At 41.1% G+C, this 57671-nt stretch carries 54 protein-coding genes and 2 tRNA genes (2 of these 56 running past the window's edge); 21 read left to right on the top strand and 35 right to left on the bottom strand.

Annotated elements, in window-relative coordinates; all coding sequences use genetic code 11:
- Together AC2D3N_RS00820 and AC2D3N_RS00815 are read left to right on the top strand one after the other, a co-directional pair.
- Window positions 1–1747, top strand: the 3' portion of a protein-coding gene (locus AC2D3N_RS00820; protein WP_484692492.1) for a PAS domain-containing protein. The gene continues 1673 nt to the left of window position 1, outside the view; only the last 1747 of its 3420 coding nucleotides appear in the window; its start codon lies off the left edge, out of view; it ends in the stop codon at window positions 1745–1747.
- Window positions 1748–1815: 68 nt separating this feature from the next.
- Complete coding sequence (locus tag AC2D3N_RS00815) at window positions 1816–2967, top strand: SpoIID/LytB domain-containing protein (RefSeq protein ID WP_484692491.1); 1152 nt, start codon at window positions 1816–1818, stop codon at window positions 2965–2967.
- A 109-nt stretch (window positions 2968–3076) separates the two neighbouring features.
- Here AC2D3N_RS00815 and AC2D3N_RS00810 read toward each other — a convergent pair whose 3' ends face one another.
- From AC2D3N_RS00810 to AC2D3N_RS00795, 4 genes are all read right to left on the bottom strand, one after another.
- The gene (locus tag AC2D3N_RS00810) at window positions 3077–5785 is read right to left on the bottom strand and encodes a GAF domain-containing protein (RefSeq protein ID WP_484692490.1); all 2709 of its coding nucleotides are present in this window, start codon (window positions 5783–5785) and stop codon (window positions 3077–3079) included.
- Window positions 5786–5830: 45 nt separating this feature from the next.
- A protein-coding gene (locus tag AC2D3N_RS00805; RefSeq protein ID WP_484691041.1) for an IS630 family transposase occupies window positions 5831–6705 on the bottom strand; the annotation gives its coding sequence in 2 pieces (ribosomal slippage) (window positions 5831–6373 and window positions 6376–6705; 873 coding nt in all).
- A 47-nt stretch (window positions 6706–6752) separates the two neighbouring features.
- On the bottom strand, window positions 6753–7886 hold the full coding sequence (locus AC2D3N_RS00800) for a GAF domain-containing protein (protein WP_484692489.1): 1134 nt from the start codon (window positions 7884–7886) through the stop codon (window positions 6753–6755).
- The gene (locus AC2D3N_RS00795; RefSeq protein ID WP_079680348.1) at window positions 7879–8925 is read right to left on the bottom strand and encodes a diguanylate cyclase domain-containing protein; all 1047 of its coding nucleotides are present in this window, start codon (window positions 8923–8925) and stop codon (window positions 7879–7881) included. The genes AC2D3N_RS00800 and AC2D3N_RS00795 overlap by 8 nt, the downstream gene beginning before the upstream one ends.
- Before the next feature lie 385 nt (window positions 8926–9310).
- Between AC2D3N_RS00795 and AC2D3N_RS00790 the strand changes: the two genes are divergently transcribed.
- Window positions 9311–10591 carry an HhoA/HhoB/HtrA family serine endopeptidase gene (locus AC2D3N_RS00790; RefSeq protein WP_484692488.1) on the top strand — a complete coding sequence of 427 codons (1281 nt, stop codon included), beginning with the start codon at window positions 9311–9313 and terminating at the stop codon, window positions 10589–10591.
- Window positions 10592–10638: 47 nt separating this feature from the next.
- Here AC2D3N_RS00790 and ureA read toward each other — a convergent pair whose 3' ends face one another.
- The 5 genes from ureA to ureE form a co-directional block, all read right to left on the bottom strand.
- Window positions 10639–10944: an urease subunit gamma gene (ureA, locus tag AC2D3N_RS00785; protein WP_079680350.1), complete on the bottom strand. Its 306-nt coding sequence runs from the start codon at window positions 10942–10944 to the stop codon at window positions 10639–10641.
- Between the two features lie 27 nt (window positions 10945–10971).
- Window positions 10972–11820, bottom strand: a complete 849-nt coding sequence (locus AC2D3N_RS00780) for an urease accessory protein UreD (protein ID WP_079680351.1) — start codon at window positions 11818–11820, stop codon at window positions 10972–10974.
- A gap of 195 nt (window positions 11821–12015) precedes the next feature.
- A complete protein-coding gene (gene ureG / locus AC2D3N_RS00775) occupies window positions 12016–12615 on the bottom strand; it encodes an urease accessory protein UreG (protein ID WP_079680352.1) in 600 nt (199 codons plus the stop codon).
- A 50-nt stretch (window positions 12616–12665) separates the two neighbouring features.
- A complete protein-coding gene (locus AC2D3N_RS00770) occupies window positions 12666–13355 on the bottom strand; it encodes an urease accessory protein UreF (RefSeq protein WP_484692487.1) in 690 nt (229 codons plus the stop codon).
- A 195-nt stretch (window positions 13356–13550) separates the two neighbouring features.
- Complete coding sequence (ureE, locus tag AC2D3N_RS00765; RefSeq protein WP_484692486.1) at window positions 13551–13988, bottom strand: urease accessory protein UreE; 438 nt, start codon at window positions 13986–13988, stop codon at window positions 13551–13553.
- A gap of 233 nt (window positions 13989–14221) precedes the next feature.
- Here ureE and AC2D3N_RS00760 point away from each other — a divergent pair, with 233 nt between their 5' ends.
- Entirely contained in the window at window positions 14222–14836 is a 615-nt protein-coding gene (locus tag AC2D3N_RS00760; RefSeq protein ID WP_484692485.1) for a hypothetical protein, read from the top strand.
- Between the two features lie 75 nt (window positions 14837–14911).
- Window positions 14912–15925, top strand: coding sequence for a (S)-8-amino-7-oxononanoate synthase BioU (bioU, locus tag AC2D3N_RS00755; RefSeq protein ID WP_484692484.1), 1014 nt, complete (start codon window positions 14912–14914; stop codon window positions 15923–15925).
- 352 nt (window positions 15926–16277) lie between these two features.
- Here the strand turns inward: bioU and AC2D3N_RS00750 are convergent, their stop codons facing one another.
- The 4 genes from AC2D3N_RS00750 to AC2D3N_RS00735 form a co-directional block, all read right to left on the bottom strand.
- Window positions 16278–17366, bottom strand: a complete 1089-nt coding sequence (locus AC2D3N_RS00750; RefSeq protein WP_484692483.1) for a PEP-CTERM sorting domain-containing protein — start codon at window positions 17364–17366, stop codon at window positions 16278–16280.
- Between the two features lie 411 nt (window positions 17367–17777).
- Window positions 17778–18959 (bottom strand): class I SAM-dependent methyltransferase, encoded by a 1182-nt coding sequence (locus tag AC2D3N_RS00745; RefSeq protein ID WP_484692482.1) that lies wholly within the window; start codon window positions 18957–18959, stop codon window positions 17778–17780.
- Window positions 18960–19053: 94 nt separating this feature from the next.
- A complete protein-coding gene (locus tag AC2D3N_RS00740) occupies window positions 19054–20241 on the bottom strand; it encodes an aspartate aminotransferase (RefSeq protein WP_079680359.1) in 1188 nt (395 codons plus the stop codon).
- Between the two features lie 266 nt (window positions 20242–20507).
- Window positions 20508–21662: an iron-containing alcohol dehydrogenase family protein gene (locus tag AC2D3N_RS00735; RefSeq protein ID WP_079680360.1), complete on the bottom strand. Its 1155-nt coding sequence runs from the start codon at window positions 21660–21662 to the stop codon at window positions 20508–20510.
- Window positions 21663–21841: 179 nt separating this feature from the next.
- Between AC2D3N_RS00735 and AC2D3N_RS00730 the strand changes: the two genes are divergently transcribed.
- Both AC2D3N_RS00730 and AC2D3N_RS00725 read left to right on the top strand, forming a co-directional pair.
- Window positions 21842–23332 (top strand): multicopper oxidase family protein, encoded by a 1491-nt coding sequence (locus AC2D3N_RS00730; protein WP_484692481.1) that lies wholly within the window; start codon window positions 21842–21844, stop codon window positions 23330–23332.
- Between the two features lie 110 nt (window positions 23333–23442).
- Entirely contained in the window at window positions 23443–23913 is a 471-nt protein-coding gene (locus AC2D3N_RS00725) for a DUF29 domain-containing protein (protein WP_484692480.1), read from the top strand.
- Window positions 23914–23990: 77 nt separating this feature from the next.
- Here AC2D3N_RS00725 and AC2D3N_RS00720 read toward each other — a convergent pair whose 3' ends face one another.
- The 5 genes from AC2D3N_RS00720 to AC2D3N_RS00700 form a co-directional block, all read right to left on the bottom strand.
- Window positions 23991–24449 carry a hypothetical protein gene (locus tag AC2D3N_RS00720; protein WP_484692479.1) on the bottom strand — a complete coding sequence of 153 codons (459 nt, stop codon included), beginning with the start codon at window positions 24447–24449 and terminating at the stop codon, window positions 23991–23993.
- Window positions 24446–25000, bottom strand: coding sequence for a hypothetical protein (locus AC2D3N_RS00715; RefSeq protein WP_484692478.1), 555 nt, complete (start codon window positions 24998–25000; stop codon window positions 24446–24448). The genes AC2D3N_RS00720 and AC2D3N_RS00715 overlap by 4 nt, the downstream gene beginning before the upstream one ends.
- A gap of 158 nt (window positions 25001–25158) precedes the next feature.
- On the bottom strand, window positions 25159–27012 hold the full coding sequence (gene ftsH / locus AC2D3N_RS00710) for an ATP-dependent zinc metalloprotease FtsH (protein ID WP_484692477.1): 1854 nt from the start codon (window positions 27010–27012) through the stop codon (window positions 25159–25161).
- A 94-nt stretch (window positions 27013–27106) separates the two neighbouring features.
- The gene (gene ftsH4 / locus AC2D3N_RS00705; protein ID WP_484692476.1) at window positions 27107–29005 is read right to left on the bottom strand and encodes an ATP-dependent zinc metalloprotease FtsH4; all 1899 of its coding nucleotides are present in this window, start codon (window positions 29003–29005) and stop codon (window positions 27107–27109) included.
- 197 nt (window positions 29006–29202) lie between these two features.
- Complete coding sequence (locus tag AC2D3N_RS00700) at window positions 29203–30438, bottom strand: RuBisCO small subunit-like domain-containing protein (RefSeq protein WP_079680365.1); 1236 nt, start codon at window positions 30436–30438, stop codon at window positions 29203–29205.
- A 498-nt stretch (window positions 30439–30936) separates the two neighbouring features.
- Between AC2D3N_RS00700 and AC2D3N_RS00695 the strand changes: the two genes are divergently transcribed.
- The 3 genes from AC2D3N_RS00695 (at window position 30937) to AC2D3N_RS00685 (ending at window position 32793) form a co-directional block, all read left to right on the top strand.
- A complete protein-coding gene (locus tag AC2D3N_RS00695; protein WP_484693722.1) occupies window positions 30937–31656 on the top strand; it encodes a pyridoxine 5'-phosphate synthase in 720 nt (239 codons plus the stop codon).
- 40 nt (window positions 31657–31696) lie between these two features.
- On the top strand, window positions 31697–32026 hold the full coding sequence (locus AC2D3N_RS00690) for an MgPME-cyclase complex family protein (protein ID WP_484692475.1): 330 nt from the start codon (window positions 31697–31699) through the stop codon (window positions 32024–32026).
- A gap of 74 nt (window positions 32027–32100) precedes the next feature.
- Window positions 32101–32793 carry a hypothetical protein gene (locus AC2D3N_RS00685; protein ID WP_079680369.1) on the top strand — a complete coding sequence of 231 codons (693 nt, stop codon included), beginning with the start codon at window positions 32101–32103 and terminating at the stop codon, window positions 32791–32793.
- A 201-nt stretch (window positions 32794–32994) separates the two neighbouring features.
- Here the strand turns inward: AC2D3N_RS00685 and AC2D3N_RS00680 are convergent, their stop codons facing one another.
- The 3 genes from AC2D3N_RS00680 to folD form a co-directional block, all read right to left on the bottom strand.
- Complete coding sequence (locus AC2D3N_RS00680) at window positions 32995–33477, bottom strand: divergent PAP2 family protein (protein ID WP_079680370.1); 483 nt, start codon at window positions 33475–33477, stop codon at window positions 32995–32997.
- A gap of 19 nt (window positions 33478–33496) precedes the next feature.
- Entirely contained in the window at window positions 33497–34423 is a 927-nt protein-coding gene (gene crtE, locus AC2D3N_RS00675; RefSeq protein WP_484692474.1) for a geranylgeranyl diphosphate synthase CrtE, read from the bottom strand.
- A 177-nt stretch (window positions 34424–34600) separates the two neighbouring features.
- On the bottom strand, window positions 34601–35464 hold the full coding sequence (gene folD / locus AC2D3N_RS00670; RefSeq protein WP_484692473.1) for a bifunctional methylenetetrahydrofolate dehydrogenase/methenyltetrahydrofolate cyclohydrolase FolD: 864 nt from the start codon (window positions 35462–35464) through the stop codon (window positions 34601–34603).
- A gap of 42 nt (window positions 35465–35506) precedes the next feature.
- Here folD and AC2D3N_RS00665 point away from each other — a divergent pair, with 42 nt between their 5' ends.
- Window positions 35507–35923 carry a hypothetical protein gene (locus AC2D3N_RS00665; RefSeq protein WP_484692472.1) on the top strand — a complete coding sequence of 139 codons (417 nt, stop codon included), beginning with the start codon at window positions 35507–35509 and terminating at the stop codon, window positions 35921–35923.
- 13 nt (window positions 35924–35936) lie between these two features.
- The gene (locus AC2D3N_RS00660; protein ID WP_484692471.1) at window positions 35937–36359 is read left to right on the top strand and encodes an NUDIX hydrolase; all 423 of its coding nucleotides are present in this window, start codon (window positions 35937–35939) and stop codon (window positions 36357–36359) included.
- Here AC2D3N_RS00660 and AC2D3N_RS00655 read toward each other — a convergent pair.
- Together AC2D3N_RS00655 and AC2D3N_RS00650 are read right to left on the bottom strand one after the other, a co-directional pair.
- Window positions 36356–37078 (bottom strand): M23 family metallopeptidase, encoded by a 723-nt coding sequence (locus AC2D3N_RS00655; RefSeq protein WP_484692470.1) that lies wholly within the window; start codon window positions 37076–37078, stop codon window positions 36356–36358. The genes AC2D3N_RS00660 and AC2D3N_RS00655 overlap by 4 nt on opposite strands.
- A gap of 14 nt (window positions 37079–37092) precedes the next feature.
- Window positions 37093–38664, bottom strand: coding sequence for an NAD(P)H-hydrate dehydratase (locus AC2D3N_RS00650; protein WP_484692469.1), 1572 nt, complete (start codon window positions 38662–38664; stop codon window positions 37093–37095).
- A 200-nt stretch (window positions 38665–38864) separates the two neighbouring features.
- On the opposite strand from AC2D3N_RS00650, the gene AC2D3N_RS00645 reads away from it, so the two are divergent.
- On the top strand, window positions 38865–41594 hold the full coding sequence (locus AC2D3N_RS00645) for a class I SAM-dependent DNA methyltransferase (protein ID WP_484692468.1): 2730 nt from the start codon (window positions 38865–38867) through the stop codon (window positions 41592–41594).
- Here the strand turns inward: AC2D3N_RS00645 and AC2D3N_RS00640 are convergent.
- The 4 genes from AC2D3N_RS00640 to AC2D3N_RS00625 all read right to left on the bottom strand — a co-directional run bounded on the left by AC2D3N_RS00640 (window position 41572) and on the right by AC2D3N_RS00625 (window position 42965).
- Window positions 41572–41841 (bottom strand): hypothetical protein, encoded by a 270-nt coding sequence (locus AC2D3N_RS00640; RefSeq protein ID WP_484692467.1) that lies wholly within the window; start codon window positions 41839–41841, stop codon window positions 41572–41574. The genes AC2D3N_RS00645 and AC2D3N_RS00640 overlap by 23 nt on opposite strands.
- On the bottom strand, window positions 41838–42200 hold the full coding sequence (locus tag AC2D3N_RS00635) for a hypothetical protein (RefSeq protein WP_079680379.1): 363 nt from the start codon (window positions 42198–42200) through the stop codon (window positions 41838–41840). The genes AC2D3N_RS00640 and AC2D3N_RS00635 overlap by 4 nt, the downstream gene beginning before the upstream one ends.
- A 158-nt stretch (window positions 42201–42358) precedes the next feature.
- A complete protein-coding gene (locus AC2D3N_RS00630; RefSeq protein ID WP_079680380.1) occupies window positions 42359–42733 on the bottom strand; it encodes a type II toxin-antitoxin system RelE family toxin in 375 nt (124 codons plus the stop codon).
- Window positions 42726–42965 carry a type II toxin-antitoxin system RelN family antitoxin gene (locus AC2D3N_RS00625; RefSeq protein ID WP_484692466.1) on the bottom strand — a complete coding sequence of 80 codons (240 nt, stop codon included), beginning with the start codon at window positions 42963–42965 and terminating at the stop codon, window positions 42726–42728. Before AC2D3N_RS00625 ends, AC2D3N_RS00630 begins: the two co-directional genes overlap by 8 nt.
- 381 nt (window positions 42966–43346) lie before the next feature.
- Between AC2D3N_RS00625 and AC2D3N_RS00620 the strand changes: the two genes are divergently transcribed.
- Both AC2D3N_RS00620 and AC2D3N_RS00615 read left to right on the top strand, forming a co-directional pair.
- Entirely contained in the window at window positions 43347–47330 is a 3984-nt protein-coding gene (locus AC2D3N_RS00620; protein ID WP_484692465.1) for a magnesium chelatase subunit H, read from the top strand.
- Window positions 47331–47586: 256 nt separating this feature from the next.
- On the top strand, window positions 47587–47964 hold the full coding sequence (locus AC2D3N_RS00615) for a transposase (protein WP_484692464.1): 378 nt from the start codon (window positions 47587–47589) through the stop codon (window positions 47962–47964).
- A gap of 315 nt (window positions 47965–48279) precedes the next feature.
- On the opposite strand, the gene AC2D3N_RS00610 is transcribed toward AC2D3N_RS00615, so the two are convergent.
- Window positions 48280–48522, bottom strand: coding sequence for a hypothetical protein (locus AC2D3N_RS00610; RefSeq protein ID WP_484692463.1), 243 nt, complete (start codon window positions 48520–48522; stop codon window positions 48280–48282).
- A 184-nt stretch (window positions 48523–48706) separates the two neighbouring features.
- On the opposite strand from AC2D3N_RS00610, the gene AC2D3N_RS00605 reads away from it, so the two are divergent.
- Genes AC2D3N_RS00605 through AC2D3N_RS00590 form a run of 4 tightly spaced genes read left to right on the top strand, consistent with a single transcriptional unit; the run spans window position 48707 to window position 50330 of the window.
- Entirely contained in the window at window positions 48707–49180 is a 474-nt protein-coding gene (locus tag AC2D3N_RS00605; RefSeq protein ID WP_484692462.1) for a helix-turn-helix domain-containing protein, read from the top strand.
- 59 nt (window positions 49181–49239) lie between these two features.
- Window positions 49240–49689 (top strand): hypothetical protein, encoded by a 450-nt coding sequence (locus AC2D3N_RS00600; RefSeq protein ID WP_079680385.1) that lies wholly within the window; start codon window positions 49240–49242, stop codon window positions 49687–49689.
- A complete protein-coding gene (locus AC2D3N_RS00595; protein WP_079680386.1) occupies window positions 49664–50086 on the top strand; it encodes a hypothetical protein in 423 nt (140 codons plus the stop codon). The genes AC2D3N_RS00600 and AC2D3N_RS00595 overlap by 26 nt, the downstream gene beginning before the upstream one ends.
- Window positions 50087–50138: 52 nt before the next feature.
- Entirely contained in the window at window positions 50139–50330 is a 192-nt protein-coding gene (locus AC2D3N_RS00590; RefSeq protein ID WP_079680387.1) for a hypothetical protein, read from the top strand.
- Between the two features lie 52 nt (window positions 50331–50382).
- Here the strand turns inward: AC2D3N_RS00590 and AC2D3N_RS00585 are convergent, their stop codons facing one another.
- The 5 genes from AC2D3N_RS00585 to AC2D3N_RS00565 all read right to left on the bottom strand — a co-directional run bounded on the left by AC2D3N_RS00585 (window position 50383) and on the right by AC2D3N_RS00565 (window position 52522).
- Window positions 50383–50832: a hypothetical protein gene (locus AC2D3N_RS00585; RefSeq protein ID WP_079680392.1), complete on the bottom strand. Its 450-nt coding sequence runs from the start codon at window positions 50830–50832 to the stop codon at window positions 50383–50385.
- Between the two features lie 552 nt (window positions 50833–51384).
- Window positions 51385–51458 (bottom strand) — tRNA-Val (locus AC2D3N_RS00580).
- Between the two features lie 129 nt (window positions 51459–51587).
- Window positions 51588–51660 (bottom strand) — tRNA-Ala (locus AC2D3N_RS00575).
- 104 nt (window positions 51661–51764) lie between these two features.
- Window positions 51765–51977, bottom strand: coding sequence for a hypothetical protein (locus AC2D3N_RS00570; protein ID WP_079680264.1), 213 nt, complete (start codon window positions 51975–51977; stop codon window positions 51765–51767).
- A 122-nt stretch (window positions 51978–52099) separates the two neighbouring features.
- A complete protein-coding gene (locus AC2D3N_RS00565; protein ID WP_079680265.1) occupies window positions 52100–52522 on the bottom strand; it encodes a Fur family transcriptional regulator in 423 nt (140 codons plus the stop codon).
- Between the two features lie 143 nt (window positions 52523–52665).
- On the opposite strand from AC2D3N_RS00565, the gene AC2D3N_RS00560 reads away from it, so the two are divergent.
- On the top strand, window positions 52666–53379 hold the full coding sequence (locus AC2D3N_RS00560) for a rubrerythrin family protein (RefSeq protein ID WP_484692461.1): 714 nt from the start codon (window positions 52666–52668) through the stop codon (window positions 53377–53379).
- An 82-nt stretch (window positions 53380–53461) separates the two neighbouring features.
- On the opposite strand, the gene AC2D3N_RS00555 is transcribed toward AC2D3N_RS00560, so the two are convergent.
- Window positions 53462–54310, bottom strand: a complete 849-nt coding sequence (locus tag AC2D3N_RS00555; protein WP_079680267.1) for an acyl-CoA desaturase — start codon at window positions 54308–54310, stop codon at window positions 53462–53464.
- Window positions 54311–54505: 195 nt separating this feature from the next.
- A complete protein-coding gene (bchE, locus tag AC2D3N_RS00550; protein ID WP_484692460.1) occupies window positions 54506–56542 on the bottom strand; it encodes a magnesium-protoporphyrin IX monomethyl ester anaerobic oxidative cyclase in 2037 nt (678 codons plus the stop codon).
- A 193-nt stretch (window positions 56543–56735) separates the two neighbouring features.
- Here bchE and AC2D3N_RS00545 point away from each other — a divergent pair, with 193 nt between their 5' ends.
- Window positions 56736–57671: the 5' portion of a polysaccharide deacetylase family protein gene (locus AC2D3N_RS00545; RefSeq protein ID WP_484692459.1), read on the top strand. It continues 540 nt past the right edge of the window; 936 of the gene's 1476 nt are visible here — the first part of the coding sequence; it begins with the start codon at window positions 56736–56738; its stop codon lies off the right edge, out of view.

Here is a 57671-nt window from a genome sequence, read left to right as displayed (position 1 = left end):
TCTGGGTAACTGGTCTATAAATGTGACTACAAATCAACTCAATTGGTCAGAGGAGGTATTCCGCATCTTTGGTATGACTCGGGATCAAGGAGAACCCTGTTTTCACGACCATCTGCAACAATTTCACCCGGATGATCGCGCCTTCTTGGAAGCACGAATCACCGAAGCCCAGCAAGGCATTCCTCAAAACTTTGATATTCGCATCCTCCGCCCCGATGGAGAAATCCGCCATATCAACACCCGGGCAGAATTGGAGTTTCAGGAGGGGGAATTGGTGCAGATGTTTGGGACGGTGATGGATATTACCGAACGCAAGCAGGCTGAAGCCCTACAAGCCGACCTACTCAATCGCACCCAACTCTTAAATGACATTAGCAGCGAAATTCGGAACTCCTTGGATTTGGATACGATTTTAGAAAGTGCGGTTCATGCTATTTTTGCAGAACTCAAGGTAGATATTTGTACCTTTGGTTGGTATCGCCCTGATTTTGACCCCCCGACCTGGGAAGTGGTGCGGCAACAAAAAACCCCAGAATTTAAAAACTGCCTTGGCTCCCATCCCTTGAATCAGTTTCCTCAACTGTTTGAGCGTATTTTTAGTGAACAACTCTATCATTTTGATATCAGGGTTTTAGGGGATGGAGAACTGACTGCCTTTTGTCAGTCCATGGGAATTACCCTCTATTTAGCCTTACCGATCCATAGTCGCGGTAAAGTGGGGGCTTTTGAGTTAGGACGGTGTACGGGTGATTGCCCTTGGCAGGATAATGAAATTGAGTTGTTACAGAGTATTGCCAATCAGGTGGCGATCGCCATTGACCAAGCCCAACTCTACCAGGAATCACAAACGAAAAGCCGAGAACTTCAGAAAGCCTATCGGGAATTACAAGATACTCAAGTTCAGTTAATTCAAGCGGAAAAAATGTCGAGTTTGGGGCTATTGGTGGCCGGGGTTGCCCATGAGATTAATAACCCCGTTAACTTTATTTATGGTAACTTAATTTATACTTCAGAATATACCGAGCATTTATTATCACTAATTCAACTTTACCAAAAGTTCTATCCCCATCCCCCAGAAAAGATTAGGGATTTTATTGAAGATATCGACTTAGATTTCCTAATTGAAGACTTTCCAAAAACTATCCATTCTATGAAAACCGGAGCCTCGCGGATTCGGGATATTGTCAAGTCTCTGCGAACTTTTTCTCGGTTAGACGAAGCGGACTTAAAAGCCGTAGACCTGCACGAAAATATCGATAGCACTCTGGTTATTTTACAAAATCGCTTGAATGGTCGGGCGGGAAATCCCGAGATCAAAGTGATCAAAAATTATCAGGACTTACCCCTGGTTGAATGTTATATTGGTTTGTTGAATCAGGTGTTTATGAATCTGTTTGTCAATGCGATTCAAGCTATTGAGGAGCGACAACACAGTGAAATGAATTCGGATTATTATGGCATCATTACAGTCACCACCAGGATTGAACCTTTGAATCGGGTATTTATTTCGATTCGAGATAACGGTATCGGCATGAGCAAAAGAGTTCAAGAGCAGATTTTCAATCCCTTTTTTACGACCAAATCCGTGGGTAAAGGCACAGGAATGGGATTACCGACTAGCTATCAAATTGTCACTAAAAATCACGGTGGGGAGTTAAATTTTACTTCGATTTTGGGAGAGGGAACGGAGTTTTTTCTGCGGTTGCCTTTACGAGAAACAAAAGCACAACCAGATAAAAACAGTTAATGGGACTTAAAAAAAAGTAAGGAGCTAAAATTGTGATAGATTAATCGGTGCTGGATCTGATCAAAATTATGGTTTGTTCCTTTACCCAACCCCAAAATATTTTTACTAACTCTGTACAACGTTTCCAACGCTATTGGTGGAGGACGTTGCTCATTTGGTTTTGTCTGGTCGCCCCAGCCCAAGCCCAACTCTTATTAAGGGTCGCCATCGAAGACGGTGCAAATCAGGTTAAAGTCGGCAGCACCACCCAGGCTGTTGTCCGAGATGGCAATGGTAAAGTCCTAGGGGAGTTGGCGGCGATGGGAGGGGGTGTCGCCCAAGCCAAATCGGGAAATGTAGCCCTGGGAAACTGGCAAGGATCTCAACTCTGGGTTGATCCCAGCAATGGGGGTAATGTTTGGATAGGTAATGGTTGGTATCGAGGGCGGGTATTACTAGTGCCTCGGAATGGCGGTTTAACAGCGATTAATTACGTTGATTTAGAGCAATATCTCTATAGTGTTCTGGGGGCGGAAATGGATGGCGGATGGCCCCAGGAAGCCCTGAAAGCTCAAGCTGTTGCAGCGAGAACCTACGCTCTCTACAAACGTCAGCGTAGTAATGGGGTTTTTGATGTCGGAGATGATCAAAATTCGCAGGTCTATAAAGGTTTAATTACTGAATCCACGGGAACCCTGGCGGCGGTGAATGCCACCCGGGGACAGGTTTTGACCTATAACGGTCAAGCCATTTTAGCAGCCTTTCATTCTGCTTCTGGGGGACATACCGAAAACGTTGAGGATGTGTGGAATGAACCCTTACCCTATTTACGGGGAGTCCCTGACTTTGACCAAGGAACTCCGGTGTTTGAATGGACAAAAACCTTTTCTCAGGGAGATTTAAGTAAACGGATTTCTGGTGTCGGGAATATTACAACGATGACTCCGCAACGGACTTCAGCCTATGGTAGTATTCTGGCGATGAAAGTAGTTGGCGACAAAGGGACGCGAATCATAAGTGGAGATGCGATCGCCTCAGCTTTAGGACTTCGCAGTACCCGGTTTCAAGTCAATCGCAAAAGTGGGACAACTAGTTTTCAGGTCACGGGTCGTGGCTTTGGTCATGGGGTAGGTTTGAGTCAATGGGGAGCCTATAACTTAGCTCGGGGTGGATATGGTTATCAACAAATTCTAGCCCACTATTATCGCAATACGACCTTAGCAAAAATCGATGTTCGTTAACCGTAGTGAGTCCTTCAGGACTCTCTGATCATATTTAGAGATATCGTAGTGAGTCCTTCAGGACTCTCTGATCATATTTAGAGATAGGGAAGAAGCCCTGAAGGGCTTACTACGGGACGAGGGTTTCCGTAACTGCTAAAATTTGATCAAATTGAAATTCGTTAGCCAATTTTTTCAGGGTAAAGGCTAAAGCTGAATAAGGTTCAGGGATTTGCTGAATTAACTCAAAAATCCGTTTTTCTTTGGTACAGAGTACCGCTTCATGAAATTCTTGAATCCAAGCTGGAGGCATTAATAATAAAGCATCTAAGGTCAGATTAGAAGGGTCAGAGATTTCCGGCAAATTGGCTCTTAAATTTTCTGAATGGTCTGATTCTGCATATTCATATTCTAATCCTAAATAAGTCGCCATTTTTTCAAAAATAATAGAATCTCGGAAGGGTTTACTCACAAAATCATCACATCCAGCTTGCAAAACCTGGGCGCGTTCTTCTTCAAAAGCATTGGCGGTTAAGGCGATAATAATGGGGGAATTTTTATCGGTTGAATGAACTCGAATGCGCCGAGTTGCTTCCATCCCATCCATCACCGGCATTCGCATATCCATCCAAATTAAATGGGGTTGCCAACTTGACCACAATTCTATCGCTTCTTGACCGTTAATTGCTTCTTGAACTTCAAACCCTGTCATCGATAATAACTGCACTAAAACTTGACGATTTTCGATCGCATCTTCCACCACTAAAATCCGATATTTAGGTTGTTCTGGAGCTAAACGAATCACAGATTTTTTAGAGGGTTGGGGTTGAATATCTCCGCTTTCTGCTAAACCCGCTTGAACAAAAAATTTCACGATTGTTCCTTGTCCTAAAATACTATTAACAGTAATATCTCCTCCCATCATTTGTACAAATTGTTGACTGATGGTTAACCCTAAGCCCGTCCCTTCCTTAGACTTTCTACCTGTTTCTGTTTGTCCAAAGGCTTCAAATAATAATTCAATTTCGTCGGCAGCAATACCCGGGCCAGTATCCTCCACTTCAAAAGTAATCATCACAGGTTTTTCCGTAGATAATATCTTGATTTCTTGCTTGACCCGCAAAATTACAGAACCAGATTCAGTAAATTTAATCGCATTTCCCAGTAAGTTAATTAAGACTTGGCGCAGTTTACTTTCGTCTAATTTTAAATATTGAGATCCGGTTTGATCTCGTTCAAAAATCAATTTTAATCCTTTGGTTTCTGCTTTTAATTCTAGCATTTCTTCCAAATTATTTAATAAATGATAAAGATCGAAAGTGGTCTCATTTAATGTCAGTCGTCCCGCTTCAATTTTTGACATTTCTAAAACATCATTAATTAAATCAAGTAAATGTTCTCCACTGCGTTCAATAATCCTCAAAGATTCCCGTTGTACAGAACTCAATTGATGATTTTTAGCTAAAATTTGTGTAAAGCCTAAAATTGCATTTAAAGGGGTTCTTAATTCATGACTCATATTCGCTAAAAATTCACTTTTAGCCTGGTTAGCAGCATCGGCGGTTTCCTTGGCTTCCTGAAGTTGAGCTAGGAGTTTAGCCTGTTGAATGGCAACCCCTAACTGATTGGCAACTTGGGTTAAAAGACTTACTTCTCGCAATTCCCAATGACGGGAGTTATTATGTTGATAAGCACCTAATAGTCCCCAGAGAATTTCCCCGACAAAAACTGGCACTAAGATATAAGCCTGAATCTGAAATCCTTCTAAAACCCGCAGATGAGATGGGGATAAAGCGGCTAGAACAATATCATCAATAATTAAAGGTTCGTGGTTTTGATATTGACCAATTTGGGGATATTGCAAATGGGTATCTAACCAGAGATTTCTATGTTCTGCTTCTTCTAATGGAATCCCCCCAGAAAGTTTAGACTCAAAGATAAATTCTGCACGGCGTTCTGAGATAAAATGATAGACGACAACCCGATCGCACTGAAGAATTTGTCGGACTTCTTGGGTGGTGGAACTAAAAATAGTATCAATATCTAAGGTTTGGCGAATTCGATCAATTACCCGTGCTAAAGCTCGTTCTTGCTCGGCAACTTTTGCCTGTTCTTCTGAACGTTTTTGAGCTTGGGTGAGGAGTTCTGCCTGTTGCAAGGCTACTCCTAATTGTACAGCAATTTTCTGCACAAATTCAATTTCTTTTGTCTGCCATTCCCGAGGTTCTGAACATTGATGAATACATAATAACCCCCATAATTCATCGCCTTTGAGTAACGCCACAACTAAATTAGCCTGAATTTCAAATTGAGATAAAAGCTGTACATAACAATTGCTTAATCCCTCCTGATAAATATTGGGTAAAACCTGAACATGACCCAAGGGATAATTCTGAGCAAATTTTTCCCCAAAACAGTGATCTTCTATATGAGTTTCTAATACCGAACAAAAGGGAGATAACACATTTTCCGAGACAAATTTTCCTAGATTCCAATGGGAATGGGGTTTAAATTTAAACACCGCTACTCGATCCGCATTTAAGAGTTGACGCACTTCCGCCGTTGCCGTTTCAAAAATCGTATTAATATCTAAAGTCCGGCGAATTTTATCAATCACTTGTGCTAAAGCTCTTTCTCGTTCTGCTTCTTCAATTAAACTTTCCGATTGACGATGGAGTTCGGCTTCTAATATGGTTTCTAAATCTCGTTTTTGCTGTTCCGTTTGGGCGAGTAATTCCGCTTGTTGAATTGCGACTCCTAATTGTCCGCCAATTTGAATTAAAAAATTAATTTCTGATTTTTGCCAATTTCGCGGGCTTTGATTTTGATAAGCTGCCAATAGACCCCATAATGTTTTTCCTTGATATAGCAACCGCCAAGGCGGTTAGGACACAAGACGCAGTACATTCTCAATTGCCTCTCGTAAGGAATCAAAGTGAGTTAATTGATGACGGATTCGACTCTTTAACCACGACCAAGAGTTCTCAATCTTGTTAAGATCAGGTGAATAGGGTGGTAAGTACAATAGTTGGCAACCTACGTCCTGAATCAATTGTTGAATTCGCCCACCTTTATGAAAGCTGGCGTTATCCATGACAACAACCTGCCCAGGTTTTAGCACGGGTAACAAACAAGTTTCTAACCAGGTTTCAAACACAATTCGATTACAAGCTCCATCGACAGTAAAAGTTGCCATCAGATTTTGGTTACACAAAGCAGCAATCATATTGACTCGTCCTTGACGTCGCCCGGACTTGAGTGCATGAAAACGTTGCCCTTTGAGATTCCATCCATAATCATATTCGTCTCGGCTATCCATGCCTGATTCATCGACGTACACAATCTTTTCGGTTGGCAAAGTTGACAATTGGGCTATGAAATCCTGCCGTTTAGTTTCATCTCGTTCTCGGTAACCATAAGTTTTTTTTTTCGTGTGAAACCAATTTTTTTTAAAGCTCTTGAAATAGTGCGAGTGCTAATTTTATCTTCCCAGAGTTGAGCCAGTTCCGCTTGGGTTTTATCCCCATAAATTTTAGCAAACTGATGAAATTTATCCCAGTCTGTAATTTTATGGTTATTACCGGGTGGTCGATTAGGCAGAGCTTTAAAATCTCCTGTTTCAGCTTGTCGCTTCAACCATAAGTCAATCGTGTTCCGACTAACATTGAGCAGTTGACTAACTTCACTTTTTTTCATCCCATCTTGTTGAATGGCTGTGATCACTTTTGAACGCAAGTCGTAACTATAAGGTTTAGCCATAGGGGAGCAAGCACAACGTCAAAACAGAACTGCTCCTATTCTATGTCCTAACCGCCTTGGCGGGCGCTATAAATGGCAATAATCGCATAGGATTTAGCTTCATACTTTTCTAAGGTTTGAATATAACAGGGGGAAAAATTGGCTTGATAAATATCATTACAAACCCTAAATATTTCTCCTCTGGTAAAATCTCCCCCTTGGGTTTCCTGTAAATAGCTATCGGTGATGGAGAGATGGGATAAATATTTGATACTACATTCACTCACATTGCGTTTAAATTCTGGATCATATTGTTGTTTTTCAATTAAAGATTTCCATTCTTCTGTTTTTGATTCCACTAAAAATTCTCCCGTCCAATCGGGATTAAATCGATAAATTACCACCCGATCTGCTTTTAAAAGTTGACAAACTTCTTGGGTTGTTGTGGTAAAAATTGTATTCAGTTGCAAGGATTGACGAATTTTATTAATAATTGCAGCTACGGCTTTTTCTCGTTCAACGGCCTGATTAACTGCTTGGGTTAAATATTCAGACTGCATTTGTAACTGTTTAACAAATTCAGCGTGTTGTAAGGCGATTCCTAAATGGGTGGCAATCTGACGGACAAATTCTATTTCCGACTCTTTCCAAACCCGGGAGCCAGAACATTGATGAATGCACAATAATCCCCATAATTTTTCCCCTTTGAGTAGGGGGGCAACGAGATTGGCTCTAATTTGAAATTGGGATAACATTTGTACATAACAACGGGGTAATTTTAAAGTATAAATGTCATCGGATACCCAAATTCTACCCTGAGTATAATAATTAATATAATGTTCCCCAAAACAATGATCTTTGATTTTTGCAGATAAAGCTGCACGGAAATGAGGTAAAACGTCCTCAGAAACAAATTCTCCCCATTCATATTTAGAATCAAAGTCAAACTTGTACATTCCTACACGATCGGCATTTAAAAGTTGACGAACTTCAATGGCTGTGGACTTAAAAATACTATCTAAATCTAAGGATTCTCTAATTTTACTGATGACAGCAAATAAGGCTTTTTGTTGTGCTACTTGATAGGGTTCTGTACTCTTATTTTTTTCGAGTTCTATGACTTGTTTTTGTAGACTGATAACTTCTTCAATTAATTGTTCTTGGGTTGCGGTACTAATGGAAATAGATGGATTTTCAGACATAGCTTTCCTCAAGTAATATAATAATACAATTTCGCCCTTGTTTTTTGGCTTGATAGAGAGCGCGATCTGCCAATTCAATCAATAATGATGGACTGGAATCTAGCCGAGGAACGAGACAGGTTATGCCTAAACTTAAAGTAATATAAGAACTAGCTTTAGATCCGGCATGAACCAGTTGTAAATTTCCTACTTTTTCTTGGATATTTTGAGCGATCATTTGGGCTTCTGATATTTGGGTTTCAGGTAAAATAATCCCAAATTCTTCCCCCCCATAACGGGCAACTAAACCGGGAGAACCGTAGATGGCTTGACTAATGGCTTGGGCGATCGCTCGTAAACAATCATCCCCCGCTTGGTGACCATAGGTATCATTATAGGACTTAAAATAATCGACGTCACACATAATCAAAGACAGGGGTTTTTGTTGAGCAATGAGCCGCTCCCATTCCTGTTGTAAATAGTGATCAAATTGCCGTCGGTTCGCCGTTTGAGTTAGTCCATCTAAATGGGCTAATCGATCTAATTCTTGGTTGAGTTTTTGCAATTCCAGTTGAGATTTTTGTAAGGCAGCTTCAATTTCTTTGCGAGCTTGAATTTCCTGTTGTAACCGTTCATTTTGGGCGATGAGTTGTTGATGTTGGGTTCGTAAAGTCAGATGATTTTTTACTCTCACTAATACTTCTTCCACCTGAAAAGGCTTAGTAATATAATCAACTCCTCCCACACTAAAAGCTTTAACCTTATCTAAAACATTATCTAAAGCACTAATAAAAATAATCGGAATTTCCGCCGTCATCGGATCGGATTTGAGGGATTCACAGACCTGATATCCGTCAATATCGGGTAACTTAATATCCAGAACAATCAAATCTGGAGGTGCTGCTTTGGCTGTTTTTAATGCCATGACTCCTTTTGTCACCCGCCTGACCTCATATTGATGTTCCATTAACATGGTGGATAATAGTCTTAAATTATCAGGTTTGTCATCAACTAATAAAATACTTCCCAAGGGAGATTCTGAATTTGCAAAATCAATCATTATCAATATTGGGGAAAAGGTTAAAATGAACTATGAATAAATTAATGTCTAAATTTTGATGATTTAAAAAATCAAAAAATCTGATCTTTAACTATTCAGATGATTTTATCAGAATTATACGCTGTTTATTGACAGATTAATGTTTCTAATTATATCAAGGATAAACCCGAATACAGCCAAGACTAAATCGACTAACCCTAGTAGTTTGTGATAAATTAAACCCATAATCCGTAAAATTACTTAATTCTGCTCCCTACTAAAATCTTCATCTCCTTGTCATATCTTTGCCACAGCAACGTCATATTCAACCTGTAACTTCAAGAATATCGGGGTAAAGCACTGAAAAGTTCTATCCCCTTAAATCCTTATAGATAGAGGTATTACAATGAAATCTGATTTTGATGCTTTAAATTCTCCCCTAGAGTCCCCTCGGTTGGAATGGACGGAAACACCCCGTCCAACTCAACGTCCGAGAACCCAATCTTTAACATCTTTATCTTTAGTTTTATTAGGGGTAGGCGCAGGAATCGCTGGGATGTCTATTCTGCCTCAACTCCAACGCCCTCAACCCACCATCCCGACGGCGATATCCCCCGTACCCCCGACCGCCCTCCCCGCCCCGGTCAGTGCCAACCCTGGGACAATTGCCACTCCTGACCTGGTAGCGACCGTGGTACAGCATTTCGGGCCAGCCGTTGTCCGAATCAACGCGACCAAAACCGTTGAAAATCAGACGCCACAACAGTCTAATGATCCCTTTTTTGAGCGCTTCTTTGGTTCTCAAATGCCCAATGCGCCTCAACAGGAAATTGTTCGGGGTTCCGGGTCAGGATTTATTGTTAATTCCAATGGTCGAATTATTACCAATGCTCACGTTGTTGATGGGGCAACAAAGGTATCGGTTGTCTTAAAAGATGGTCGTCAATTTGAAGGAAAAGTGGTTGGCACTGACCCTGTAACTGATGTTGCCGTGATTCAAATTCAAGCTAATAATTTACCGACCCTGACCATAGGTAATTCTGAGGCTTTACAACCAGGGGAATTAGCGATCGCTATTGGCAACCCATTAGGATTAGATAATACCGTAACTGTGGGTATTATTAGTGCCACTGGTCGTTCGGGAAGTGAAGTTGGCATTCCTGATAAACGAGTCAGTTTTATTCAAACCGATGCTGCTATTAATCCTGGTAATTCTGGTGGGCCGTTACTCAATCAAAAGGGTGAAGTAATTGGGATGAATACCGCGATTATTCAAGGTGCCCAGGGTTTAGGATTTGCGATTCCGATTAATCAGGTTCAACACATTGCCGATCAAATTTCCACCACGGGAAAAGTTGAACATCCCTATTTAGGAATTCAAATGGTCACGCTTTCTCCTGAAGTCAAAGAAAGTTTAAATCAAGATCCCAATAGTCCAATTAGTGTCAATGAAGATCAAGGGGTTTTGATTGCCCGAGTCGTGCCCAATTCTCCCGCCCATAAATCTGGACTACGCGCTGGAGATGTGATTATTCAAGTGGATAATATCACCGTCACTAAAGCCGATGAAATCCAACAAATTGTTGAGAATGTAACGGTAGGAAGTCAGTTAAAAATGCAAATCAAACGTCAAGGTCAACCCTTCAATTTAGACGTAAAAACCGGAGCTATCCCCATTAATCAGTAATTAGTGTAGAGACGTGCCATGGCGCATCTCAGTGTAGCACGTCTCTACTAATTGCTGATAGGATCATGAACCGTAACTAATTTTGTCCCATCGAGAAAGGTAGCTTCTACCTGTACATCATGAATCATTTCGGGAATACCATCCATAACATCTTCCCGCTTTAAAACTGTTTTTCCATAACTCATTAACTCCGATACAGTTTGCCCTTCCCTAGCCCCCTCTAAAATAGCAGCCGTAATATAAGCAACGGCTTCAGGATAGTTTAATTTTAGTCCTTTTGCTTTCCTTCTTTCTGCTAATAAAGCAGCCGTAAAAATTAATAACTTATCTTTTTCTTGCGGGGATAATTGCATAAACTTTTCTGAATAATTTTTAAGAGATTAAAGTTGCCAGACACGAGGTTTGACGATTGATTTTCCCGTATAATTTTGACGGAGCAACTGCCAAACATCCGTAAACCAGTTTATCACCTCTTGGGTCGAATTTCCCCGATAGCGACAGAGCAATCCAGATATTAATTGGGTCACTCCAGCTTGACTAGAAGCTTCTCGCTGTGACCACAATTGTCTTATACTATTAACAATATCTTCAGAAACAGGTTGTCCCACCCAAATTAAGCTGGCAATTACAGATTTTCCTGCCAGACTATGGGGACTATTCAATATTTCTTCATTTGCGATAAACCCCTGTCGATCAATCCAAACCGGACAGCCATTCTGCCAGATTTCTGTACAGGATTTCCACTGTCCTTGATTGAATATTTCTCCCCTGGCTGTGCGTCCAAATCGGGTGATTTCCCATCCCAAATAACAAGCATCGGGAGCTAAATTAACTCGGAGATCTTGACTAAAAATAGCTCCATTAAAAATAATTATTTCCCGGGGAATAAATTCTAAATAGGCTTTTTCTTGGACTTCAATTTTAATATGATTATGGGCAGTTTCTCCCGAACTTCGATAAATTTTACTGGCTGCGGGAGTGGTTAATACTACTTGGGTTTTTGGTTGTAAATTAATGGTTTGAGATAGGCGATCGCCCCCTACCATTCCTCCGGCGGTATGTAGTATAATACTATGGCAGATCTCCTGACCTTCAGGATAAAAGGAACGTTGAATTTTTAATGGAGCTTGACTATAGGCTTTTACTAACTGAGTGGAATTGTTGATTTTTTGATAATCTAAATCTAATATTCCTTGCCATTGCGAGGCATTGATTTCTAAATTTTTCATAAAAGTAGTAAGCCCTTCAGGGCTTCTTCAGGTTGTTATCATTGCTAAACTAATCATTGTACATCGTTATTAATAGTAGTAAGCCCTTCAGGGCTTCTTCAAGTTTTTATCATTGCTAAACCAATAATTATACATCGTTATTAATGTTGATTTTTACTATAACTCTAGGGAACAAAGAAAGCCCTGAAGGGCTTACTACGGGATTAAGTGGGATTTAATAAATTTAATGATAGCATCTAATCCTTGTTGAGTTTTTAAATTGGTAAATACAAAGGGTTTGTTTCCTCGCATTTTTTTCGCGTCCCTTTCCATAATTCCTAAATCTGCACCGACTAAGGGCGCGAGATCAATTTTATTAATCACTAATAAATCGGATTTTGTAATTCCTGGCCCACCTTTGCGGGGAATTTTATCTCCGGCGGCTACATCAATAACGTAAATGGTAATATCCACTAATTCCGGGCTAAAGGTAGCCGCTAAATTATCCCCACCACTTTCTACAAATAACAGATCTAAATTATTAAATTTGGTTTCTAATTGTTCAATTGCGGCTAAATTTAATGAAGCATCTTCTCTAATCGCTGTATGGGGACAACCTCCGGTTTCTACTCCTAAAATGCGATCGCTTTCTAAGGCTTGGGAATTAACCAAAAATTGAGCATCTTCTTGAGTATAAATATCGTTTGTAACCACCGCTAATTGATAGTCGGTGCGCATTTGCTTACACAAAACATCAACTAAGGCTGTTTTTCCTGAACCCACTGGCCCGGCAATTCCAATTCTTAAACCAGACATAAAATTAAGAGAAAAACTATCTAAGTTAATTATACCATAAATTGATATAATTAACTTCTAAATAATCGACTATATTGGGTTTCATGGGCCATGCTTGCTAAGGCTAATCCCCAATTACAACTCACTAAATCCTCATCTTCTAATTTTAAAATAGCCGTAGCTGTTGATTCTATTTCTGGGTGTAATTGTAAGAGTAAAGTTTGACCCATGGTTTGACCTAGGGGAATTAGTTTTACCCCAGCATTAATTAAATTAGTCGCCCAACTATAGAGATATCCCAGTAGGGCATTTTTGAGATCAAGATCCCAATAAACTGCACCTAGTCCAAATGCGATCGCATAATTACAAGGTTTGCCCACTTTTTCCGTCCAATCTTTCAAAGGAGGTAACTCTAAATCTGTTTTTTTTACCTTTTCCAAATTAACTAAAAGCTGGATTAAAGTGTTCCCCATCTGCCAACTTTGTTGTCGCAATTCGGCCGTTTCTTTCGCCGCCGTTGACCATTGATTCCAATAACTAAATTGGTTATAATCTTGATTAATCACACAGCGATAAGCCCGAACCATTAAGGCAGCTTCTAACCGAATTGCTCCATAATTCAGGTCTTGAATTAACCACTGTAATAAACTAGAATGATCAGTAATAATTTCAGTTTCAACTAAAGTTTCTAAACCCTCTGAATAACTATAAGCACCCAAGGGTAAAGCTGGACTGGAAAGTTGTAATAAATTTAAAATCATTAAAAAAAAGCCAAGATATAGAATCTTTAATATACTACCTCAAATCAGAAACTATAATAATTATTGGCATCAATATATTATACTCCCTATTACCCATTACCCATCACGAATTTAATAGGATTACGCATTAACGCAAATTAAAATCCGTGAAATCCGTGAAATCCTCTTAAATCCGTGATCCGCATTACCCAATTATTAATGATCATGTCCATAAGCTCCCCTTTCAGGATAAAAAGGAGCAATTTCTTCTTGAATTGTTAATCCTTGATGCACTAACATTGAAGATAATACAGGATCGGGGGAAAATCGTAAATAGTCGGCGGTAATTTCTAACTGAACATGACGATTTCCTAAATGATAAGCCGCTTTTAATAAATCGAGGGAATGGTTAGCCCTGACCGTAATAATAGGTTCGGGTTTAGCAACAACTTTTGCCCAAATATCTTGAGCATCAGAGGTTAATAAATCCCCCGCCTTTAAAACTATTCCCCTGGGAAGACGAAGATAATAGGTTTCACCCTCTAAAGTTTCAATATATTGACGGATTTTTGTGCGTTGTTCTGCGGTTAGAGCGAGATGAACTGTAACCTTTTGATTCTCTTTCTCTGGAACTAATTGCGTAAAAATAATCATAATTGCAGATGATTAGAACTAATCGAATAAAGTTTAACTGAATCTATTAATAAATTCCTTGTTGTTGTGCTTGTACACTGATTTCAAGAAGGGCTAAAGCCCAACAACTTTTAGATCAAAATAGGTTATTCCTTCAGATAGATGAATTTAACCCATAATTTTAGGTAAATTTAACCTAATTATCTCATCTAAATCAATTCGTTTTTAGTTGAGATGAACCTTGGGAAAAACCTATGAATAATCAACCTCGAAATCAGCCCCATTCTAATCAGGAGAATCCTGACCCCGTAAGGGATGAATCTATTCGTCAAAATGAAAGAACTAAAGTTAATAATGATATAGCTTGGAGCACATTAATTGGTATAGGAATTGCTGTATTATTATCATTAGGAATTGGTTTTGTAGTTTGGCCGAGTTTATTTAAACCCGATGACTCCAAGGCTCCAACCGTAGGGCCGGGACAATCGGAATCTAATACTCCCAAAACTCAAGCTCCAGGGCGAGATACAGTGATTATTGAGAGAAATCGAACTCAAGTTGTTCCTGTTCCCGTACAAGTCCCCCAACCTAAGCCCAATGTTAACGTAACGGTTCCCCCTGTGGCTCCTCAATCCGCTCCCAATGTTAACGTAACAGTTCCCCCTGTGGCTCCCCAACCCGCTCCCAATGTTAACGTAACAGTTCCCCCTGCGGCTCCCCAACCCGCTCCCAATGTTAACGTAACAGTGCCTCCGGCGGCTCCTCAAGCTCAACCAACAAAGGACGAAGTATTACCAGAAACCAATTCTAGTCCCACTTCTGAGCCATCTCCCCCAGCGTCTGGGGACACCAATGGGTCTGGAAATTAAAACCCTATTCCCTGTTCCGGTGTTCCGGTGTTCCCTGCTATACAATTAAAGATTGTCTAAATTCAATCAGATTTAATGAGTCCAGTAATGGTTAATACGGGTTTGTCTCCGATTCGGGTGGGAATTTTGGGATTTGGCGGGCTAGGACAGGCAGCAACACGGGTTTTAGCCCCAAAACAGCAAATGCAGTGGGTAGCTGTGGCCGATCAAAAGGGTTATGCTTATGATGGGGAGGGACTGAACCCGAATCGCTGTATTGAGATCTATCAAGCTCAAGGGTCAGTGGGATATTTAGAACCCCATGGAGTTCTGAGTAATCAGAGTATTGAAGAATTAGTGAAAACCGCCCCAGGGGTTGAGGGGTATTTTCTGGCTTTGCCGAATTTACCCAATGATTTTATGGCCAGTGTGGCTAAAACCTTTATTCAGTTGGGATGGCGAGGGGTCTTAGTCGATGCGATTAAACGCACAAGCGCCGTGGAATTATTATTAGAACTCAAAGACGAGTTACAAGCCGCTGGAATTACCTATATGACCGGATGTGGAGCCACCCCCGGGTTATTAACGGCTGCTGCTTCCCTCGCCGCCCAAAGTTATACGGAAATTCATAGCGTTAAAATTACTTTTGGGGTCGGTATCGCCAACTGGGAAGCCTATCGCGCTACCATTCGAGAGGATATTGGTCATTTACCCGGATATACCGTTGAACAAGCTAGAGCGATGACCGATGCCGAGGTAGAAGCCTTATTAGCAGAAACAGGCGGGTTACTGACCTTAGAAAATATGGAACACGCCGATGATATTATGTTAGAGTTGGCGGGTATTTGTTCACGCGATCGCGTTACTGTCGGTGGAATTGTGGATACTCGCAACCCCAAAAAACCCTTGAGTACAAATGTTCAAATTACAGGCCGAACCTTTGAAGGGAAAGTTTCAACCCATACCTTTACTTTAGGGGATGAAACCAGTATGGCAGCTAATGTTTGTGGGCCAGCTTTCGGCTATTTAAAAGCAGGAATTCAACTGCATCGTCGAGGGATTCACGGTTTATTTACGGCGGCGGAAATTATGCCTCAATTTGTTAGATAGTAGGGAATAGGGAACAAACCAATTCAGGTTTTAAGGGTTATTAAAAAAACTCAGGGAGATTAAAATTCTACCTGAGTTAAAACTGGATTTTTTGATGTTCATTATATTTTTATTAATAGATAAATGCACCTGGTACTCTGATTTTGATAGTAGTTTTATTGTTGGGATATGCAATTGATTAAATCTTGTAAATACAGCCTGAATTGGAGTTATCTACTTCTCAAATAAAGTAGCGGCATGATGAGTACCGCTACTATTTGGATAAGATGAAGGCTGAGGATCTCAACAGTATGAGACAGATATTAACGTCATTTCTGAGGAGTTTGGGATGATTAATTTAATCATCACTTTCCTAGTGAGATTGACGACGACGCGAAGCCAGCATTCCACCGAAGGCTAAAGCTAAACCAACTAATGTTGTGGGTTCAGGAACTTCAACAGGTGCGGTAGGTGTAACGACTGGAGGTACAACGGTTACAGGTACGGGAGGTGTAACGACTGGAGGTACGACGGTTACAGGTGCCGGAGGTGTAACGACTGGAGGTACAACCGGTACGACGGGTGCCGGAGGTGTAACGACTGGAGGTACAACCGGTACGACGGGTGCCGGAGGTGTAACGACTGGAGGTACAACCGGTACGACGGGTGCCGGAGGTGTAACGACTGGAGGTACAACCGGTACGACGGGTGCCGGAGGTGTAACGACTGGAGGTACAACCGGTACGACGGGTGCCGGAGGTGTAACAACTGGAGGTACAACTACGACAGGTGCGGGAGGTGTAACAACTGGAGGTACAACCGGTACGACGGGTGCGGGAGGTGTAACGACTGGAGGTACAACCGGCGCGACATAGTTACTAACATAAACATCACTTTTCCCACCAGCTACAGCAATGCCTTGAACGTGCATTCCGATTTTTAACTGATTAGCTTTTAAGCTATTAATCACGCTATCAAAGTTAGCATCAAATAGGATGCCCAACTTGTCTCCTTTATCAATTCCAGCCTTACCAGCACCTTGTTGAGTTGATGCAAAACCAAAGCTATCTACCCAACCGGAAATGTTATTAGATTGAGCTAAATTTTTATTTTCTGATGCGAAACTAACGTTTCCCACATTGAAATCTGGTGCAAACGCATTGAATTTCAGTAAGTTACTAGCATCGGAGAACTTAATCTGACTAATAAACGCATCGGATATTGCACCTGTATTTCCAAACTGGAACAGAACTTTATTAGTGTTGGTTTGGCTAACATTAAAATTGAACTGACTAAAAATGCTATCTCCGGCTGTGTCGCCACCGAAGACATTACCAAATCCAAAATTTGTTGTATTGCTTAACGTTAAACCTCCTGCTTGTGCAGGTGCCGCAACTAGGGAAACGGCAACTCCAGTAGCTAATATAGTAGAACCGATAATTTTAGATAGTGTGGTTTTCATCTGATCAGCCTCATCTTTTATATTTTATAGCCTGGGGTAGAAACAAGGGGATTGAACTGTGCCGTTCTTTGTCTCTTTGTCCTACCCTGTTACCAATATTACCCAATATACTTGGGGGTTGTCTATAGATTTTAGTAAATATTGGTTATTTTTACCGAAGGTTTACAATAGGTCGATACAAATATAAAGGGATGATGAAATTAGCTAAAAAAACCTTTCTATCGGATGTGTGGACTTTATATCTACCTAAAATAAAAATGAATGTTTGGGGATCAAAGCTGTGAGTTTGATCACAAGATCCCGTATAAATATCTCCGTATATAGGTGGTAAATCATACTTGATCCTCTGCCATATCCGCAAAAAAACGCAGATCAGCATCAAGTTTTTGACCGTCGGAGCTTTTTTGAGCCTTAAATGGGAAAACTCAACCCTTGAAGGGGAATCTGTTGTTGAGAGGGGCTTAATTTAGATTGTAGAAGGACGCCAAAGTTGCCTAAACCCATCGGATCAATTAAAGAGTGTAAGCATTCTCGTCGTTGTAATACTTCTGAAATAGAATAGTCTGAAGGTTGGGATAGAGCGGCGATGCGATCGCCTAACCCTAAAGCCATTAAAAATAAAGCCTGTTGTGTAAACCCAACGGCATCAATTCCCCAGTCTTTCCCATAAAGTTGTAAGGCGGTAAAGTTAACATGGGCGGTGATATCCTGGCGACCAATATTCAGATAGGGATCGTTATGATGACGATGTTGATAATAACATTGTAGAGTTCCTTCTGTGCGACTGGGAAGATAATATCGTTGCGCAGTGTAACCATAATCAATGGTTAGAATAAAACCTTGATTTAGTTTAGTAGAGATGGTTTTCATCCAGTCTAGGGCGACTAAATTAACTTCTGTTCGATATCCTTCTGGATAAAAATTAGAGCATAAATTAATATCGATTAATTTAAAATAGTCTGTAATTTTTTCGGTAGAAAGTTCGGCAATAATTCCTTTAAATTTAACCTCTGAATCTAAGGTAATATAAATTTCTTGAAGTTGTTTGTTTTGGACAATAACTTGATGGACGGGAAAGGCATCGACTAATTCATTGGAGAAAAAACAACCGATAATATTATTATTGGGAATATCCTCCAGGTCACACCATTGAATTGATATTGCATCGGAGAGAGTTTTTTTAAGTTGGTGTTGTTGTTGCGCTTTGAGGAAGTTAGATTTCTCGATAATAATATAATTTAAACTTTTGAAAAATGCAGGATATTTTTTTTGTAAAAATAACAGAATATCGCTGGCTAATATTCCTTGTCCCGCACCCATTTCTACTAAAGTAAAGGCGTTAGGATAATCCAGAATTTCCCACATTTGGAAAAATTGTTCCGCTAACATTTCCCCAAAATCCGATCCTAAATAGGGAGAAGTCACGAAATCCCCTTCCGCGCCTAATTTGGGTTTATTGATGCTATAATATCCATATTCTGGGTGATATAAAACCCAGTTCATATAATCAGCAAAAGTAATTCTATTTTGAGGATTATCCTTGATTTTTTGAGCAATAAAATCCCATAAATTTAGATTGTTTTCATGATCCATATTCAATAATTATTTATAATATTAATACAGTCCCCGTTGTTGTGCTTGGGCACTTCTTGAAAGAGGGGCTAAAGCCCAACAACGGCAGAGGAGCTTAGGGTTGATACCGAATATTAGCATCTTTTAAGCGGTTTAAGGCTTCTCCCAAGCGATCGCAATCTGCAATTAAACTAATTCTAAAATAGCCTTCTCCCCCCATACCAAAGGCATTTCCTGGGGTAAAAACCACACCCGTTTGTTGTAAGACCGTCAGGGCAAAATCCGTGGAATTCATCCCCGGAGGACAGGGAACCCATAAATACATTGTAGCTAAGGTTTTAGGCACAGTCCAGCCCAATTCTGCTAACCCTTTAATCAGAAAATCTCGCCGGGTACAATAGCGTTCTTGAACTTCTTTCAGGTAAGAATCCGGCAAACTTAAAGCCGTTTCTGCGGCCGCCTGTAGAGCCGAAAATACTCCATAATCTAAATTAGTTTTTAAGGTTCTTAACCCCTGTAAAACCTTAGAATTGCCCACCGCAAATCCCACCCGCCAACCCGCCATATTATAGGTTTTAGACATAGTGTGGAATTCCACCCCAATTTCCTTTCCCCCAGGAATTTCTAATAAACTGGTCGGTTGATAACCGTCAAAGGCTAATTCGGCATAACATAAATCGTGAACCAGCAGAATTTGATATTTATGGGCAAAGGCAACAATTTCTTCAAAAAATTCTCGAGGGGCGGTTGCACCCGTGGGATTACTGGGATAATTAAAATAGAGAATTTTAGCTTGTTCAGCCACAGAATCAGGAATCGAACCTAAATCAATTAACCAGTTATTTTCCGGCTTCAAAATAATAGAGTGAACCTTCCCCCCGGCAATAATCGGCCCGCGAAAATGTACGGGATAGGAAGGACTCGGGACTAAGACTAAATCCCCCGGATTAATATAAGCTAAAGCCAAATGACCTAATCCTTCCTTTGACCCTAATAGGGGTAAGGCTTCGCCATTGGGGTCGAGGGAAACACCATAGCGACGGTGATACCAATTGGTAATTGCGAGTCTAAAATTAGCCGTCCCTTCAAAGGGTGGATAGCCATGATTTGCCGGATTTTGTAGGGCTTGAATTGCAGCTTCAACCACCGGTTGCGGGGTTGCCCCGTCGGGGTTTCCCATACCCAAATCAATGAGATCTAAGCCCTGTTGACGGGCTCGGGCTTTCAATTCATCTAAACGGGCAAAAACATAGGGAGGTAAGGCTTGTATCCGGTCAGCAGGGCTAATCCAATCTAATGTCATTGGTCGATAATGTGAGGTTAAAACTATAGGTTTTGTTACGGAAAAAAATCCCTTCTCAATTTAAGGTTGGGAAAATGAATCAAAATAATTCAATCTCTAGCCCTAATGGGTAGTTCTTTATTGTCCCCTGATCGGGTCTACTTTTTTCCTTCCCGTCTCAATTCTTAATTCTGATATCGCAGTTTGTCTAGGACTCAGGGTAGGGGTCTTTAGTATTTCCCCATTCCCTGTTCCCTGTTCCCTGTTCCCTCTTTCCTAATATAGAGTTAAGGAGTTGAATTCTTCAGCTTGACTTCAACTATTGGGGCTGTGGTTGATACCATAGCGGCCATTAACTGTTCGGGAACCACTTTAAAGGGTAAACGGTGAATATCAGAACGCTCATTACAGGCAACATCGGCGGCTTGTCGCAGTTGGGCTAAGGTGATTTCTCCCATCCCCAAATCATTCAGGGTTTGGGGTAAACCTAAATCGGTGTAAAACTTTAATAATTGTTGTCTAGCAGTGGCGGCGAGTTGGTTGCCCTGTACCATTTCCTCTAAACGCAGTTGTACTAAAATCCCAAAGGCGACTTTTTCCCCGTGTAAAGTCCCATGACTGGCTGCCACATGGGTTAAGCCATTATGAACCGCATGGGCGGCTACGGTGCGACATTGAGCGCCCCCAATACCGCCAATTACTCCGGCGAGTAATACCGTTGCATCAACAACTTCCCGCCAGGTTTCGCCCCCCGGTTCATGTAGGGCGGTTAGGGATTTTTGTAATAGAATATCTCGCAGGACTCGCGCCTGTTGTACCGCAGCGATCATGAAGGTTTGATCGGAATGTCCACTGCTAACGGAGGCTTCATACCATTTAGCGATCGCATCCCCAATACCCGCCACTAACATCCGTTTAGGAGCAGTCTGAATTAGGGTATAGTCCAAAATCAATAAATCGGGACAACGGGCTAAACTCACATCATATAAAAACGCCCCATCCTCGGAATAGACATTAGAGAGGGCTGTCCAAGCGGCGCAGGTTGCCCCAGAAGTAGGAATAGTGACGATAGGGAGATGGCATTGATGGGCGATCAGTTTAGCCGCATCTAGGGCTTTTCCGCCTCCCGTCCCAATAATAAAATCGGCTTTATGGTTACTAACGGCTTGACGTAGGGCGGTTAGGCTGGTTTCGCTACAGTCAGCGCCGTAGGAGACTTGAGAATATTGGAGTTGATGACGCTCTAAAATCGGTTGTAGGGCTTGAATAGTGAGGGGTAAGGAACGATCGCCCCCAATGATTAAGGGTCGTTGACCAAAGCCTGCGATCGCCTCTCCTGCTTGTGTTAAGGCGTTATTGCCGCGCAAAACTTGGGCTGGGGCAATATTTAAACTCACAACCGAAGTGGATATTAGATTCTGGGTTGAGGAAGTTTGAGGCATAGCAAGTTCAGTCAGTGGTGCTAAATCCTTTACTTTATCGCATTAATCCCAGATTTGACTAAATAGTTACCAATTTTGTAGACCGTTTTTGATTATAGATTCCTTCCCCACTCCAAATTTCATCTTGATTTCATTCTGCTAAGTTAAGCTGGAAACCAAGCAATTACCCTATATTAAATATGTATTTAATCAACCGTCGCCAGTTTCTCTTTCTTAGCACTGGCACAGCGATCGCCGCATTAACCCAGTGCAGCCACAATACCAATTCGGTGTCGTCCATTCAACCCGCTAATCTCACTGCGCTGACAACCAGCAGTAACGGACTATTAGAGACAGCATTAGAAGCACGTCCTGGTTTAATCAGACTGGGACAGCAACAGGGAAACCTATTGACTTACAACGGCCAAATTCCTGGCCCACGCCTAGAAGCCAAGCCTGGAGACACCGTAAAAATCCATTTTACCAATAAGCTCTACCAGGCCACAAATCTCCACTATCACGGTCTGCATATTCCCCAAACCGGAAATGCGGACAATATCTTTCTCAGCGTCCCTCCAGGCGAAACCCAAACCTACGAATTCACCTTACCGAAAAATCATCCATCTGGTACCTTTTACTACCATCCCCATCTGCATGAATTGGTAGCAGAGCAGGTGTTTGGTGGGTTGGGTGGCATCTTTGTCGTGCGCGGCGAATTGGATGATATTCCAGAAATTAGGGCGGCTAGGGAGGAATTTCTATTTTTGAAAGACTTTGCCCTGGATGCCAATGGACAAATTCCCGCCCCCGGTCACATGGACTTGATGCGTGGGCGCGAAGGAGCGATTCTGACTGTCAATGGTCAGGTGAACCCAACATTTACCATACCCTCTGGTGGACTGTTGCGATTTCGGATTGTGAATGCTTCCACTTCCCGGTTTTATCGTCTCAGTTTGGAAGATCATCCGTTTTACTTAATTGCGACCGATGGCGGCAGCATCGCCAAACCCGTGGAACTGCGCGAACTGTTGTTATCTCCGGGTGAACGGGCGGAAGTATTGGTTCAGGGCAAGCGTCCACCAGGACGGTATCGTTTACTCAGCCTGCCCTACGATCGCGGTGGCGGCATGGGAATGATGGGTGGTGGGATGATGGGTGGGATGGGGATGATGGGTAGTTCAGCGCCCATATCCAATCAGCCTGATCTGATTGCGACCTTGACCTATAAAGATGCGATCGCCACACCACTCCCCTTACCCGAAAAACTGATTCCGGTTGAAACATTGCCCCAACCTAGCAAAACTCGCCGCATTGAACTATCAATGTTGATGGGGATGGGAAATGGCATGGTAATGCAAATGGCTTTTCTATTCAATAATAAAACCTTTGACATGAATCGAGTTGATGCCACTGTCAAGTTAGGAACAATTGAAGATTGGGAGCTTGTGAATGTCGATCCCGATGGTATGGAACATTCTTTTCACCTACATACTAATCCCTTTCAAGTAATTAGTCGCAATGGTAAACCCGATCCTTATCAGGCATGGGAAGATACGCTACGAATTCGTGCCAATGAAACCGTTCAGATTCGGATTCCCTTCCGCGATTTTACTGGGAAAACTGTATATCACTGCCATGTTCTTGATCACGAAGATCTTGGCATGATGGGAATTGTGGCAGTTGAAGCCTAGTAATAAATGTCAGTTCGTTGATAGACTCCCTGTGTTATACGAAGATTAACACCGGGAGTCTATCAATAAATTTTAAGCTATTCTATAATCAGTAACAGGGAAAGAACAAAATGACAATCTTTCAACCCCGATCAGAAACTCCTCCTCTCTCTAGTTTGTATGAGCAAGATTTTTATTTATGGATAGAAAAAACGATTCAATTATTAAATGCAGAAAAACTTTTAGAACTGGATCGAGATAATTTAATTGCAGAATTAGAGAGTATGGGGAGGAGTGAGAAACGAGCGATCGAGAGTAATTTACGAGTTTTGTTAATGCACTTACTCAAATATCAATATCAACCTGAACGCCGTTCTAATAGTTGGCTATCTACGATTATAGAACATCGGATTAGAATTAGTAAAGAGTTGAAAGCTAGTCCCAGTTTAAAGGGATATTTTGAACAAATTTTTGATGAAACCTATCAAGATGCTAGAATATTAGCATCTGTTGAAACGGGTTTACCGTTAGATATTTTTCCGTTAACTTGTCTCTTGACTTCTGAACAGGTACTTGAGCGTGATTTTTGGCCTGAAAGTTAAGCGATCGCACGCTATAAATATTGAATTTATTTAATTTGGATATAGCCACCGATAGAACCGGATTTAGTATTAAGACCTCACAAAGCTTTTGCTGTTTCATGTACAGACTGAAGAAAATGAATGATCTCCTGCATAACTGAAGATGAGCGTAAAATCTCAATATCTTCTTGAGTTAATTGAGTAATTATCTGTGATCGATGAGCAATCTTTTCTGATTTAGAAAGCAATTGAAAAAATATAGTTTCCATATCAGGAACAGCAGCAATCACTTTAACAGGCGTGTTAATAGCTACGCTTTCAACGATTTCCTCAATATCTTTGAGGAGTTCTTGAACTAATTCTGGTACTACTGAATCTGCATCAACCACAATAACAACTGGTACTTGCCGACGCACAACCAGAGATCGCGCAAGTGACTTAACAGCAGATACTCCACCAGCAGAAACAACTTTCACATCATTGAGTAATTCTCCTGGCAGCACAGTTGTAAGTAATTGTTCATCAAAAAGCCCTTCACAAACAATGTAAGCAATCATGGAATATATCTCTCTCTAAAGTCGTAATCAGGCAGTCCCTCTTCTATATATGCGCGATATTTCAGGACTAATGGTTCACAGATTTTTTTATTATCTAAGGCATATTTTATTTCTTCTCCATTCCACAGCAGAATTGCCTGTGGTGACGAGAAGCATGATAAATTCCGAGCTGGATTTGTAAAGCCAGTTCGACTAAAAACTAATCCCACTATACCTGCGGGACGACGTAAAAGCTGATTGCGAAGTTTAGCAATCGGAGCCATATCAACGTTTGTTTGCTCTGCAAAGTCTTTGCTTTCAACTAAACAAGAAAGTCCAGAACAATACACGACACCATCAATTTGTTCAACTACTTCTCCAAAAAGTTTCACGCTGTAAGGCCATCTTACCTCTGCACCATCAAGTTGAAACGTTCGTAGAACCAGGTACTCAAAAGCTTTCCCTGGTTCCCATTCTGGGGTGTTACGATTATCGATGTCGTCCCATAGAGTTCTTAACCCATCCCATTGCAGCGATGTAATCATACTTTCGTATTTTGTTGCTGTTGCCAATTGTAATCCTCCAACTACACGATTTCAAGTTATCTACTTAACTCTAATCAGATTTCAAAACAGTAGGCAGAGCCTGAATCGAATCGCACTAACTATTAATTATATCGCAGTTGGGATATAATTAATAGTAATCCTATTTGATTTAATTTCTATATCAATTATCGAGATACAGGTTGAACCTGCTCTAACAATTGTTGTAATTCCTCCCCTTCGATCACTTCTGTTTCTAATACTTTTTGAGAAATTTCCGTTAATAAGTCTCGGTTATAATTCAAAATCGCTAAAGCTTTTTGATGAGCATTATTAACAATATCCTTGACTTCATCATCAATGGCTTCGGCGGTTTTTTCACTCATGGGACGGCGAAGATTAGCGTCTGAATTGCCTAAAAAATTATTCACTTTGGCTTTTTCATAGGCTAAGGGCCCCAAAGCTTTACTCATGCCATAATTGAGTACCATTCTTTCAGCTAATTCCGTTGCTCGTTGCAGGTCATCTGAAGCGCCATTAGTCACATTTCCAAAAACTAATTCTTCAGCAGACCGTCCGCCTAATAGCATGGCAATTTGTTCGCGAAATTCAATTTCATCCATTAAAAAACGGTCTTCCGTTGGCATTCTCAGGGTATATCCTAAAGCGGACATTCCCCGCGGCACAATCGAAATTTTAGTCACCTTTCCACCTCCGGGCATTAACGCTCCGACAATGGCATGACCGACTTCATGATAGGCGACAATTTTTTTCTCTTTTTCATTTAACACGCGACTGCGTTTTTCTAACCCGGCAACCACCCGTTCAATGGCTTCATAAAAGTCCTCTTGTTTAACTAATTTGCGTTGATTTCTAGCCGCTAATAGGGCAGCTTCATTAACTAAATTGGCTAATTCTGCCCCACCAAAACCCGGAGTTCTAGTCGCAACGGTGTGTAAATCAACATGATCTTCTAATTTAACTTTTTTAGCATAAATTTCTAATACCGCTTTACGTCCAGCCAGGTCGGGTCTATCCACTAAGACCTGTCTATCAAAGCGTCCGGGGCGTAATAAGGCCGCGTCTAAAGATTCCGGGCGGTTGGTGGCGGCTAATACAATTACCGTCGCATCTCCGACCCCAAACCCATCCATTTCAGTTAATAATTGATTCAGGGTTTGTTCTCGTTCATCGTTACTGCCACTTTGGAAACTTCCACTACTTCTGGACTTACCAATGGCATCTAATTCATCAATAAAAATAATACAGGGGGCTTTCTTTTTCGCCTGTTCAAATAAATCTCGCACCCGGGCGGCTCCGGTTCCGACAAATAATTCTATAAATTCTGAACCAGATATACTAAAAAAGGGAACTCCCGCTTCTCCAGCTACGGCTTTTCCTAATAGGGTTTTTCCGGTTCCTGGGGGGCCGACTAATAACACGCCTTTGGGAATTTTTGCCCCAATTTCGGTGAACCTTTCGGGACTTTTCAGGAAATCAACAATTTCGGCTAATTCGGTTTTGGCTTCATCAACTCCCGCCACATCTGCGAAGGTAATATTATCGGTTTCACCTTTAACAAAAACCTTGGCTTTACTTTTATTAATTGATAATGCTCCTTGGGGATCTCGTTTCATGAAATATTGAAACGCCACGACTAGAATTAAGGGCGGAATTACCCAATTTAAGAGCACATTCACCCAACTTTGTTTGGGAGGAGGAGAGGCTCCAAATTCAATGCCTTTAGCTTCTAAGCGTTTGGGAAGTTCTAAATCAAAAATTGGGGTTGTGGATAAAATTCTTTCCGGTTGTTCATTTTGTGCTTTAATTTGGTAAAGAATTTCGTTTTCTCCGACTAAAACTTTGGAGACTTTACCATCTTCAATTTGTTGGATAAAAAAACTATAGGGAACTTTAGGCAAACGAGGGCGAGTCAGTTGAGGAAACAACCAATTTCCGATTAATATGACTCCGGCTGAGATTAATATAATTTGGGTAATTTTTTGAGAACTAGGTAATTTAGGTCTTTTTTTAATACTCATAAAATTTGGCTGGTGGTTTGCTCTCGTTAACCTCGGCTCTGCCTCTGATGGTCATTCCCTGGTAGAACCAGGGAACCAGAGGGGGATAGATTAATTATGTGATCGCCGTGGCAACTTTAGCCTGATATTTAACTTGATTTAACAACTGTTGCAGATTTTCTCCTTCAATCACTTCTGTTTCTAATATTTGTTGGGCAATTTGCTCCATTAAATCCTTATTTTGGTTGAGAATATCTAGGGCAATTTCATGGGCATTTTCCACCAATTGTTTCACCTCATCATCAATGGCTTTTGCGGTTTCATCACTGACATAACGGCGAGGATTCATCATCATATTATCGCCCAGAAATGTATTTTGTTGACCCTTTTCATAGGCCAATGGCCCCAATACTTTACTCATCCCATAACTGGTGACCATGCGTTCAGCTAAATCCGTTGCCCGTTGTAGGTCATTTGTTGCCCCGGTGGTAATACTTCCAAACACCACTTCTTCCGCCGAACGTCCCCCTAATAAGGTGGCAATTTCGCCTTTAATTTCTTCTTCACTGAGTAGGAAACGGTCTTCGGTGGGCAGTTGTAAAGTATATCCTAATGCTGCCATTCCTCGTGGCACAATCGAGATTTTGGCAACTTTATTTTGACCGGAAACTACTGACCCAACAATGGCATGACCGACTTCATGATAGGCGACAATTTTTTTCTCTTTTTCGTTGAGAACTCGGGATTTTTTTTCTAACCCGGCAATGACCCGTTCAATGGCTTCGGCAAAGTCGGCTTGACTGACGGTTTCCCGTTTATTTCTCGCCGCTAATAAAGCCGCTTCATTAACTAAATTGGCTAAATCTGCGCCCGCAAAACCAGGGGTACGAGTGGCGATCGCTTTTAACTCCACATCGGGCCCGATTTTAACTTTTTTAGCATAGATTTCTAGGATCATTAAACGACCGGATAAATCGGGACGATCCACTAAAACTTGGCGATCAAATCGACCGGGACGCAGTAACGCCGGGTCTAAGGTTTCCGGTCGGTTAGTAGCAGCTAAAACGATCACCGTGGCTTGTCCGGCGGCAAACCCATCCATCTCGGTTAATAACTGGTTTAGGGTTTGTTCTCGTTCATCATTTCCCCCGTACATTCCGCCACTGGAACGGGATTTTCCAATGGCATCTAATTCGTCAATAAAGATAATACAAGGGGCTTTCTTTTTGGCTTGTTCAAATAAATCTCGCACCCGCGCCGCCCCGGCACCGACGAACAATTCTACGAATTCCGAACCAGAAATGCTAAAGAATGGAACCCCTGCTTCTCCGGCTACGGCTTTAGCTAATAGGGTTTTTCCTGTTCCTGGAGGGCCGACTAATAACACCCCTTTAGGAATTCGAGCTCCGATTTGTAAAAATCGTTGGGGAGTCTTTAAGAATTCCACCACTTCTTCTAATTCGGTTTTGGCTTCTTCTACCCCGGCTACATCTTGAAAGCTGACTTTAGTTGCTTCATTCTCGACATAAACCTTGGCTTTACTCTTACTAATAGAAAGTGCCCCCTGTGGCCCTCCTAATCCTCCGCCTCGACTTTGCATAAATTGTCCGACGGCGACCCAAATTCCCACAAAAATTAAGGGGGGAATCACCCAACCAAGTAAACTAGAAAACCAAGTATTTTTAGGCGGTGCGGCGGCGGCAAATTCGACACCTTTGGCTTCTAAACGTTTGGGTAAATCCATATCAAAAATTGGAGTAGTTGATAGAATTTGTCCGGCTTCTTCCTGTTCTCCTTTGACTAAATAGCGGATTTGATCTTGGCTAAGATAAACTTGGGACACTTGTCCGTCTTCGACTTGTTTAATGAATAAACTATAGGGAACCTGGGGAATTTGTGGCCCGAATAATCCAGGTAAGGTGAGGTTAGCAATTAAAAAGATAATTCCTAACCAAAATAAAATACTTCCGATGGGAAGATTACGGGGAAATTTAGGTTTGTCTTTTACACTCATTGTATTTGGTTAAAGGTTGACTGCTAAGGGGTAATTACGAATTACGAATTGGTAATAAGTAATGGGTAATGAACTTTTAGTGATTTTATCAAAGTCTGAAATTGTTAGAATTTATTTGGGATTCCTATATTATATAACAATTTCAAATTGGTTGTATAACACAAAACCCTTGACTTTTGGCTACAAACCTTCTCTGATTAGGGTTTCTGAATGATTATTTCGATGACTCGCCGCTTGGCAATGGGATCAATTCCTAATAAACGAATATAATCCTGGGGATGTTCGGTTAAACAGGCTTCAATTCCTTGAATAATAGTGGCTTTTGATTCATTACTGTTTAACCCACAACTATTCCATGACCCGGTTTTGAATCGACGTTGATCAGCAGATTCTAGGCTAACCCGATAGCCACTAGATAAAATATAATCGATTTTTTCTAGCACTTCAAGGGGTAATTTACTACTCTGGGTATTCGGTTCAACTGGACTCCGAAAACTCACGGGATTTTCAGAATTTACCGGGATTGTGGAGGCTCCAAATTGACTATTAAATGTCCGAAATTGATTATATTCTTCTACTAATCGCATATCTTGAATGCGTTTTTGTTCCCCGACCATCAATTTACCCATTTCAATTAAATGGGATAATTTAAAATTGGGGTTCTGGAATTCGGGGGGTTTTTCCGTGCTATTAACAATCCGCTTAGAAATGCTTTCTACTCCCAATTTATGAATAAAGTCACGAATTTGTTCATCATAAATTCGCGATCGCACGGCACTAAAAAAGTCCAGGGATTGTTCGGGAAAAGTATCTACTAATTCCGTAATATCCTGTTGGGATAGTTCACCCGTGGGGAAAATCCCGCGTAACACGCCAATGCGTTCTTCTCTTGTCGGTTCCCAATAAAATTTTTCCATCCTTCCATCCCGAATTAAAGGCGCATATAGGGTGGAAAAATCATTGCCTGTAACGATAATTGGAATCCGATTTAAGGGCGTTGCATCATAACTTCCGGGTAATTGTACATTGGTCGGATTATCCGCTATGTTCATTAATGTAGCATTGACTAATTGAGTATTAACGGTATATTGAGTTCCCGAATCAAACCGTCCCGCACCCGCATCCAAATCATTAATAAATAAGGCGCACATTTGCCCCCGAACCTTCACTTGTTCCGAGGCTTCCCGATACCTTAATCTAATTAATCTTGCCGGATCTCCGGCATCGGGACTTTCTAATTCTCCACCGGAGATCATCACGGGTTCAAAACCCATTTTCTCAAAAACTAATTCACACTGAAAGGTTTTTCCCTCTCCCTTGCGTCCATGAATTCCTAAGATTAAAGGAACTCGTACCCCAGGTAATTGTAAGAAATTTTTAGTGATATGAACTGCTAATTTATCGAGAAAACGAGGCGAAACATAATAGGACATATTGAATCAGTCATCAGTCATCAGTTATCAGTTATCAGTGTAAGAGTTATCAGTTGTCAGTGCAAGAGTTAATTTATTACTGGAAAAATAAATCACTATAGCAATCGTTTCATATCAGTATTGAAATGTTACAACCTATTTGGGATTGCTATATTACCCATTCGTAATTCGTAATTCGTAATTCCCTATTGTCGATCTAACCAATCTAATAGGCGTTTTGAGACTTTTAATTGATTGTTGAGTATTTCATCCGATGCAACAACCACACCCAAAATGATGACTAAAGAAATAATATCCATAAAGTGCGCCCTCACGCAGATTGACTAGACTGTGTAGTTTTGTTATGAGACTATCGTAAACTGTACGGTCTAGTTTTGTCAACATTTGAATTATAAAATAGTTTCAATTGTACTACATCTTGATCAAGGGACTCGACTTGACCGTAGTGGAATTATTTGTCAAGGTGAAGGACGATATGGATACAAGGAGGGAGAAAAATTGCCGACACTGGGAGTCAATATTGACCATATAGCCACGATTCGCCAAGCCCGTCGTACCGTTGAACCCGATCCCGTAGCGGGGGCTGTGCTGGCGGAATTAGCGGGGGCTGATGGGATTACGGTGCATTTGCGCGAAGATCGACGCCATATTCAAGACCGCGATGTGCGACTGTTGCGCCAAACGGTGAGAACCCATCTGAATTTAGAAATGGCGGCGACCGATGAAATGGTAGCGATCGCATTAGACATCAAACCCGACTATATAACCCTGGTTCCCGAACGTCGGGAAGAAATTACCACCGAAGGGGGGTTAGAGATCGCTGGACAAATTCCTCGGATGACCGATGTAGTAACCACCCTACAGGAAGCCGGAATTCCGGTGAGTTTATTTATCAATGCTAACCCCGAACAAATTGCAGCCTCGGCTCAAGTGGGGGCTAAATTCATCGAACTGCATACGGGATGCTATGCAGAAGCCACAGGGGAAGACCAGGTTAGGGAACTGGGGATTTTAGCCGAGGGGTGTCAACGGGCCTTAGAAGCCGGACTACGGGTGAATGCCGGACATGGGTTAACCTACTGGAATGTTTATCCCGTTGCCGCCCTCGAAGGGATGGAAGAACTCAACATTGGTCATACAATAATAAGTCGGGCAGTTCTCGTCGGTTTAGAGCGAGCCGTCCGAGAAATGAAACAAGCGATTCTTGGGCAACTTTAAGCCAGAAATCGTCCCATGATAGAATTTACAACGATTAACCATGCAGACTTATTACTACGTTTTAGGCAGTCACAAGTTTTTACTTGAGGAAGAACCCTTAGAAGAAGTGTTGCGCGAACGCGAACGCAACTATCAGGAACAGGAAAAGGAAATTGATTTTTGGTTGGTGCAGCAACCGGCTTTTTTAGAAGCGCCGGAAATGGCTGATATTAAAGCCAAATGCCCTCAACCGGCGGTGGCGATTATTTCCACCAATAAACAAGTGGTGGTCTGGTTAAAATTGCGTTTGGAGTATGTACTGACCGGAGAATTTCAAGCCCCGACCGCTAGTATTCCTGATGCTTTAAAGTCTTTAGCAACGGCGGTTTGAAAATCCCGATCCAATAGTTGACCGTGATCAGTACAATGAAAGCTGTTGCTTAATTGTTGTCAACTGCGGTGTTTATGCGTCAAAGTGGTGTCAAAAGGTTATCTGCCATCTGGGTTTCTAGTCTGCTTACGGCCACCAGTTGGGGTTTAGCAGTCCAAACCAGTTCAGCCCAGGAAACGTGTGCCGCACCAAAGCCTGGAGAATATTTGTTATTAATTGTCAGTAACACTTCAGAGGAACAAAAATTGGTGCAGCGCACGTTACCCAATGACATCAATAGTGAGGTTTGTCGCTATTTGACAAATTTAGTGACCCGGGTGGGAGGATTTAGTGATCCTTTAATTGCCGAGGATTGGGCTACCTATCTACAGGATAAGGTTAAGTTACCCGCCTATGTGGTGAAACAGGAGGTCACGGCTATACCCCGTCCGAGTCCTAATTCTAGTCTTGGCCAGACTCCAATTGTTCGAGAAACCCCGCCAACCCCTAGGATAGAGTTAGCACCTAATCCTCAAACATTGGGGTCGGGTTATGCAGTTTTAGTGGATTATTTGAATCAGCCGGAATTAGTTCAAAAGTTAAGAACCCTAGTCGGTGAGAATGTGGGTTTGGTTTCCTATGGTCAGCGACCCTATTTATTAGTAGAATATACGACGGATTCCGAACGAGCAACAGCAACTTTAAAGAAGTTAAGCAGTCGGGGCTTTTGGTCAATATTAGTGGATAGTAACCGGGTAACAGTAGTTAGTCCGACGGTTAAACCTTAGCTTTAGGAGGGAACAGGGAATAGGGAATAGGGAATAGGGAATAGGGAATAGGGAATAGGGAATAGGGAATAGGGAATAGGGAATAGGGAATAGGGAATGGGGAAGAAAAAACTTTACTGCCAACGGTTTGCTGCATTAGTCTTCGTGCTAACTGTTGGGCGCGATTCCTCTGGTACCTATGGACATGGGAAAACCAGGTTTTTATAGAGAAGTTTGGACAAGATGCACGGGCCAAGTTATCTCGGCAATTGATGCAATAGCAATCCCCAACCCTAAACCCACAATCACTTGAAAGGGGGTATGACCTAATAATTCAATTAATCTTTCTTCGCTTAATTGTTTATTTTCTTCAAAGACTTCATCAATAATTTGATTTAAAATGCGGGCTTGTTTTCCGGCAGCCTGTCGGACTCCGGCGGCATCGTACATCACAATAAACGCAAAAACAACAGCAATGGCAAAATCAGGACTTCCCCACCCCATGGTTTTGCCCACTCCCGTTGCTAAAGCCCCCACAAAAGCCGAATGGGAACTGGGCATTCCTCCGGTTGTCACCAACACCCGCAGATTAATTTTGCCATGTTGGACTAGCTCCACCGCTAATTTAGAAAGTTGAGCCAGAATACAGGCTAACAGGGCAACCCATAACACTTGGTTATTGAGGATTTGAGAAAAGTCTTGCATATAATATAAATAAATAGCTTTAGTGAGTGCGATTAGTGATAAAATCCGCGATCGCTAACAGAGGAATAGCCCGGTCTCCATAGTGAGATAATTCAGCTTTTGCCGCTTCAATTAAGTTTTGGGCCTGACGTCGGGATTCATCTATGCCCCATAAACTGGGATAGGTGACTTTTTTAGCCGTTAAATCCTTACCTGCGGTTTTTCCTAACTCCTCCTGGGTTGCCGTAATATCGAGAATATCATCCACAATCTGAAACGCCAAACCAATATTGCGGGCATAACGAGATAACCCGGCAATTTCCGTTTCCTTCGCCCCTCCTAAAATCGCCCCACAGACCACACAGGCCTCTAATAATGCCCCGGTTTTATGGGTATGAATAAAAGTTAGGGTTTCTTCGGAAACATCCGTCAGTCCTTCCGAATCTAAATCCACCACCTGGCCCCCCACCAAGCCAGCAGCCCCCACCGCCCGACCTAAACGGGCAATTACCTGTAAAACTTGATGGGCCGGAACATTGGAGGTTTGGGTGGCCACAAATTCAAAGGCATAACTGAGTAAACCATCCCCAGCTAAAATCGCAATATCCTCTCCATAAACCTTATGATTGGTCAGTTTTCCCCGACGGTAATCATCATTATCCATGGCCGGGAGGTCGTCGTGAATTAAGGACATGGTGTGAATCATTTCTAGGGCGCAAGCGGTGGGCATAGCCATTTCTACAGTCCCGCCGACCAACTCACAGGTCGCCAAACACAAAATCGGTCGTAAACGCTTTCCTCCCGCCAGCAGAGAATAGCGCATTGACTCATAGATTTTTTCAGGGTAGATTAGGGGGAGAGAGTCATCTAAAGCCTGTTCTACTAGGGTCTGCCGTTGGCTCAGATAGGCAGATAAGTCAAACTGAGGGTTTTCCAACGGTGAGTTAATTTCGCTTACCAATACCATGACGAGTGCTTGTTTATAATAGGGGTAATGTTAACAAAAGTTGACTCCTGGAGACTTAATTTTTCCCTTCATCGCAGGAGCCAAATTTTAACTCCACCATTTTACCAAAAAAATGGGTCTAAAACCCCTCCCTTACTTAGATTTTCTATCGATTGATAACTATTTACCGATTACTGATTACTGCACCTTTTCCAAATAACTCCAGAAGGTGTTTTGCAATAACATCGCCACGGTCATCGGGCCAATACCCCCTGGAACTGGGGTAATATATTGGGCGATGGGTTGAACACTCTCGAAATCCACATCCCCGACTAGGCGAGATTTACCATTATTATCCGTAATTTTATTAATTCCGACATCAATCACAATAGCGCCAGGTTTCACAAAATCCGCCGTAATCATTTGCGGACGTCCGATAGCCGCCACCACAATATCCGCATCCCGGCTAACTTTAGCTAAATCCTGAGTTTTGGAATGGGCAATAGTTACGGTACAATCAGCTTCTAATAGCATTAAAGCCATCGGTTTCCCAACTAAAATACTGCGACCTAAAACAACGGCGTGTTTTCCTTTTAGCTCGATATTATATTCCTGAAATAGTCGCATAACTCCGGCGGGGGTACAACTTCTTAGCCCCTTTTCCCCCCTCGCTAACCGTCCTAAATTTTCCGGGTGCAAACCATCAGCATCTTTCTTGGGATCAATTTCATATAGTAACCCAACGGAGTCCAGATGCGCGGGAAGGGGTAACTGAACTAAAATTCCATCCACTTGTTCATTTTTGTTCAGTTCATGGATAATACGAGTGAGTTCTTCTTGGCTTGTTTCTGCGGGGAAATGTTGACCAAAAGATGTAATTCCCACCTTAGCACAGGCTTGTTCTTTATTCCGAACATATACCGTACTGGCCGGATTATCCCCCACCATAATCACCGCTAAACCGGGCGGACGTCCAACTTTAGATTGCCATATTTCTACCTGCTCTTGTAGTTGGGCTTGAATCTTTTTGGCTGTAGATTTACCGTCTAATAGATTATCCATAATTCGCTCTCTCTTTTGTCAATTAATATATTCAGTGACTCTATGACCTTTTCATTTTCACAGAAGTTCACCAAAACCTGGCAAATTAGTATTGTATTACTATTTGTGACCGGATTAGTCAGTTGTCAAAGTATTTCCCACTCTGAAAGTTGGATTAATTTTAATACCGCTAAAATTGAACTGCTACAACAAAAACAGAAAATAGGTGCTAAAGTTTATCTCCGAGGTAAAGTCAAAAGTCATGCACCCTTTTTAGGGGCTGGTGCTTATCAACTCCAAGATGATACGGGTTCAATTTGGGTATTTACCACTCAACCTTTACCACCCCTCGAACAAGACCTATTAATTCAAGGAAAAGTAGAATATAAAAGTATTTTAATTAAGGAGATGAAAGGAAAAGATATTGGAGATGTTTATGTCAAAGAAATTAAACGGGAACAGGGAACAGGTAATGGGTAATGGGTAACAAATTATGATTCAAGTTGCTATAGCAATTCTTTATCGAGATGGAAAGTTTTTATTGCAGTTACGAGATAATAACCCTAATATTGTTCATCCTGGGGTTTGGGGATTATTTGGGGGACATTTAGAACCCGGAGAAACCCCAGAAAGTGCCTTTAAACGGGAATTACTTGAAGAAATTGGTTATAATGTTCCTGAGTTTCTTCAATTCAATTCTTATCCAGATTCTCTGGTCAATCGGATTGTTTTTTATGCCCCTTTAACGGTTGATTTGAGTCAATTAGTCTTACATGAAGGCTGGGATATGGGATTATTAACACCCGAGGATATTCAAGCTGGAGAATGTTATTCCCAAAAGGCAGGAATGGTCAGATTAATAGGGACTCTGCATAGAAAGATTTTATTAGATTTCATGGCTCAAAAGTTAGTTTAAGCCACAATAGGAACACTACCATCATCGGGTAAAATAGAACGGGGATCAACCTTTTCTCCATCGGGTTTATGCAATTCAAAATGTAGATGAATCGAATATCCTCCCCCATCAATTTCTAATCCTTCATACCCAAAACCCGAACCGCCTCGCACCCCGATAAATTGACCTTTGGTGACGGTTTGACCCACTTTAACCCCAATAGATTGTAAATGAAAATAAACGTGTTCCCAACCATTAGAACGTTTAATATAAATTGCCCGACCTTCTGCACCACTGGGATCATTTTTAATATAATCAACCACTCCATCACTCGCCGCATAACATTCATCGGGAGTATATCCCCCAATATCAACACCTGCATGAAGTCTTCCTCTAGCATAACCAAATTCAGCTATAGAACCCATACTGGTTCCCGTCATTGGCCATATCCATTCTGCATTAGATACCGCAAAGGAAGCCGAAGAAACGGAACGGGAGGCGGTTAATTCTTCATCGATTTCTAAGAGTTTAACTTGATGAGCCGGAACAAACCAAGTCGTCATATTCTTGGGTTTAGGAGATAGGAAATTAACCTGTAAATGGTTATCTTCTGCTTGGGAATAACTTTCTATTTCAAATATTGTATCACGATAAACGGATATTTTTTCATTATAAGCAACAGCTTCGGCTGCAACCGGATGCAGCTTAAAAATCGTATGTTCTAAAACTTGTAATTTCACGGTTATCTCCTGATTTAATTTATGGTTTTTAGGAATTGTGTTAAAGCCGGAATTAAATATTGAGTTAATGTATAGGCATCAACCCCTAATTCCGTGCGTTCTCTTGCCGCTAGAATCCCGGCTTGGGAATGCCACCAAACCGCCGTATTTACTATTGATTGTACAGGTTTTTCCGCGAGAATCACAGGGGGTAATAGCCCCCCTAATAATCCCGTTAAAACATCCCCACTTCCCCCACGACCTAAAGCTGGGGTACTATCGGGATTAATCCAAACGGTTTTAGGGGTAGCAACACAGGTTCTAGCCCCTTTTAAAACAATAATAGCACCCGTTAATTCGGCGGCTTGTTTGGCTAATATTATTTGATTTTTTTCTAATGCTATTAATTCCGGGAATAGCCGTTTAAATTCTCCTAAATGGGGGGTGATAATTGTGGGGAATTTACGAGAAGATAGGGTAAAAAATGGATTCAACTTAGCTAAAATATTTAAAGCATCCGCATCTAAAATAATCGGACAGTTTGCTGGTAATATTCTTTCCACAATAGCCTGAGCTTCGGTCGTTAATCCAGGGCCACAAATAATCGTTTGATAGCGTCTTAAATCCAGATCTTCTGGAAGTTCAAGAATCGCTCCATTTTCAGTTTCTAAACAGCCTATAATTAGGGCTTCTGGTAATTGTAAACTTAACCAGGGTTTAATCGAATTAGGAACAGCAATAGACAGCATTCCCACACCGCTTGCTCTGGCTCCTAATCCAGCTAAAATAGCGGCTCCTGTATATTGTTTGGAACCTGCTATAATTAGTAAATGACCGTTTTTATATTTATGATGATTAGCGGGACGGGGCAAGGGCAAACTATTAATTGCAGTATCCTGAGTGATGCGATTTAGGATAGGAGATTCCCCGATAATAGCATTAATATCCATCAAAGGAATATCAAAATCAATCAATTCGGCTCTGCCTATATAATCTAATCCGGTATCTTGTAAAAAAGCCTGTTTCCATAGTCCTAAACAAAGGGTAATATTGGCTCTAATTGCTGTTCCTAATATTTCCCCTGTATCGGTATGAATTCCCGATGGTAAATCAATACTAATGACAAGTTTATTCCAATTATTAATTATATTGATAGTATTGGCAAGTTCTCCGGCAATTTCTCGCTCTAAACCAAATCCAAATAACCCATCAATCAAAATATCACAGTCATATAATTCCTTGATATTAGAACTAAAATTAATTCCCAAACTAATAGCATATTTGGCATGGGATTCCGTTAATTCTTTGCGCTTTGAAAAGGGACTATAAATTACAATATTATAGCCGAGAAAATAGAGTTCCCTAGCTACCACTAATCCATCACCGCCATTATGTCCTGGCCCTACTAATATACCGATTTTATCAGCCGAGGTAATTGATTTTTCTAAGAATAAAGTCCGTAACCTGTGGGTAATTTTTCCGGCAACTTTTTCCATTAAAGCCGCCACGGGTATCCCGGCGTAAAAGATACGTTCTTCAATATTTCGCATCTGTTCAGAGGTAACAACAATTTGTTGGATTTTTTCGGCTCTAATTTTATGATTCATGATGAGATCCAATAACTATATGAACATTATGAGTCACCATAAAAACACGCTCCCTGCTGATGGTGATAACATTTGTGATCGCTATTTATTTTAACATCAATTTTCGGGATAAAAAACTTGGTTTCTGGCTGTTGTCTGTTTCCATAAACCCAATTGAAGTATGATCAAATTGATGGAAGGGTTAATCACTGATTTTGCTTATGCCGACTAAACCAGAAAGTTTGCAAAAATTTGTTAATTATTGTCAACAGTATATCATTGGGGATAAAAAGGGACAGGCACAAATATTTTTAGATCGTTTTTTTCAGGCTTTTGAATATGAAGGTGCATTACAAGCGGGTGCAACTTTTGAACAACGGATCGCAAAAGCTGGGAAATCAGGAAACATGGGGTTTGCTGATTTATTGTGGAAAAATCGTGTTTTAATTGAGATGAAAAAACGGGGAAGCAATCTTCAAGATCGAGATTATCGTACCCAAGCTGAACGATATTATATTAGAATTAAAAAAAGCGATCGCCCTCGTTATGTTATTTTATGTAATTTTGATGAATTTCATATTTATGATTTTGATAATCAACCCGATGACCCAGTTGATATTATAGCGTTAGAAGATTTACCAAAACGCATTCGGGCTTTTAGTTTTTTGGAGGCGAAAAATCTCCGCCCTCAGTTTAAAAATAATCAAGTTGAAATTACAGAAAAAGCAGCCAGACGCTTAGGAGATGTTTTACATTCTTTATTAGAAAGAGGTGAAAGAAATAATTTTAGAAAATACACTCCTCTCCAAGCCCAACACTTTATTTTACAGTGTGTTTTAGCGATGTATGCGGAAGATATTGGTTTACTTCCTGCGGCAATGTTTACTCGTTGTTTACAAGATTGTGTCGAAAATCAAGGCAATTCCTCTGATATTTTAGGTGGACTGTTTCAAGCAATGAATCAACCTGGGGTTGTCCTTGATGGACGCTATGTAGGAGTCGAATATCTTAATAGTAGATTATTGGATAAATTTTATCCCATTCAGTTAGAATGTGGGGAGTTAAATCTATTATTGGCTTGTGCGGGGCAAGATTGGAGTAAAGTTCGTCCTTCTATTTTTGGAAATTTGTTTGAAGGTGCTTTGAGTTATGCTGATAAAAATAAAGATAAATCAAAACAACAACGTCATGCTTATGGCATTCATTTTACCTCGGAAGCTGATATTAGAAGTATTGTATTACCGACCATTCGGGAATATTGGGAAGATAGAATTAGTGCAGCTAATACCTTAAAAGAGTTACAATTATTATATCATGAATTAATCAATTATAAAGTCCTTGATCCGGCTTGTGGTTCGGGAAATTTTCTCTATGTAGCCTATCAAGAGTTAAAATATATTGAAAAAATACTGTTAGAGAAAATAGCTAATTTTGAGGATATTTCTGTTTATACTCAAAAGGTCAGTCCTCGACAATTTTATGGCATGGATATTAACGCCTTTGCTGTGGAATTGGCGAAAGTTACGTTAATGATTGGCAGAAAAATTGCTATTAATCAATTAGGGTTAAATGAGTCCTGTTTACCCTTAGATACTTTAGATAAAAATATCATTTGTGCGGATGCTTTATTTACCAATTGGGTACAAGCGGACGTGATTATTGGAAATCCTCCTTTTTTGGGGAGTAAACACATTCGCTTAACGTTAGGAGATGAATATGTTAATCAACTATTTAAGCGTTTTCCAGGGATTAGAGATGTTGATTTTTGCGCCTATTGGTTTAGATTAACCCATGATCATTTAGGGGATCATGGAAGATCGGGTTTAGTGGCGACGAATTCTATTAGTCAAGGTAAAAGTAGGGCGATTTCTTTAGATTATATTACGGAAAATGGCGGTTATATTTATCAGGCTATTTCTTCTCAGCCATGGTCGGGAGATGCTAAAGTTCATGTTAGTATTGTGAATTGGTCAAAGCAGAAACCTAATCAATATATTTTAGATGGACAAGAAGTTACTTTGATTAATTCTTCCTTACAGTCCACGGTAAAGGTTTCCCAGGCGGTGAGACTGAAGGCAAATTTAAACCAATGTTTTCAAGGTGTAATTCCTTTGGGGATGGGTTTTATTATTACGGCAGAAATTGCTGAAGACTGGATAAATAGAGATCAAAATAATCGACCTATTTTAAAGTTGTTTTCCATGGGGGCAAATTTAGCTCAAAAACCTTTAGGAAAACCGGAAAGATGGATTATTGATTTTAATGAAATGACCTTAGAAGACTGTCATCAGTATCCCTTACCGTTTGAGCAAATTAAAAATTATGTTAAACCAGAAAGATTGAATAATCGAGCTAAAAAAGCTCGGGAATATTGGTGGCAGTTTTTCGCAACTCGACCGGGAATGAGAGCGGCGATCGCTAATTTATCTTATTATTTTACAGTCCCTCGATTATCAAAATGGGCAATTTTTCTTCCCGCATCTGTTGAATGGTTAGCGGGAGATCAATCGGTAGTAGTCGCAACGGAAGACTATTATATCTTAGGAATTTTGTTATCTGATACCCATAGAATTTGGGTGAAAGCGCAAAGTTCAACCTTAAAAGGGGATACCAGATATACCCACACCACTTGTTTTGAAACCTTCCCCTTTCCTCAAACCCCTAGAAAAAATACAATTGAAAATATTAGGAAAATTACAATCGAGTTACACGAGTATCGCAGTCAAGAAATGATTAAAAAAGGCTGGGGAATTACTCAACTCTATAATAAATATTACCATGAACCGACCTCAAAACTCTATAAATTTCATCGAAAACTCGATCAGTTAGTCCGGGAAGCATATCATTTTAAATCCCAGGATAATATTTTAGAAAAACTCTTAGAATTAAATCAGGACTGTGCGAGAAAAGAAAGTCGGGGAGAGGTTATTATGGGTGCTGTTGCTCGGTGATTTTTGCAGTCACCACAAAGGCACTAAGACACTGATGATTTTGAAATTGATTTATCACAAATTTATGAACATTTTGTAACGGAATTGTTAATCTATCTTTTTCTTCTAAAACCTGTTTTGCTTGGTGAAAAGCTGCATAGTAAGCTCGACTAATAGCCGATCTAAATTTAGCTTGTTCACTAACAATAACCGTTTGTCCCGCTAAATTTTGAGCTAAGGTTAAATAATCCAACCAATCAAAAGTCATAAATAATCATATCTGACATAAATTTGACTGCGGATATCACCGTCATAGCTTCCTAACCACTGATCAGACAGTTTTTCAATTTGTTCAATTGCTGCTTCTGTATCTGCAATTGTTCTTGTTAGGTAAACAACCAATTGGGACTCAGCTAATTCTGGATCTAAAATCCAGTCAAGAAATACATTTGATTCTGGGAAATATTGGCTGATTAAATCTTTACCTAATACCAAAATTGATAATAGATGGGGATGAATTGCTAAAAATTGAACAACATCATGCTCACGGCGAAACTGATAGAATAATTTTAAATCATCTATGTCCGCTTGATTGACAACTAGAGATTGGGAGATAGTGCCGATCATAGTATTAACCAAACTTGATGGAGTTAGTTGAATCTTAACACAACCTATTGCCCAAACTATGAGTCACCATAAAAAATTCTCTACTTTTCATGATTTTATCCTTGATTTTCTTAGATTGATTCCTAATCTTTCAAGTTGCTGCAATTTCTAGGAGTTGTTTAGGCATCCTCTTTACTTTCTGTCGCCTGCTGTTCAAATTCTCTAATGATGCTCCGAATGTCATCTGCGTCAATATCGACTTGTTCAGATTTGGCGTAAATCGTCAGTAAAATAATTGCCGTTGCTGTTTTGATGTAGTAAATTAGACGGTAGCCACCACTTTTACCTTTCTGAATGTCGCTATTTCGGACTCTCAGCTTGAAGACGACATAACCAACTTCCGGTATTTGATCTCCTGGTAACTCTCCTTGCTCCAGTTGTTCGATGATGGGTTGTATATCATTCCGAATACTGCGATATTTCTTGGCAAGAGTGCGTAGATTTCGTTTGAATGTTGACGAAACTTCAACTTGAATTAAAGGCTGTTTAGACATCTTCAATTCCTTCCCAAAGTTGAGCAACTGGAATAGTTTGTCCAGTCATTGCTTCCTGCCAAGCTTGACGAAAATCTGCTAAGACTTCTGCTTGAGATTTATCATCTAAATCTTTCTGTTCTGGAATTAAAACAATGACTTCTACACGACTATTTTTATCTGTTATGAGGGGATGATCTAAGGTTAGTTGTCCTTGATCATTAATTATTGCCATGACTTTCAGTGCTTTCATTGCTACTCCAAAATAATTTAAGTGGTAGTTTTTAGGTTGATTGCCAATCTTTCAAGTTGTTGATTTATCCAAATAGTCGCCGTCACTTTATCGGTTTTAATTGCTCGTTCTACTCCTATTTTAGCAATTTCTAGTAGTTCTTTAGATTTTTGCCGATTCTTTCTTATTGCAAATAATTCCTAAAAAATAAAAGGTGAAGAAAGTCAAGAAATGTGAAAAATAATGACATTTTTCTTGTCGAATTGTTGCGAAGGGTCATCAAACCTGCCCAGAATAGCCATTTTCTGGTAAGAATACTCAAAGGGAAGTCCTAATGATCTGGCAATGCCCATCGCCGATCCCCTTAAGAGAGAAGCAGACAAAAAAGGAACCAATTAAGATATGTTTACTTATGTAAAACCCACCATTAGACACATCCAGCCAGATGACCTGAACGGGCGACAACTGATGAAAGTGGTCTATGTGGTGTTAGAAGCGCAATATCAAAGTGCCCTATCGGCGGCAGTCCAGTCCATTAATGCGAATAACCCTAATGTCGCGATCGAAATTAGCGGTTATTTGATCGAGGAGTTACGATCTCCCGAAAACTACGAAAGTTTTAAACAAGATTTATCCCAGGCTAATATATTTATAGCCTCCTTGATTTTTATTGAAGATTTAGCCGATAAACTGGTTGAGGCCGTAGCCCCCTACCGGGATAGCCTGGATGTGGCCGTGGTGTTCCCCTCCATGCCTCAAGTGATGCGTCTGAACAAAATGGGGACGTTTTCCATGGCGCAACTGGGACAAAGCAAAAGTGCGATCGCCCAGTTCATGAAGAAACGTAAAGAACAGTCGGGGAGTTCTTTCCAAGACGCCATGCTCAAGTTGCTGCAAACTTTGCCCAAAGTCCTGAAATACCTGCCGATGGACAAGGCCCAGGATGCCCGCAACTTCATGTTATCCTTCCAATATTGGTTAGGGGGGTCTTCCGATAACCTGGAAAACTTCCTACTGATGTTAGGGTCAAAATATGTGTTTAAGGGCAAGGACAAGCTACAATTTGCCGATCCCGTCACCTATCCCGATATGGGTATTTGGCATCCCCTGGCGCCCAAAATGTTCGAGGACGCCAGCGAATATTTCCAGTGGAATAATAGCCGCGACGATATTTCCGACGACCAAAAAGATCCCCTCGCCCCCTGTGTGGGGTTAGTGCTGCAACGGACGCACCTGGTGACGGGAGATGATGCCCATTATGTGGCCATGGTACAGGAAATTGAAGCGTTAGGAGCGCGGGTATTACCGGTGTTTGCGGGCGGGTTGGACTTTTCTAAACCCATCGATGAGTATTTCTGGGATAACCCCCCGAAAGGCATTCAGCCCCAACCGATCGTGGATACTATTGTGTCGTTAACCGGGTTTGCTTTAGTTGGTGGCCCGGCTCGACAGGATCACCCCAAGGCGATAGAATCCCTAAAACGGATGAACCGTCCCTATATGGTGGCCTTGCCCTTAGTCTTCCAAACCACGGAAGAATGGGAAGAAAGTGATTTGGGCCTGCATCCGATCCAAGTGGCGCTACAAATTGCTATTCCTGAACTTGATGGGGCGATCGAACCAATTATTATATCAGGACGGGATGGGGCCACCGGAAAAGCGATCGCCTTACAAGACCGGATCGAAGCGATCGCCCAACGAGCCTTAAAATGGGCTAATCTGCGGAAAAAACCCAAATTAGACAAAAAAGTTGCCATTACCGTCTTTAGCTTCCCCCCGGATAAAGGAAACGTGGGGACGGCGGCCTATTTGGATGTGTTCGGGTCTATTTACGAAGTCCTCAAAGCCTTGCAGGGCAATGGCTACGATATTCAAGACCTGCCAGAGTCCGCCGAGAAACTGATGCAGGAAGTCATCCACGACGCCACGGCCCAATATCAAAGCCCGGAATTAAATGTCGCCTATCGGATGTCCGTGGCTGAATATGAGCAGTTAACCCCCTATTTTGATCGCTTAAATGAGAATTGGGGGCCACCACCGGGAACCTTAAACACCGACGGTGAGAATTTATTGATTTTCGGTAAACAGTTTGGCAATGTGTTTATCGGAGTTCAACCGACCTTTGGCTATGAAGGCGACCCGATGCGGTTGTTATTCTCCCGGTCAGCCAGTCCCCACCATGGCTTCGCCGCCTACTACACCTATTTAGAAAAAGTCTGGCAAGCGGATGCGGTGTTACACTTTGGAACCCATGGCTCCTTAGAATTTATGCCGGGTAAACAAATGGGGATGTCGGGAGAGTGCTACCCCGATAATTTAATTGGCAGTATTCCCAACCTGTATTACTACGCCGCCAACAACCCCAGCGAAGCTACCATCGCCAAACGGCGTAGTTATGCCGCCACTATTTCTTATTTAACTCCGGCTGCGGAAAATGCCGGGTTATATAAAGGTCTGAAAGAACTCAATGAGTTAATTGGGTCTTATCAAACCCTAAAAGATAGCGGTCGGGGTGTGGCAATTGTTAACACCATTATCGATAAGTCTCGAATGGTGAATTTTGACCAAGATATTACCCTCCCCGAAACCGATGCGGCGGAATTAACCCCCGAAGCACGGGATCATGTCGTGGGACAGGTCTATCGGCGGTTAATGGAAATTGAGTCGCGGTTGTTACCCTGTGGTTTGCACGTTATTGGCAAACCCCCCACGGCCGAAGAAGCAATTTCAACTCTGGTAAATATCGCCAGTATTGATCGGGAAGAAGATAATCTTCTCAGCTTACCCCGAATTATTGCCAATAGCCTCAACCGCGATATTGAGGAACTGTACTCTAACAATAACTTAGGGCTGTTAGCGGATGTGGAGTTATTACAAAAAATCACCGAAGCCTGCCGCGCCGCCGTTATCGCCCTGGTTCACGAACAAACCGACGCCGAAGGACGGGTTTCTCTGGTCTCCAAACTCAACTTCTTTAATATGGGTAAAAAAGAACCCTGGATTGAAGCACTCCATGAGTTCGGTTTTACCAAAGTTGACCCCGAACCCATTAAACCGTTATTTGAGTATTTGGAATTCTGCTTACAACAGGTGTGCGCCGATAACGAGTTGGGCTCCTTGCTGCGGGCGTTGGAAGGAGAATATATCATCCCGGGGCCAGGAGGCGACCCCATCCGTAACCCCGATGTCTTACCGACGGGCAAAAATATGCACGCCCTCGACCCCCAGTCCATTCCCACGGCGGCGGCGGTGAAGTCTGCTCAAATCGTCGTAGAACGGCTGTTAGAACGGCAAAAGGTCGAAAATGGTGGAAATTATCCCGAAACCATCTCCGTCGTCCTGTGGGGAACCGATAACATCAAAACCTATGGGGAGTCCCTAGCACAAGTGATGTGGATGGTGGGGGTTAAACCCGTACCCGATGCCCTGGGACGGGTGAATAAGTTGGAGTTAATTTCTTTAGAGGAATTGGGACGGCCACGCATTGACGTCGTGATCAACTGTTCTGGGGTGTTCCGCGACTTATTTATTAACCAAATGGCGCTATTAGATAAAGCGGTAAAAATGGCGGCCGAATCTGATGAACCGTTGGAGATGAATTTTGTTCGTAAACACGCTTTAGAACAGGCGAAGGAGTTAGGAGTATCGGTCAGACAAGCGGCAACTCGCGTGTTTACCAATGCCTCCGGTTCCTATTCGTCTAACGTCAATTTGGCGGTAGAAAATAGCAGTTGGGAACAGGAATCAGAATTACAAGAAATGTACTTAAAGCGCAAATCTTTTGCCTTTAATTCTGATAATCCGGGGATAATGGAACAGGATCGAAATATCTTTGAGTCGGCGTTAAAAACCGCAGAAGTGACGTTCCAAAACTTAGATTCTTCGGAAATTAGTTTAACTGATGTCTCCCATTATTTCGATTCTGACCCGACGAAATTAATTGCCAATTTACGCAAGGATGGCAAAAAACCGACCTCTTATATTGCGGATACGACAACCGCAAATGCCCAGGTACGGACGTTATCGGAAACGGTGCGTTTGGATGCCCGGACTAAACTTCTAAACCCGAAATGGTATGAAGGAATGTTATCTCATGGTTATGAAGGAGTGCGCGAACTTTCTAAGCGCCTTGTTAATACAATGGGATGGAGTGCTACAGCCGGGGCGGTGGATAATTGGGTGTATGAGGATGTGAATGAAACGTTTATTCAAGATGCAGAAATGCAGAAGCGTTTGCTGAACTTAAACCCCCATTCTTTCCGTAAGATTATTAGCACGTTGTTAGAGGTTAATGGTCGCGGCTATTGGGAAACCAGCGAGGAGAATTTAGACCGTCTGCGGGAGTTATACCAAGAAGTTGAAGACCGTATTGAAGGAATAGAATAAAATCCTTATTCCCCTGTAGAGACGTGCCATGGCGCGTCTCTACGAGGTCTAGTAAACACAACCCTGATCTGAATATAAACATTAATTTCAGTAGTAGAGAGACGCGCCGTGGCACGTCTCTACGAGGTTTAGGAAATATAGCCCAGATCTGATATAAACATCAATTTCATTAGAGAGACGCGCCGTGGCACGTCTCTACGGGGTTTGGGAAATATGACCGTGATGTGGGATAAGAATAAATATAGGATAGACAAATATGACATTATATAAAAATAAATATCGGATTGAATCTACACGATTACCTCATCATAATTATGCTGCCAATGGCTGGTATTTTGTCACTATTTGCACAAAGGATAAACTGTGGTTTTTTGGTGATATCGTTTCCGGTAATATTCAATTTTCTGCTATTGGTGAAATTGCGACTAAATTTTGGTCAGAGATTCCGAGTCATTTTCAGGATGTTTCCCTAGATGCTTATATTATCATGCCTAATCATTTACATGGGATTATTGTAATTGAGCGATCGCATAACGAAGAACATGGAGAGACGCGCCGTGGCACGTCTCTACAAAAAGCTGATGAATCTAACAAATTTGCCCCGTTAAAACCAGGTTCCTTACAAGGCTTATAAATCTTCTGTAACCCGTTGGTGTCGTAAAAATGGTTATGATAATTTTGCATGGCAACCCCGATTTTATGATCATATTATTCGAGATGAACAGGCATTAGTCAAGATTCAGGAATATATTATTAATAATCCGGCTAAGTGGGATGAAGATCAAGACAATCCTGCTAATTTGTGGATGTGATCTTGTCAGGGTTACAAATATCGGTGTATAATTGATACTAATATTTTATTATTGTGGTTTGTCGGTTCAGTCAATAATTGAAAAAGAGCGATCGCTACTATTATTTAACATGGACTATTATGAGATTCCATAGAAGATTAACCAGCCGAATCATCTGCACTACGAATACAACCACAGGAATTGCATTGCATGATCGTCTCAACACCTGCTAAAGTCCTCATTGTAACCTTAGCGAAAGGATAATGATCGAGAAATAAGGTAAACCCTTTCATAATAATGTTTTTCTCACGCGCATATTCTGCTGCTTCAGTATAACTTATTTCTTCATGCAAGGTTTTACATTCGCAAGACCGGCAGTATAAAGTCTTTTTAAGAGCCATAACAATAACCTCGTTATTTTTTATCTAGCTTGCTGACTATACTAACTGACTCACCCAAAACTCAACAGCCGAAAAAGTTGGGAAAAGTAGGGATTTTCTCAAATTGATTAAGAAAGGTTGAAAAAGTTGGTAAAAGTTGCTAAAAGTTGGGTATACTCACAATAGCAATTTTATATTTTTACTTATGGAAGTTCCTCAGATATTGCAATTCGTTGATGAATCTGTGTATACCAAGACAGGTAAACATCTCAACAACTTGCAAGGAAAAATTGTTAGGGGAATACTTAATCGTCAAAAATATGCTGATGTTGCTGAAACTTACGGTTATAGTGAAAAGCACGTTAAAAAAGTCAGTCACGAACTTTTGCAAATGTTATCAGATGTTTTTGGGGAACAAGTAAAAAAAAGTAATCTTGAATCGGTTTTAGAACGACAAATAAATGTCAATATAACTTTAGGTAATAAAAACACTCGCAATAATAATACTGTAAGTATAGCTTCTATTAACATTTGTCCTGTTCCTTCTTCCGTTAGTTCAGATGAAACTCAAACTGAAACCATTGATAAATTAAGAAAGTTTGGCTTAAGCGATGAGCAAATAGCAGAGGCATTGAATCTGTCATTATCATTAGAAGATTTAAAACAGAATATGATATAATAGTAAGGTTTAGATAGTGCGATCGCTAACTCTGCTGAATTTGAAAGAGGATAGATGAGATGACCGTCATCGATCAAGAACAGGTAATTACAAGCCTTAAATCGGTAACTCAAGACATTTCAGTCTATGGAGAGGATTTTTTAGGCTTTTATCAATTTATTTTTAATAGTATTCATCAAGCTCAGGACAAATTAGAGCAGTTAGAAGGTTTGGATTTAATTGTGATTGAAGATTTATATCAAGATTATGAAAAAATTGCTGACCAAAATTTAGTCTTGCAAAAGAAAGAACGAGAAGTATTACAAGTGTTGAGTTTGGGAGATTTTCAACAAGATGCTGAAATCACAGAGGTATTATCAGAAATCTTAGCTGATTTTTTACTAGAGTATTTACTGATTCCAATTTTGAATAATATTAATTATGAACAATTTTTAGCCCAATCCAGTTATTATCAGAAATTATTCAAAAATGGGGTAACAGTTTATGAAGCAAAAAGACGCTTATATTGAAATTGCACAACGATATATTCAAACTGCCAAGCAACATCAATCTTTGTCAATTAATACCCAAGAAGTTATCGGTTTTCTAACTTATCATGGGTTGGAATCTATTGCTGTTGCTGTGATTGTTCATTATAAAAGTAGCGTTCCGCTTAATCATGAAACGAAGTTAAGAATGTTTTTAGCATTCTGTAAAAAACATTTATCTAATTCAGTGAATCTTAAACTGATTGCGGCTTTAATTATTCGCTTAGAAAAGAATGGGTACAGAAGTAAGTTTCTCTATCCTGAGTTAATTGATGAAAATAACTTTAAATCCCCTCAACAACAAATCACGTTAACAGAAGCAGGGCTACTGGTTAAAGATGTGGAACGAGTGATTAATCAGATCCTGAGTTCAATTTAGTATTTTATGCTATTATTTATAAAATACCCTACTCAATCAATCTCCTCTGATTATGCAAGAAATTCACAAAAATTATATTGTTGATGAAAATCAAAATCCGATTGCTGAGTTTGAGAAAATCGAAGAAATTTTAGAAAATTACTTCTTAGGTAAAATGATGGAAGATGAAGAAGATGCAGAAATTTTATCTCCATCAGAAGCTGTCAAATATTATCAAGGATTAAAAGAAAATAATCTGGGTTGATAAATATTGGTTTGGGATTGGTTTCCCTAATAATTATGACAGTTTAATTACATCAAAGATCGCATTTTTCTTCGTTACTTTCTGTTTCTGTAGTTGGCTCCAGTCGGTTACAAATATTTAATAAATATAGACGGGTACTCACTGGAAGACGAGGTAAGGGCGCGTCCAGATTCGGCCAGGTGGGTAAATCAAAGCAAGGACAGCAAGTGGCAGGCATTCCGGCGGTTTTTATCGGAACAAGTAGGGAACAGCGCCCACAGGATTCGATTTCCCATGCTGAGGAGAGTAGGGTTTCAATGGTTTGCTCTGTTCCGTCTAAATAGCATTCTCCAGATTCAGCAGAGAGGATTTCTTTCCAACAGTCCTCAAACTCTCGACTATATCTTTCTCCTTGAACTACAGGTTGAGGTAAACGCGATTCTGCACCATTGCGAATCCATACTTTTTTACCTAACTGAAACCAGTGGGCTAAATATTGTTTAACTTGATGTTGTGAAGCCATAATTTTACTTTTTTGAGTTCTATTATATAGATTTAAATTAGCTTTTCTCGAATAGGTACTAAGTGAGCCATCTAATGATCTCAAAATATATTTGCTAACCCCCAATTTAAGGCGACAATTTTAAAACGGCTAGTTCGGTTCTCTACGAATGAGTACAAATTATTTAGACTAATGAAGTTAAAATTTACTTGAATTTTAAACTGTTACTTGAGCCTAATGTTAATCAGGCTAGTTATTACAAGTTTAATCGAAAACCTTCCCTTAATTAGATTATCTAAGTTTATAATTCTCACCGCTCCCAGCCGTTCCTAAAGTTTTTTTACTTACTTCCCATTATATGTAGGGATTGAAGAAAATAGAAATCTTCTCCGGCGGGGAGAAAACCTCTCCAAAGGGACAAAATAATTAGCTCTTTCATCCCTATAAAATTTCTGAAATATCAACTTGACAAATTTTAGAATCTGTGCTAGTGAATTTTCAGTTTTGGGGGATGTGAGCAACAATTAAATAATTAAATTTTTAGATTGAATATTCCCAAGGATAATGAATAAATGGACACAAGTGGACTCGAACCACCGACCCCCACGATGTCAACGTGGTGCTCTAACCAACTGAGCTATGCGTCCGACAATTTATAAATCTAGCACAATCGCCTAGATCATGCAAGCTTTTTTCAGATATTTTTTTCCTTGTGAGTAATCACAAGGGAAAATTACCCGATTGTATGGGATTGAGTTTGTTTGATCACAATAATATGGAGCTAAGCGGGCTCGAACCGCTGACCCCCGCAATGCCATTGCGGTGCTCTACCAACTGAGCTATAACCCCTTGCAATGTTCTAATATAGTTGTTTAACGGGTGCTTTGTCAAGTAGTATGGAAAACTTTTTTTAGGAGTGTCGGAGGGAAGGTATCCGTCACCCCCAATGACCACTAAAAGTAAGAATAAGCGTGTTGAGACATTTGGGCGATGTGATCAATACAAGATCCCATCAGGAAGTAAACTAACCCCATAGCTGCTGCTGAAAGGGCCACCAATATCCCAGCCAGCATGAAGGAGAATTCTTTGTACTCGACGGCTTGCTTCATCAGATGTAATGACCAAGCAACCAGAGCCACATCAATTATTAGAATAGGAATCAACATAAGTTACGTTTCGTAACATTTCCCCTATTCTAACAGGTGTTCCGATCAGAATGCCAGTTTCGGCAATTTCATAACTCCGTAGCAGATCAGCAGAAAGGATTCATCCCATTCCCCATTCGTAATTAATTACAGCGATCGCAACAGCCCTTAACCGTGATTTCATAGGCATTCACCCGAAACCCCGGGGGTAAGGGGTGAATCGGCAAATCACCCAGGACATCCCACTCTAAATCCTGAATTTGACCACAACACTCACAAACAAAATGGTGATGGGGTTCCACCTTGGCATCATAGCGAGTTACCCCTTCATCCAGTAGCACCTCTCGGACTAATCCCACCGATCGCAGAACCGTCAAAGCACTATAAACACTAGCTTTGGAAGCGATAGGCAGTTCCCGGTTAATCTCGGTGAGAATATCATCCACCGTCGGATGATCATAACGGGACAAGAGGTTCGCATAAACTGCAAACCTTTGGGGGGTAATGCGTAACCCCTTCTGTTTCATCTGTTGGCTGATCTCTGTGGTTCTGTTCTGACCTTCCATAGCTTGCTGTATTGAATCTTCCTTTACAGATCATAACATTTATTTTAAGTTACTGAACTTTACATCAATTTTATTCTTACCCTTGACAAAATTAAAACTAAGAATTATTCTTAGATATGACGAGATCAACAAGAGGAGACACCATGGACTTATCCAACGCAAAAACCGCCCAAAATATAGAAGCCGCCTTCGGTGGGGAATCGATGGCCAACCGTAAATATCTATTTTTCGCAGAAGTAACAAAAAAACTCGGGCTGGGGGATTTGTCCAAACTGTTTCGGGAAACCGCCAATCAAGAAACAGAACACGCCTTCGCCCATTTCCGCCTCCTGCATCCTGAATTAGTGGTTACTGACCCCGATGCCCTATCCGACGAAGAAAAGAAAAAAATCGCGGCTCGGTGTTTGGAGTTAGCCATTGAAGGGGAAACCTACGAATACACCACCATGTACCCCGAATTTGCAGCCCAAGCCCGAGTAGACCGGGATGAGCAGGCAGTGAGTGAATTTGAAGAACAAGAGGCTGAGTCCAGGGAACACGCCGGAATCTTCCGCAAAGCCGCCTCGAACTTTGGCCTGTTAGTTCCGATTGAACATCATCACGCCAACCAATATACAGAAGCCCTGAACACACTACACGGTGAGGATGCGACCCCCAAAGCTGCCAGTTCCGATCCTCAAACCCAAAAATGGATTTGTCGCCAATGTTCCATGATTTACGATCCCGTGGTCGGTGATCCTGATTCTGGTATTGCCCCGGGAACCCCCTTTGAAGCCATTCCCGAAGATTGGTCTTGTCCGATTTGTGGCGTAAGCAAAAAGAGCTTTATGGTTTACGAAGAAGCGATCGCAGCCTAACCCGTTTTCCCCAGATCACCAGAAAAAACCCGCCCATCCGATCACTGTTTTCGGGGGCGGGTTTTTTATTCTTTATTCTTACTTAAGCTTGCGTCACCCGTTGAGTCGGGGGCATCACCACTTTCTGGGCCAGACCCAAGGTTTTTAAAACCCAAATTGACCACCAAGTCATATCAAGTTCCCACCATTTGAGTCCGGCTTTCGCAACATTCGGATAGGCGTGATGGTTATTATGCCAGCCTTCCCCGTAGGTGAAAATCGCCGCCCACCAAAGATTCCGAGAATTATCATCGGTGTCAAAGGTGCGGTATCCCCACATATGGGTGACCGAATTAATCAACCAGGTACTGTGCCACAAGACCACAGCCCGGACAAATACCCCATAAATCACCCATGACCAACCGCCGATCACATAAAGCAGTAAAGCCACGGGAATTTGCATTAACAAATGATAGCGATCTAACCAACAATAAAAGGGATCTCGCGCTAAATCCGGGGCAAATCGTTTGTAATGTTCAGCATCAAAAAAGGATGGACGAGGATAGAAAATCCACATCATGTGACTCCACCAAAATCCCCGTTTTGCAGAGTAGGGATCTTTATCTTCATGTTCGGTATGGGCATGGTGCAAACGATGTCCAGCGATCCAAAAAATCGGCCCTCCTTGTAAGGCACAGACACCAATTAAGGTAATCACATATTCCAACCATTGGGGAACCTTCAGGCTGCGATGACTTAATAAACGATGGTAGCCTAAACAAATTCCGATACTGCCAAAAAACCAGTGTAGAAATATAGTAATTCCTAACGCTGACCAAGAAAAAAACCAAGGTGCTAATAAAGCCAACAAATGGATAATACTGAAAAACGCAACTGTTAAACCGCTTAATTTTGGTTCATTTTCCGGCGAAGTTGCGACTTGAGATGTCATGAAAATATCCTCAATCTAATAATGTTTGATAAATCGATGCGGGGGAATCTCGGTTGATTGTAGGATAACATAAATTTTTGTAAACCCTCCCCTCCCTGTGAAAATTTTAGATTAAATATTCACCTATTTTGCTCTCCTTTACTAAAGAAATACCATAAATTAATCCATTTCCTTAGTTCACATTAAAATCAAAATTTATCCTGGGGTTATTGGTGTTAAAATTGAATGGGCAATTACCGGATCTTGATAACTCCCCTGATTATGGATCATTTGCACCGCATTTGCCAATTTTTCAATCGGTGCATCTTTCAAGCAAAACCCATTTGCTCCTGCCGATAAAGCCTCTGATAATATTGATTCTTGGTCAGGCATCGCCAAAACTAAAATCTTGGATGGAATCACATAGGAACCCGCCTGAACTTTCCTCACCATGCGGATAAACTTGACCAAATTCATATCGGGTAGGGTGCTATCGACAACCGCCACATCAACATCAATCGATTCTAGTAACACCAAGCCCGTTTCGGCATTGGTAGCTTCGCTGGCGACTTCGATTCCGGGTTGCGATCGCAGATTCTTTCTTAAGTTCAGGCGGGTTTCCTCATTATCTTCAATGATAGCCACCTGAATCGTATCATATTTTTGTTGAATTTTAGGATAACTTTCGCAAGCAGATAAATCATTAGCCGCGCCACAGGCAGAAATTGTTCCTAAAAAGTCAATATCTGCCGAATTTTTCTGTTGAGATTTTGTCATCTGTTCCGGGGTCAAAATCTTGGATTCATCAAAGCCAAACTCAACCTCTGTATGGAATCCTTTTTGTTTCACCCGTTTTAAATTATAGAATCGTTTATTCCAGGTTGTTTTGACAAATGCCCATAAACAACCGAGTAAATAACGGCGTTTAAATGGATCTTTTTCTAACCAATATTCCAGAAATTTCCAAGCATAAAACCGAGCATAATTTTGCAGCACTCCTTTAAGAACATCTTCCCTGGTCATATTATCGGGTTTAATAATTGGAGTCACAAAATTATAATGGGAATAATCGCGAATTTCCACTCGATCTTCTAAATCTTGAAACAGTTCAGAAAACGGCCAAGGAGTGTACATATTCCAATTGGTCATATCCGCTTTCCAATCCCGCGCCATCCGATAGGTTTCTAAAATTGTTTCTGGGGTTTCATTGGGCAGTCCCATAATAAACTGAACCTCCGCCAGAATTCGATTTTCTCGCAATAATTGAACCGCTTTTTTATTATCGGCAATGGTGGTTTCTTTTCTAAATAAATTTAGGTTTAATTGAGCCGCGGCTTCCGTTCCTAAAGACACATGAACTAATCCGGCTTGGCGATATAACGGTAATTCTTTCTCATCTCTGAGGATATCCGTAACCCGGGTATTAATTCCCCAATGAACTCCTAAATTCCGATCTATTAATTCCTGGCATAAAGCCACAAATCGAGATTTATTAATTGTGGGTTCTTCATCGGCTAAAATAAAAAATCCGATCTGATATTCTTTAACTAAAGTTTCGATTTCATCAACAAAATGTTTCGGAGAACGAGAGCGATATTTCCGCCAGAATTTCCATTGAGAACAAAAGCGACAGCGAAACGGACAACCTCTGGAATAATTAGGAACCGCAACTCTAGTATTCAGAGGAGTATAAATATATTTATCCCAATCTAATAAACTCCAATCTGGGGTTAACGTGTTTAAATCTGAAATAGGAGGATGGGCAGGAGTTGCGACAACTTTACCCCCATCTAAAAAGGCAATTCCTAATATATTGTGACGTTCTATTTCATCCGTACCATTAGCGATCGCTTTTAATAAATTAACGGTTATTTCTTCCCCTTCCCCTCGAATAATATAATCAACCCAAGGAGCTTCACTTAATACTTCCCGATACATATAAGTCGGGTGAACACCCCCCATAATTGCCTTGGCATTCGGGCAAATTTGTTTAACAATTTTTAGAGTATTTTGAGACTTATAAATCATCGGAGTAATAGCTGTTGCCAGCACCACATCCGGTTGACGATCTTGAAGAATTTTCGCTAATTCTTCATCCTCAATAAAGTTAGTCATGGCATCGACAAATTCAATGTCGGTAAACCCGGCGGTTTTCAACGCCCCCCCGACATAGGGAACCCAACTCGGGGGCCAATTTCCGGCAATTTCGGCCCCACCGGAATGATAATTGGGCTGAATTAACATGATCCGCATTTGCTTTCCTCCTGAAATGTTCAGTTTCTCTCCAGACTTGCGAAGCAATGTAGATTATATAACCATATAGTGATTAAAAAGAAAATTTAATAATAATTTAACACTTCGTAGTGAGGCGTGAACGCTTCTACGCCCTGAAGGACTTACTACAAATAAGATAGAATTTGGTAGTTTCTTGTAGAAGTTGAGCATCGTGTTAAAAACGTCAAAATGGTTTTATCAAACCTGCATTTATATCGGTTCATCTTTGATCTTGTGGGGGTGTGCAAAGCCTTTTTCGCTAGTTTTACCAACCGAAATACCTGACTTAGAAGTCTCCGAAACCCCGAAAACCATCCTAGAAAAACCTGTTAATAGTTTAGGAGGTTATTTCTATTCCAACGGTGAAAATGCTTTGGGGCCGTTTACCCAGGGAATGCTGCAAAAATGCCGGGACTTGAATGGTGGCCAAGTTTGTAATACCCAGGAATGGCCTGAATCCTTATTTATCAAAGCCTATGGAGAGGGGCGTTGTCCCAATGGTAGTCGCCTGAATCGAATTTTGGGCTATTGCGTAGAAGGAAAGGAGGCGTTAGGCCCTTTTTCTCAAGAGCTTGTCGCTACCTGTGAGGGAACTGACGGGGGCAAGGCTTGCGGGTCAACTCGCTGGAGTTCTAAATTTTTGTATAAAATAATACGCGATAAAGGACTAATTACTCCTGTCGCAGATCGTCCTCCTCAGTTTGTTCTCCTAGCTTTTGATGGTTCCTATTCCCTAGATGCCTGGAAAAAATCTCGCAACTTTACTCAAAGTATGGCAAAAAAAAATATCCCGGTTCACTTTACCTATTTTATTAGTGGGGTTTATTTTGTGAATAATGAGAAACGCAACCTCTATAAACCTCCTGGGGGAAAGGGTCAGGGACGGTCTGCCATTGGTTGGGGTGGCACTAAGCAAGAGATTAATCTCCGCCTAGAACAGTTAAATCAAGCATACCAAGAGGGTCATGAAATTGGTTCCCATGCGGTGGGTCACTTTGATGGGAGTCGCTGGAGTGAGACGGACTGGAAGCGAGAGTTTGAATATTTTGATCAGTTTATTTTTGATGCCTATAAAATTAATGGTTTGAAGGGTACTTTTGACTTTGAC

Source organism: Planktothrix sp. PLAVEN19ND (genome assembly GCF_057220675.1).
This window is presented reverse-complemented; position numbering and strand designations above follow the sequence as displayed.

Coding starts and splice junctions, on each gene's coding strand:
- AC2D3N_RS00815 (WP_484692491.1), top strand. CDS start 1,816: ATGGTTTGTTCCTTTACCCAACCCCAAAATATTTTTACTAACTCTGTA.
- AC2D3N_RS00800 (WP_484692489.1), bottom strand. CDS start 7,886: ATGTCTGAAAATCCATCTATTTCCATTAGTACCGCAACCCAAGAACAA.
- AC2D3N_RS00795 (WP_079680348.1), bottom strand. CDS start 8,925: ATGATTGATTTTGCAAATTCAGAATCTCCCTTGGGAAGTATTTTATTA.
- AC2D3N_RS00790 (WP_484692488.1), top strand. CDS start 9,311: ATGAAATCTGATTTTGATGCTTTAAATTCTCCCCTAGAGTCCCCTCGG.
- ureA (WP_079680350.1), bottom strand. CDS start 10,944: ATGCAATTATCCCCGCAAGAAAAAGATAAGTTATTAATTTTTACGGCT.
- AC2D3N_RS00780 (WP_079680351.1), bottom strand. CDS start 11,820: ATGAAAAATTTAGAAATCAATGCCTCGCAATGGCAAGGAATATTAGAT.
- ureG (WP_079680352.1), bottom strand. CDS start 12,615: ATGTCTGGTTTAAGAATTGGAATTGCCGGGCCAGTGGGTTCAGGAAAA.
- AC2D3N_RS00770 (WP_484692487.1), bottom strand. CDS start 13,355: ATGATTTTAAATTTATTACAACTTTCCAGTCCAGCTTTACCCTTGGGT.
- ureE (WP_484692486.1), bottom strand. CDS start 13,988: ATGATTATTTTTACGCAATTAGTTCCAGAGAAAGAGAATCAAAAGGTT.
- AC2D3N_RS00760 (WP_484692485.1), top strand. CDS start 14,222: ATGAATAATCAACCTCGAAATCAGCCCCATTCTAATCAGGAGAATCCT.
- bioU (WP_484692484.1), top strand. CDS start 14,912: ATGAGTCCAGTAATGGTTAATACGGGTTTGTCTCCGATTCGGGTGGGA.
- AC2D3N_RS00750 (WP_484692483.1), bottom strand. CDS start 17,366: ATGAAAACCACACTATCTAAAATTATCGGTTCTACTATATTAGCTACT.
- AC2D3N_RS00745 (WP_484692482.1), bottom strand. CDS start 18,959: ATGGATCATGAAAACAATCTAAATTTATGGGATTTTATTGCTCAAAAA.
- AC2D3N_RS00740 (WP_079680359.1), bottom strand. CDS start 20,241: ATGACATTAGATTGGATTAGCCCTGCTGACCGGATACAAGCCTTACCT.
- AC2D3N_RS00735 (WP_079680360.1), bottom strand. CDS start 21,662: ATGCCTCAAACTTCCTCAACCCAGAATCTAATATCCACTTCGGTTGTG.
- AC2D3N_RS00730 (WP_484692481.1), top strand. CDS start 21,842: ATGTATTTAATCAACCGTCGCCAGTTTCTCTTTCTTAGCACTGGCACA.
- AC2D3N_RS00725 (WP_484692480.1), top strand. CDS start 23,443: ATGACAATCTTTCAACCCCGATCAGAAACTCCTCCTCTCTCTAGTTTG.
- AC2D3N_RS00720 (WP_484692479.1), bottom strand. CDS start 24,449: ATGATTGCTTACATTGTTTGTGAAGGGCTTTTTGATGAACAATTACTT.
- ftsH (WP_484692477.1), bottom strand. CDS start 27,012: ATGAGTATTAAAAAAAGACCTAAATTACCTAGTTCTCAAAAAATTACC.
- ftsH4 (WP_484692476.1), bottom strand. CDS start 29,005: ATGAGTGTAAAAGACAAACCTAAATTTCCCCGTAATCTTCCCATCGGA.
- AC2D3N_RS00700 (WP_079680365.1), bottom strand. CDS start 30,438: ATGTCCTATTATGTTTCGCCTCGTTTTCTCGATAAATTAGCAGTTCAT.
- AC2D3N_RS00690 (WP_484692475.1), top strand. CDS start 31,697: ATGCAGACTTATTACTACGTTTTAGGCAGTCACAAGTTTTTACTTGAG.
- AC2D3N_RS00685 (WP_079680369.1), top strand. CDS start 32,101: ATGCGTCAAAGTGGTGTCAAAAGGTTATCTGCCATCTGGGTTTCTAGT.
- AC2D3N_RS00680 (WP_079680370.1), bottom strand. CDS start 33,477: ATGCAAGACTTTTCTCAAATCCTCAATAACCAAGTGTTATGGGTTGCC.
- crtE (WP_484692474.1), bottom strand. CDS start 34,423: ATGGTATTGGTAAGCGAAATTAACTCACCGTTGGAAAACCCTCAGTTT.
- folD (WP_484692473.1), bottom strand. CDS start 35,464: ATGGATAATCTATTAGACGGTAAATCTACAGCCAAAAAGATTCAAGCC.
- AC2D3N_RS00665 (WP_484692472.1), top strand. CDS start 35,507: ATGACCTTTTCATTTTCACAGAAGTTCACCAAAACCTGGCAAATTAGT.
- AC2D3N_RS00660 (WP_484692471.1), top strand. CDS start 35,937: ATGATTCAAGTTGCTATAGCAATTCTTTATCGAGATGGAAAGTTTTTA.
- AC2D3N_RS00650 (WP_484692469.1), bottom strand. CDS start 38,664: ATGAATCATAAAATTAGAGCCGAAAAAATCCAACAAATTGTTGTTACC.
- AC2D3N_RS00645 (WP_484692468.1), top strand. CDS start 38,865: ATGCCGACTAAACCAGAAAGTTTGCAAAAATTTGTTAATTATTGTCAA.
- AC2D3N_RS00640 (WP_484692467.1), bottom strand. CDS start 41,841: ATGACTTTTGATTGGTTGGATTATTTAACCTTAGCTCAAAATTTAGCG.
- AC2D3N_RS00635 (WP_079680379.1), bottom strand. CDS start 42,200: ATGATCGGCACTATCTCCCAATCTCTAGTTGTCAATCAAGCGGACATA.
- AC2D3N_RS00630 (WP_079680380.1), bottom strand. CDS start 42,733: ATGTCTAAACAGCCTTTAATTCAAGTTGAAGTTTCGTCAACATTCAAA.
- AC2D3N_RS00625 (WP_484692466.1), bottom strand. CDS start 42,965: ATGAAAGCACTGAAAGTCATGGCAATAATTAATGATCAAGGACAACTA.
- AC2D3N_RS00620 (WP_484692465.1), top strand. CDS start 43,347: ATGTTTACTTATGTAAAACCCACCATTAGACACATCCAGCCAGATGAC.
- AC2D3N_RS00615 (WP_484692464.1), top strand. CDS start 47,587: ATGACATTATATAAAAATAAATATCGGATTGAATCTACACGATTACCT.
- AC2D3N_RS00610 (WP_484692463.1), bottom strand. CDS start 48,522: ATGGCTCTTAAAAAGACTTTATACTGCCGGTCTTGCGAATGTAAAACC.
- AC2D3N_RS00605 (WP_484692462.1), top strand. CDS start 48,707: ATGGAAGTTCCTCAGATATTGCAATTCGTTGATGAATCTGTGTATACC.
- AC2D3N_RS00600 (WP_079680385.1), top strand. CDS start 49,240: ATGACCGTCATCGATCAAGAACAGGTAATTACAAGCCTTAAATCGGTA.
- AC2D3N_RS00595 (WP_079680386.1), top strand. CDS start 49,664: ATGAAGCAAAAAGACGCTTATATTGAAATTGCACAACGATATATTCAA.
- AC2D3N_RS00590 (WP_079680387.1), top strand. CDS start 50,139: ATGCAAGAAATTCACAAAAATTATATTGTTGATGAAAATCAAAATCCG.
- AC2D3N_RS00585 (WP_079680392.1), bottom strand. CDS start 50,832: ATGGCTTCACAACATCAAGTTAAACAATATTTAGCCCACTGGTTTCAG.
- AC2D3N_RS00570 (WP_079680264.1), bottom strand. CDS start 51,977: ATGTTGATTCCTATTCTAATAATTGATGTGGCTCTGGTTGCTTGGTCA.
- AC2D3N_RS00565 (WP_079680265.1), bottom strand. CDS start 52,522: ATGGAAGGTCAGAACAGAACCACAGAGATCAGCCAACAGATGAAACAG.
- AC2D3N_RS00560 (WP_484692461.1), top strand. CDS start 52,666: ATGGACTTATCCAACGCAAAAACCGCCCAAAATATAGAAGCCGCCTTC.
- AC2D3N_RS00555 (WP_079680267.1), bottom strand. CDS start 54,310: ATGACATCTCAAGTCGCAACTTCGCCGGAAAATGAACCAAAATTAAGC.
- bchE (WP_484692460.1), bottom strand. CDS start 56,542: ATGCGGATCATGTTAATTCAGCCCAATTATCATTCCGGTGGGGCCGAA.